Source organism: Galactobacter valiniphilus, assembly GCF_003575975.1.
GTDB lineage: Bacteria > Actinomycetota > Actinomycetes > Actinomycetales > Micrococcaceae > Galactobacter > Galactobacter valiniphilus.
Map to the genome: position 1 here is coordinate 1 of NZ_QQXK01000019.1, position 54067 is coordinate 54067.

Sequence of the window (54067 nt, forward strand, 5' to 3'; positions counted from 1 at the left end):
TCGCCATCACCTACCGCGCCGGCGTCACCCTCTGCGCCATCCTCACCTGGCAACGCCTATTAGGAGACACGCCCTAGAGCTGCCACTCCCAGCCGCCGTTGACCATAAAGCCTGGCTGCCACACGATCACGCTCTCCAAGTCCGGGACATCGAGAACGACCCAGCCGGTGATCTTCTCGGACGGCCCAACTCCTCGCATGAGCGACGGCTTGACTTCGCAGTTGTACACCGCATCCGTTGAGTCCGGATCCCAACCGGCCGTCTCGCCGTTCTTGTCGATGGCCTTCCAATCCTGCGTGAACCAGATTTCGTCCGAACCGAGCGTATCGAGCGAGACATTCTTCGTGGTCTTGGCTGTGATCTTGATAGCGATGAGCTTGCCTTCGGGCTTCCGGGCGTAGGGATTCCCGCACTTCACGCTGGTATCTACTTCCGTGACTGTGAACTCGAAGGACCGATCTCCGTTCGAGTCGCCAGCGGCACCGAGCTCGCCCACCTTCTTCACGAGATTCCCACGGTCACTCGTTGTGCGAGGAGTAGACGGAGGCGTGGTCGCCGTCGGGACGGTGGCGGTCGGGGCCGCGGTAGTCGTGCCAACGACGGTTTCGGTCACCGTCACGGGCGCTGCGGAAGGCTGACCTGAGCAGGCCGTGAGCGCAAGGGCGGCGGTGGCGAACGCAGTCACCATGGGGGTTCGTCGCAAGGGAAGTCCTTCGAGGATGAGCTGTTGCTGGACAGTCATATCGCATCATGCTCACACTGTGAGATCCCTTTAATGGACGGCAAGATCACAGAATTACTTAGCATTTAGTGCCGGTGTAAATAAGCCTAATATCTGCTGGGTTGGCGAAAGACTCGTCATGACGGAAGGCCCTCAACCGCTTGGTGTGCGGGCGGCGCAGCCGGATGATGTCTCACCTCACGCGAACGCCGAGAATCCTTGTGTCGGGGGAGCGGCCCACGGTGTTCTTCGCCCTGCGGCACGACCTGTCGTGCGCCCCGCTGAGGGGGACCTCGCGGCGAACGTCGCGCCGCTTCGCCACGCCCGACGATGATGCCGGCGACTTCCGCGCCGCTGCGCCGATCGGCACCACTGATCCGGACCGTGACGGCATCATGGTGCCCGTCGATACGGCCGCGGGGGAGCGAGGCGCCTCGGAGTCGCCGCCCTGGCCCAGCACAGCACCGTAGCCAGAAACGCGAAACAACCCGTGCCGCTCAGCGAGGTCTCGGGTTCTTTGCGTGTTCGGCGGCAACGTGTCTTGAGGCCGAAGCGCCACCGGTTACTCTCGAAGGCACCGGCAACTGACGCGGAGGGCAAATGCGGGAATGGTGGCGGTCCTGGAGCGGATCTCCCACGTTGAGAGTCTTGTTCTGGCTCTCCGTGCTGCCGATGATCGGCGCCTTCTGCACCCTCGCGTACGCCCTGCTGCTTGAGCCCCGCGTGGCAACGGAAGCCGACGATCCAACAGGCCTGATGCTCATCGTCCTGGGTGGCGTCGCTGTGTCGTTGCTCTTCCTGACCGTGGGCTCGGTCATCCAGTGGCGCCAAGCGGTGCGCCGTCGCGCGGAGGATCCTGCCTACGTGCCGTCGACGCCCGCAGAGCGGGCCGGGGCCGTCTTTGCGTGGGCCGCCGCCTCGCCCGCCATCCTCTGGATGAGCTACGTCTTCACGGCAGCGAAGGGCGTTGATCTCGCCGAGCGGCCGCCTCATCCCATCATGTGGGTGCTCACCGCACTGACCCTCATTGCGGCCACCGTGTCGGGGCTGGTGTGGCGCCGCCTCGCGCGGCGCGAACGGGCACTCGGCGAAGCTCGCTAGCCCCGGGCCACCGCTTACGCGTGCCCGGGAACGGGGGACAGCTCCGGATTTCTTTTGTGCCACCGCGGCAACCGAAATCCGCGCCCTTCCGGGCGAGTCGTGATCGCGCTCTCACGCAATGGTGACAACGATCACCAAAATCGCTTGACGTGCCCCACGCCACACGTTTAGCGTTTCACCATCGCCCGTGAGAGCGCTCTCACACGGGTGGAGGCAACCCCCCGTTGAACCTCCCCTTTCGCCCCTGCGAGGAGAAACCATGAAGACCCCCCGCAGTCTCCGTGGCGTGGCCGCCTTCGCCGCCGCCGCCGCCCTCGCCGCAACCGTTTCCGGTTGTGGCTCCAGCTCCGACAGCGCCGCCCCCGGCTCCACCTCGGCCGCCGGCTCGTCCTCGGCAGCGCCGGTGGAGCTCACGGTGACCACCTTCGGCACCTTCGGCTACGACGAGCTCTACAAGAAGTACGAGGCCGAGCACCCCGGCGTGACCATCAAGGCCACCAACATCGACACCGGCGGCAACGCCCGCACCGACGCCTTCACCAAGATCGCCGCCGGTTCGGGCCTCTCCGACATCGTCGCCGTCGAGGAGGGCTGGCTCGGCTCCATCATGGAGGTCTCCGACCAGTTCGTTGACCTGCGTGATTTCGGCGCTGAGGACATCAAGAGCAACTGGCTGGACTGGAAGTACGCCCAGGGCACCGACGCTAACGGCCGCGTCATCGGCTACGGCTCCGACATCGGCCCCACGGGCCTGTGCTACAACACCAAGCTCTTCAAGGAGGCCGGCCTGCCGACCGACCGCGAGGAGGTGGCCAAGCTCTTTGGGGGAGCGGACGCCACGTGGGACAAGTACTTCGAGGTGGGCGCCGAGTACTCCAAGAAGACCGGCAAGGGCTGGTACGACCAGTCCGGCTTCGTGTGGAACGCCATGGTCAACCAGCTCTCCGAGGGCTACTACAAGGCCGACGGCACGCTCAACGTGGCCGACAACGCCGAGCTGAAGACCCGCTTCGAGCAGCTCGCCGCCGCCACCCTCTCCGGCCAGTCCGCCGGCCAGACCCAGTGGGACTGGGGCAAGGGCAAGGCCTTCGTTGACGGCTCCTTCGCCACCTTCACCTGCCCGGGCTGGATGCTGGGTGTCGTGAAGGGCCAGGTGGAGGCCGGCGGCGGCGACGCGTCCACCGGTTGGGACTTCGCCGACGTCTTCCCGGGCGGCGCCACCAACTGGGGCGGCTCCTTCCTCTCGGTGCCGACCACCTCCAAGCACCAGAAGGAGGCCGCCGAGCTCGCCGCGTGGCTGACCGCCCCCGAGCAGCAGGTCGCGCAGTCCGACGCCGCCGGCACCTTCCCCTCCACGGTGAAGGCCGCCGAGGAGATCGCCTCCAAGGCCACGCCGAACGAGTTCTTCAACAACGCACCGACCGGCGCCATCCTGGCCAAGCGTGCCGAGGGTGTGAAGGCCCAGTTCAAGGGCCCGCAGGACTCCGTGATCCAGGAGAACGTCTTCGGCCCGGCCCTGGTGCAGCTTGACCTGAAGAAGACTGATGCCAAGGGCGCATGGGACCAGGCGCTGAAGCTCCTCGACGAGCTGGTCGTCAACAACTAAGTCCCTGTCCCACCCAGGCGGGCGGGCCTCGCGTGAGGCCCGCCCGCCGCACCGGAAAGAAGCCATGACCTCCACCATCACCCCCAGCGGCGGCCTTGCCGAGGGCACGGAGCCGGAGCCCGGACCGCGGGAAAGCTCCTCAGCCCGCAACCGCCGCCCGTGGCGAGCGCGACTGAGCCGGCTCGACGCCAAGGCCTCGCCGTACGTCTACATCGCCCCGTTCTTCATCCTCTTTGGACTCGTGGGTCTCTTCCCGCTCGTCTACACGTTCTTCGTCTCGCTCTTCAACTGGAAGCTCCTGAAGGGCCAGGGCGACTTCGTCGGCTTCGACAACTACGTCAAGGTCCTGAGCGACGAGTACTTCTGGAACTCGCTCTTCAACACGGCCAGCATTTTCCTGCTCTCGGCCATCCCGCAGCTGATCGCCGCCGTGTTCATCGCGGCCGTGCTGGATCAGAACATCCGCGCCAAGACCTTCTGGCGCATGAGCGTCCTGTTGCCGTATGTGGTGACGCCCGCCGCCGTGGCCCTCATCTTCTCCACCATGTTTGGCGAGCAGTACGGCCTCATCAACAACATCCTGCAGAACTTCGGCCTCGACCCGATCATGTGGAAGTCAGAGACGCTGCCGAGTCACATCGCCATCGCCACCATGGTGAACTGGCGCTGGACCGGTTACAACGCCCTGATTCTCCTGGCCGCCATGCAGTCCGTCCCGCGCGAACTCCACGAGTCAGCGCAGCTGGACGGCGCCGGCCCCCTGCGCCGCTTCCTCTCGGTGACGCTGCCCGGCATCCGTCCCACCATGATCTTCGTGATCATCACCGCCACGGTAGGCGGCCTGCAGATCTTCGTGGAGCCGCGTCTCTTCGATTCCTCCGGTTCCACGCCGGGCGGCTCGCAGCGCCAGTTCCAGACCACGGTCCTCTACCTCTGGGAGATGGCCTTCCAGCGGCAAAACTTCGGCCAGGCCTCGGCGATCGCCTGGATCCTCTTCTTCATCATCGTGGGCGTGGGAGTCCTGAACTTCTTCCTGTCCAAGTCGATCGCCACCGCCGAGGCAAAGGTCGGCGCCAAGCGCCGCCGGCGCCGCGCAGGAGGAGAGAAATGAGCGCCCCCACCCTTCCCGCCGCCGCCCCCACGGGCGGCGAGGACTCAGGCGAGGCGGGAACCTCGGTTCCCACCCGCCGTCGTGCACGACGACGCACGGCCGGGCGCCCGGGCTTCCTCACCTATGGGCTGCTCACCGTGTTCCTGGTGGTCTCGGTCTACCCGCTGTGTTGGTCCTTTGTCATGGGCTCGCGCTCCAACGCTGACTTTGGCCTGAGCTGGCCGCCGCTGCTGCCGGGTGGGCGCTTCTGGGAGAACATCTCCGTTGTGCTCGAGTCCATCCCCTTCTGGAAGGCCCTGGGCAACTCGGTCCTGATCTCCAGCATCATCACTCTCTCGGTGGTGAGCTTCTCCACCCTGGCCGGCTACGCCTTCGCGAAGCTGCGCTTCAAGGGCCGCAACGGCCTCATGGTCTTTGTTGTCGCGACCCTCGCGGTCCCGACGCAGCTGGGCATCATTCCGCTCTTCATGCTCATGCGGCAGTGGGGCTGGACCGGCGAGATCGGCGCGGTCATCGTGCCCACGCTCGTTACGGCCTTTGGCGTGTTCTTCATGCGCCAGTACCTCGTGGACGTGATCCCGGACGAGCTCATCGAGGCCGCCCGCGTGGACGGCGCGAGCATGTTCAAGACCTTCTGGCACGTGGGTGTGCCCGCGGCCCGCCCGGCCATGGCCATCCTCGGCCTGTTTACCTTCATGACCGCGTGGACCGACTACCTGTGGCCGCTCCTCGTCCTCAACAACTCCAACCCGACACTCCAGACCGCGCTCTCGCAGCTGCAGTCGGCGCACTACGTGGATTACTCCGTGGTGCTCGCCGGGGCCGTGTTGGCCACCATTCCGCTGCTGGTGCTCTTTGTCGCAGCGGGCAAGCAACTCATCGCCGGCATCATGCAGGGCGCGGTGAAAGGATGACCATGCAGAACTTCCCCCCTTCCTTCCTCTGGGGTGCGGCCACCGCCGCGGCGCAGATCGAGGGTGCGGGTCACCTGGACGGCAAGACCGACTCCGTGTGGGACGCGTTCGCGCGGGTGCCCGGGGCGGTCGCCGGCGGCGACAATCTGGAACGGGCGGTGGATCACTACCACCGCTACCCCGAGGACGTCGCGATCCTCAAGGAGCTAGGCCTGGACGCCTACCGCTTCTCGACCAGCTGGTCCCGCGTGCGCCCCGACGGCGGCGCGGTGAATCCCGCCGGCGTGGCGTTCTACGACCGCCTCGTCGATGAGCTGCTGGGCGCCGGCATCGATCCGTGGCTGACCCTGTACCACTGGGACCTGCCGCAGGCCCTCGAGGAGCGCGGCGGCTGGGCCAATCGCGAGACCTCCGAGCGCTTCGTCGAGTACGTCCAGAGCATCCACGACGCCCTGGGCGATCGCGTGAAAAACTGGAGCACCTTCAACGAGCCCTTCTGCTCGTCCCTGCTTGGCTACGCCTCCGGCGTGCACGCGCCGGGACGCCAGGAGCCTCGCGCGGCGGTGGCGGCGATCCACCACCAGCACGTGGCCCACGGCCTGGCCGTTCAGGCGCTGCGTTCGGCCGGCGTCACCAACCTCGGCATCACGTTGAACCTTTCCAACGCCATCCCGCTGGATCCCACGGATCCCGTGGATCTCGAGGCGGCCCGCCGCTTCGATGTGCTACAAAACCGCGTGTTCCTCGACCCGATCTTCAAGGGCGCCTACGCCGGCGACACGCTCGAGGACCTTGCCCCGTTCGGTCTGACCGAGCTGATCAAGGACGGTGACCTCGCCTCCATCTCCGCACCCCTGGACTTCCTGGGCGTGAATCACTATCACGATGATCAGGTCTCCGGCTACGCGCTGGAGGGAGCGGATGGCCACGGCGGCGGCACCGATCGCGAGGCCGCCTCGCCCTGGGTCGGCGTGGAGCAGATCAGCTTCCCGCACCGCGATCTGGAGCACACGGGCATGGGTTGGGAGATCAACCCGGACGGCCTGCGCCATTTGCTGGTGCGCCTGGGGCGGGAGTACCCGGGCCTGCCCCCGCTGTACGTCACCGAGAACGGTGCCGCCTTCCCGGACGAGGTCTCCGCGGACGGGCACGTCCACGATGGGGAGCGAACCGCCTACATCACCGACCACCTCCGGGCCGTCTCCGAGGCGATCGCCGAGGGTGCTGATGTGCGCGGCTACTTCGTGTGGTCGCTGCTGGATAACTTCGAGTGGTCCTACGGCTACGAGCAGCGCTTCGGCATTGTCCGGGCCGACGCCGACGGCCCGCGCATCCTCAAGGATTCGGCGCTGGCCTACGCCCGCATCGCCCAGGCCGCGATCGCGGGTCGCGCCGAGGCCGAGGTCAAGGCGGGTTAGTGTGGTTCGGTCCACGGCAGGAGGAACGGTAGTGATGCAGTCGCGATCTGGGGCCCCCACGTTGGAGGCGGTAGCCAAGCGGGCCGGGGTTTCCCGGGCCACGGTCTCCCGCGTCGTCAACGGCTCGCCCAAGGTCACGCCCGATGTGTTGGCCAGCGTGCGCCAGGCGATCGAGGAGCTGGGCTACGTCCCGAACCGCGCCGCCCGCTCGCTCGCGAGCCGGCGCACTCAGGCGATCGCCCTGGTGGTTCCCGAGGACACCGCCAAGGTCTTCGACGAGCCGTACTTCGCGCAGATCGTGCAGGGTGTGGCAACGCACCTGGCCACGACCGACTACGCGCTCAGCCTGCTCATTTCCTCCGCCGGTTCCACCGAAAAGACCAGGCGCTACCTGCTCGGCGGCAACGTCGACGGCGCGGTGGTCGTCTCGCACCACAAGGACGATCCGCTGCTCGAGGGGGTCGCCGGCACCCTCCCGCTCGTGTTTGGCGGCCGCCCCTTCGAGCCGGTCCCGCCGCACACCCACTACGTCGACGCCGACAACGTGGGCGGTGCGCGGGCCGCGGTGGAGCACCTCGTGAAGTTGGGGCGTCGCCGCATCGCGACGATCGCCGGCCCGGCAGACATGACGGCCGGTCAGGACCGCCTGCGCGGTTGGGAGGAGGCGCTCGTCGCCGCAGGTCTGCAGGCAGATCTGGCCGAGCGCGGAGACTTCTCCCCGGCCTCGGGGGCCAAGGCCATGCGTGCGCTGCTGGCCACCGGCGCCCCGATCGACGGCGTTTTTGCCGCCAACGATCAGATGGCGCTCGGGGCCTACGCTGTGCTTGCCGAGCATGACCTGCGGATCCCGGAGGACGTGGCGATCGTCGGCTTCGACGACGACCGTGCCGCCTCCACGGCGCTGCCGCCGCTCACCTCCGTGGCCCAGCCCTCCTCCGAGATGGGCGCCGAGATGGCCCGACTGCTGATCCAGCTGATCGACGGCAAGGGGTCGGTGCCCGAGGCCACGGTCATGCCGACCGAGCTGCACGTGCGCGCCTCGAGCGCGGCCCAGCTCAAGCTCAGCGCCTAAGGCGCGTCGAGTCCCCGAGTCCTTGGTGCGGTGCGCGCGCCGGGGACGCCAGACGCAAGACCCCGCCCACCCGGGCGGGGCCTTGCCGTGTTCCCGGGCCCGCGCCGTCGGGCAGTGCGTGATGCACCTCACGGCGAGCTGAACGGGCGTGCGAGATTTGCACCGTAGAATGACCAATGGTGCGTCGCAAAGGAGCCTCGCTTCTGAGACCGACGCGCGCCCGCGGTGCGCAATGGAGCCATCGCCGGGACACTTTAGGCCCCGCACGGCCGGAACCTCTCAGGAGACGCAGTGACTCAGCAGACCGAAGCAGCCCTCGCCGAGTGGAGCGCCCGTGAGGGCCTTGCCGAGACGATGATCCCGCTGATCGGCCGCCTGTACCGCAAGAACAATGTGGTCGCGTCCATCTATGGCCGCAAGCTCATCAACAAGTCCGCCGTGGACATCCTGAAGGCCCACCGCGTGGTGCGCCACATCGACGGTGTCGAGATGGATCCGGCCGACTCGCTTGCCCTGCTCGAGGGCCTCGATGCCCTTGACCTCGGCGCCGTGAACGTCGACCTCGCCCGCCTGAATCAGAAGGCCAAGGCCGCCGGTGGCGACCTCGCCGAGTTCCTGCGCGCCGAGCTGGGCGAGGCCGTCGGCAAGTCCGGCGCCACCGCCGCAGAGCCGCGCGACATCGTCCTCTACGGCTTCGGCCGCATCGGCCGCCTGCTGGCCCGCATCCTCATCGAGCGCGGCGGCTACGGCCTGCGCCTGCGCGCCGTGGTGGTCCGCAAGGGCTCCGAGGACGACCTGCTCAAGCGCGCCTCGCTGCTGCGCCGCGACTCCGTCCACGGCCCGTTCGACGGCTCCATCGTGGTGGACGAGGAGAACAACACGATCACGGCCAACGGCACGATGATCCAGTTCATCTACTCCAACGACCCGACCACGGTCGACTACACCGCCTACGGCATCGACAACGCCATCGTGGTGGACAACACGGGCCGCTGGCGCGACGAGGCCGGCCTGTCCCAGCACCTCGAGGCCAAGGGCGTCTCCCGCGTGCTGCTGACGGCCCCCGGCAAGGGCGCCCTCAAGAACATCGTTCACGGCGTGAACCAGGCCGACATCGAGGAGGCCGATCGCATCGTGTCCGCCGCCTCCTGCACGACCAACGCCATCACCCCCGTCCTGAAGGCCCTGAACGACGAGTTCGGCGTCCAGGTCGGCCACGTGGAGACGGTGCACTCCTTCACCAACGATCAGAACCTGATCGACAACTTCCACAAGGGCGAGCGCCGCGGCCGCTCCGCCGTCCTGAACATGGTGCTGACCGAGACGGGTGCCGCCAAGGCCGTCTCCAAGGCCCTGCCGGAGCTGGAGGGCAAGCTCACGGGCAACGCCATCCGCGTCCCCACCCCGGACGTCTCCATGGCGATCCTGAACCTGACGCTGGAGAAGGCCACGGACGCCGAGTCCCTGAACACCTTCCTGCGCAACGTCTCGCTGGTCTCGCCGCTGCACCGCCAGGTGGACTACATCGATTCCCCCGAGGTCGTCTCCACCGACTTCGTCGGCTCGCGCCGCGCCGGCATCGTCGACGGCCGCGCCACGATCGTCTCCGCCGATGGCCACCACGTGGTCGTCTACGTCTGGTACGACAACGAGTTCGGTTACTCCTGCCAGGTGGTCCGCGTCGTCGAGACCATGGCCGGCACCAACCCGGCCAACGTGCCGGCCCTGGGCTGAACCACGCCGTAGCTAGCGCCAAAGGGCCCCGGAACCGTTTGGTTCCGGGGCCCTTTGTTGTTGCGTTCGGTGCCCGACGGCGCGTGGCCGGGGGAGCGGGCCGCCGCGCCTGGGCGGCGGGCGGCCGGCGCCGGCTCAGTGGCCGAACGGATCCGGGTCAACGCCCGGCATCCAGGTCTGGCCGGGGGTGTTGAACCCCTCCTTCTTCTGCGCCTTCTTCCAGCGCTTGGTCCACTTGGGATCCAGCATGTCCACGTAGAGCTTGCCGTCCAGGTGGGAGTACTCGTGCTGCATGATGCGCGCGAACCAGCCGCGGGCCTCGAAGTCCACCTCGTTGCCGTCCATGTCCAGGCCCTGCACGCGCGCGTAGTCGGCACGCTGGAGCGGGAAGTCGAGGCCGGGGGCGGAGAGGCAACCCTCGGAGTGCTCGTCGGGATCCGGCGCAGCGCCCGAGATCTTGGAGAGCGTGAGGCGCGGGTTGATGACCACACCGCGGTGGGGCGCGTCGTCGTCGTGCTCGTCGAAGTTGAACGTGAAGATGCGCAGGCCGACCCCGACCTGCGGGGCGGCCAGGCCCACGCCGTTGGCGACGTCCATGGTCTCGAACATGTCGGCGACGAGGGTCTTGATCTCCTCGTCGATGACCTCGACCTCGGCGGCGCGCTGGTGCAGCACCGGCTCCCCGTAGATGACGATGGGGCGGACGGCCACGGATGCTCCTAGCGTTGGGGGTGCCGCGGGTGCGCGACGAGACGTTCCATCTTATCGAGTCGCAGAGATGACCTAGAGCGTGCGCGCAAATCCTGGTTCTATGCGCTGTGGGCCACGGCGGAGTGAGCTGCGTTACCTAGCCTTGAACGGTAGGTCACGGACGCCCTCCCCGAGGCGCGGCCCCCAGCATCACCCCCAGGAGAGACAGTGCAGTTTCATCACCACGGTTACGTTGACCACGATCCGCGCTTGCAGGCCGCGGCCGGCGTCGGCATCGAGCGTTCGGCCGAGCTGCCCGAGGTCATGGACGTCCTGATCGTCGGCACGGGCCCGGCGGGCATGCTCCTGGCGGCCCAGCTCTCCGCCTTCCCCGACATCGACGCGCGCATCATCGACTCCCGCGAGGAGCGCCTGCGCGTGGGCCAGGCCGACGGCGTGGCGTGCCGCTCCGTGGAGACCTTCCAGGCCTTCGGCTTTGCCGAGGACCTGATCCGCGAGGCCTATCACATCACCGAGACCGTCTTCTGGGGACCGGACCCGGCCAACCGCGGCAACATCATCCGCGAGTCCCGCCGCCCCGACGATCCGCGAGGCCTCTCCGAGTTCCCGCACCTGGTCTGCAACCAGGTGCGCGTGCAGGACAAGTTCGCCGAGGTCATGGCCAACTCTCCCTCCCGCATGGGCCGCGACTTCGGCTACGAGTTCGTGGGCCAGGTGCGCGAGGACGGCACCGAGTACCCCATCGTCTCCACGCTGCGCCGCACGGTGGGCGAGCGCGCGGGCGAGGAGCTCACGGTGCGCTCCAAGTACCTCGTGGGCTGCGACGGCGCCCGCTCCAACGTTCGCCGCTCGCTCGGCCTCAAGCTGCGCGGCGACTCGGCGAACCACGCGTGGGGCGTCATGGACGTGCTGGTCGACACCGACTTCCCGGATGTGCGCACCAAGGGTGTCATCCAGGCCCACGACGGCCGCTCCATCCTGCTGATTCCCCGCGAGGGCGGCCACCTGGTGCGCTTCTACGTTGACCTCGGCGAGGTGCCCGAGGGCGACAACGGCTCGGTGCGCTCCACCACGGTGGAGCAGTGCGTGGAGCTCGCCAATGCGATCCTGAACCCGTACACCATCACGGTGAAGCAGGTGGCCTGGAGCTCGGTCTACGAGGTGGGCCAGCGCGTGGCCGACCACTTCGACGACGCCGTGGAGGGGGAGCGCGCGCCGCGCGTCTTCATCGCCGGCGACGCCTGCCACACCCACTCGGCCAAGGCGGGACAGGGCATGAACGTGTCCATGCAGGACACCTTCAACCTGGGCTGGAAGCTGGCCCACGTGCTGCGCGGCCAGGCGCCGGAGTCGCTGCTGTCCACCTACTCCGCCGAGCGCCAGCGGATCGCCGTCGACCTCATCACCTTCGACAAGCAGTGGAGCTCGCTCATGGCGGCGGGCCCGCTGGACCCGCAGCACCCCGAGCGCGGTGGTGTGGATCCCGAGGTGATCCAGGAGTTCTACCAGCGCAGCTTCGACTTCACGATGGGCTTCGGCACGCGCTACGAGCTCGCGGGGCTGACGGGCACCGACGAGTTCCAGTCGCTCGCCACCGGCTACCCCCTGGGTGAGCGCTTCCGCTCCGCGAAGGCCATGCGCCTGGCCGACGGCAACGCCCGTGAGTTGGGTCATCATCACCAGGCCGACGGGCGCTGGCGCCTCTACGCATTCGCCGACGCTCCGGCTCCGGGCCAGGCCTCCAAGCTCGAGGACTTCGCCGCGTGGCTCTCCACCGATCCGGCGTCCCCGGTGCTGCGCTTCACGGCGGAAGGCGCAGACGCCGACTCGCTCTTCGACGCGAAGGTCATCTACCAGCAGGACTACGAGCACCTGAGCATCATGGACGCCCCGGAGATCTTCCGCCCGCGCATCGGCCCGCTGCAGATGATGGACTACGAGAAGGTCTACGCGAGCCTGGACGGCGAGGACATCTTCGACGCACGCGGCGTGAGCCGCGAGGGCGCCGTGGTGCTCGTGCGCCCGGACATGTACGTCTCGGCCGTGCTCCCGCTCGACCGCCCGGAGCTGCTGGCCGCGCACCTGGACGCCGTGCTGCAGGAACCTGCGGTCGCCGCGTTCTGAGCGAGGGCACCGCACGACGGCGCCGGTGACCCCTTCGAGGGTCCCCGGCGCCGTCGGCGCGTGTCCGGCCCGGCGACGCCCGGGCCCGCCCGGCGCGGGCGCGCGGGTCCCGGGCGTGGACAGCGCTTGGCCGCCGGCGACGGGCGGGCGGACAATGGGCGGTAGAGCAGGGGAGGGCACCGTGGAGTCGAGCGTCATCGAGGTCGAGGACGTCAACGCGTGGCATCGCGTGGTCTCGGAGCGGCTCATGCCCCTGGCCATCGATTCCTCCGCGAATCCGGACTTCAAGGCCTCCGTGACGGCGCAGGCCTTCGCTGGGGTGCGCCTGGCCCGCGTGCGCGCCGGAAAGCACGCGGCCGAACGCACCCACCGGCTCGCCGCCGGGGGAGACCCGCACTACTGGCTCGCGCTGCAGATCGCCGGGAGCAGCACCATCTCCCAAGCCGGGCGGACGGCGGAGCTAGCGCCCGGAGAGCTGGCCGTCTACGACTCCTCGATGCCGTATCGCCGCGAGTTTCCAGGGGACTCCGACACCCTCGTGGTGCTCATCCCGCAGCAGCTCATCAGCCTGCCGCCGCAGGCGCTCGCGCTCATCGCCGGCCTGCGCATCGGCGCCGACGAGGGCATGGGCGCCATCCTCTCCGCCTACCTCTCTTCGCTCGCCGCACACCTGCACGAGCTCAAGGACGGCCAGGGGGCCAGCACGGTGCACGCGCTCCTCGAGCTCGTGACCGCCGTGTTCTCCGAGCAATTCGGGCTCGTCGCCCCACACCGCTCGGCCCGGCGCTTGGACGAGGTGATGCGGATCCGGGCCTGGATCATGGATCGACTGGGCGACCCCACGCTGGATCCGGCGGGGATCGCCGCTGCCCACTTCATCTCCACGCGCCAGCTCCACGTGCTCTTCCACGAACAGGGAAGCAGCGTGGGAACGTGGGTGCGCGAGCGCCGCTTGGATGCCGCGCGGCGTGACCTGCAGACCCCGGGGGAGGACTCGGGCATCGCGGCGATCGCCGAGCGCTGGGGCTTCGGCGATCCCGCGCACTTCGCGCGGGCCTTCAAGCGCGCCTACGGCGTGAGCCCGCGGGCGTTCAGGGACGCCTCCCGCAAGGAACATCCGGCGAGCTAAGCCGCCCGACGGAACCACCCGTCGTCGGGCCTTTTCTTGACCACTCCACGAGTCGGCGAGAAAAGGGGACAACAAACGCGAGGGCCCCGTTTCTTTCGAAACGGTGCCCTCGCGTATCCGGGTGAGTAACGGGGCTTGAACCCGCGACCTTCTGGACCACAACCAGACGCTCTACCAGCTGAGCTATACCCACCACAATCCCTGAGGATTGTGTTCCGTTCCCTTTCGGGCCCGGCAACACGAACAATCCTACACGAGATTTTGAGTGCTCACGACCACGGGGTTCCTCCCCGGGCGCTCAGCCCTCGGAAAGCTCAGCCGCGATCCCCTGTGCCTCGGCCGCGCTGGGGCCGGGCGCCGGGACCATGATGGCCTCGCGGTAGTACTTGAGCTCGTTGATCGAATCGATGATGTCGCCGAGCGCGCGGTGGTTGCCGGTCTTGGCGGGGGCGTTGAAGTACGCGTTGGGGTACCAGCGGCGGGCCAGCTCCTTGATCGAGGAGACGTCGACGATGCGGTAATGCAGGTGCTCGATCACCTTGGGCATATCGCGCACCAGGAAGTTCTTGTCGTTACCCACCGAGTTACCGGCCAGCAGCGCCTTGCCCGGGTGCGTCACGAAACGCTTGATGTAGGCGAGCACCTGATCCGTGGCCTCGCGCATGCTCAGGCCCTGGGGCAGCTCCTCGAGCAGGCCGGAGGTCACGTGCATGTTCCGCACAAAGTCGTTCATGCCGGCGATGGCCTCGTCGGTGGGCTTGATCACCACGTCCAGCCCGGGATCGAGGACGTTGAGGTTGGCGTCCGTGATGACCACGGCCACCTCAATGAGGGCGTCCCGGTGCAGGTCCAGCCCCGTCATCTCGCAGTCGATCCAGACCAAGGCGTTGTTCATGTCGTTCACGCGGCCCACCCTACCGCCGCCGCCCCGGAGCCCACGGGAGGCCCGTGCGCCTCCGGGGAGGGGAGGGGCCGCTTTGCTAGGCTTGCGGACATTCTTGGACGGCTCGGAAAGGACCGCACCCCACGATGAATGCAGCGGTCGCCCCAGCGTCCCAACGCCCTGCGGCACGCGGAAGCTTTCTCCTGGTCCTCGCCGAGGGCCTGATCGGGGCGGTGCTCGTATTCATTGGCGCCCTCGGTGTGGGCTGGCTCGCCCCCGGATCGGCGCTGAACCGCTGGCCCTCCCTCGTCTTCTGGCGGATCGAGATCCCCGGCGTCATGACGGCCGTGGTGGCGTTGACCGCCGGCGTGTGGGTCATGTTTTCGGCGTGGTTGCGGCTGGGACGGTACCTGCAGCCGTGGGGTCAGTCGATGCGGGCGCTGTGGATCGCGTTGGTCGTCTGGTCGCTGCCGCTCATGGTCTCCATCCCCATCTTCAGCCGCGATGTGTACGCGTACATCGGGCAGGGTCGGCTCATGCGCGGCGGCTTCGACCCCTACGTGGACTCCATCTCGGTGCTGCCCAATTGGCTGCAGCTCGGGACCGACGTCATGTGGGCCGACTCCCAGACCGCCTACGGGCCGCTCTTCTACTGGATGGCGGCCGGCACCGTGGCTCTCACGGGCCTGAACATCGAGGCGTCCATCCTCGGCTTCCGGCTGCTCTCCTGGGTCGGCATCGCGCTCGTGATGTTCTACCTGCCGCGCCTGGCCAAGCTGCACGGGGTCAACGGCGTCAAGGCCAACTGGATCACGGTCGCCAACCCGCTCTTCCTGCTCTCCTTCCTGGCCAGCGCGCACAATGATGCCCTCATGATCGGGCTCGCCGTGGGCGCCACGTACTACGCGGCCAAGCGCCGCGGCGTGCTGGCCATCGTGTTCCTCGTGGCCTCCGTGGGCATCAAGCCGATCACTCTCATCACGCTGCCGTTCCTGGCGCTGCTGTGGGCCGGCCCCAACGCGAGCTGGCCCAAGCGCATCCGTTACTGGGTGTACGCGGGCGTCCTGACGATCGCGCTGTGCTGGCTCATGGGCCTGCCCGGCGGCCTCGGCTTCGGCTGGATCTCCGCGACCCTCTCCGCCGGCAGCGGCTACTACGTCATCTATGCCCCGCTCGGCTTCGCTTGCTACGTGCTCTTCACACTGTGCTCGGCCTTTGGGCTCGGCAGCGAGTGGGTGCTCTCGGCGGTCGGCCTGCTCGGTCGCGTCGCCGGCCTGGCCATCGCGGTGTACCTCGTGTTCAAGGGGAGCTACTCGCGGTTGGTGCAGCGCCTCCTGCTCGCCTTCGCGGCCATCACGGTCCTGGCTCCCGTGGTGCATCCCTGGTATCTGCTCTGGCTGCTTCCCTTCTTTGCCGCGACCGGTATTCGCGATGACTGGCAAAGCCTCTGGGTCTACGCCACGGTCGGCTTCTTCATCGCCCTCGGCTGCATCGACCAGATGTTCGTGTGGGACTTCAACAACGGGTGGGAGGGCACGCTGCAGCTCATCTCGCTCGCCGTCACCATCATCAGCGTGGCGCTCTTGCTGTGCTCGCGCGCCACGCGGCGCCAGCTGGCGCCGTTGATGCCGCGGCGGGTCATGAAGTGGCTCACCAAGGTGAGCGCCAAGGAAGGCACGACGACGCGCGCCGGTGACCCGCCGCCGTCGGGCACCACCGCCCCGCCCGAGGCGCGTTCTTGAGCGCCGCTGTGGCCCGCCCCCGGGCCCTCCGCTTCCTCTCGCCGCTGCTGCACGGCGTGAGCGCGCGCACCGCGGTGCGCACGGGCCTCGTGGCCTCCATCGTGGGCGCCATCGCCTCCTGGGGCGTGGGCTTCATGCCCTCGACCCAGGGCTCGATCTTCGTGACGCCTGGCATTCTGCGCCCGCTGCGCGTCAACGAGGTGGGCGTCTACCTCTGCTCCCTGGCGCTTGTCCTGAGCGCCGTGTGCCTCATCTGGGTCTGGCTGCAGCTCGGCCGCGCCTCGGCGGGGGAGTCAGACCTGCGTCGCGTGAAGCGCGCCATCCTCGCGTGGAGCGGCCCGTGGTTGCTCGCCTTCCCCGTCATGAGCCGCGATGTGTACTCCTACGCGGCGCAGGGTCGCCTCCTGAGCGTGGGGATGGACCCCTACAGCGACGCCGTGGGCTCCCTCCCCGGCTGGCTGGGGCAGGGTGCCGACGTCCTGTGGGCGCAATCGTCCTCCCCGTACGGCCCGCTCTTCCTACTCATCGCGTCTGGGGTGCAGGGCGTCTCCGGCTGGCGGCCCGAGATCTACGTGCTGCTCTTCCGCGCGCTCGCGATGCTCGGCGTGCTGCTGTGCGTCGTTGCGCTCGAGCGGATGTGCCGACTGCGCGGCGTCGACCCCGGGTGGGCGCTCTGGATCGTCGTGGCCAACCCGCTCTTCATCTACTCCATGGTCGCGAGCGCCCACAACGACTCGCTCATGGTCGGGCTCATCGTTGCAGCGTTCGTGGCGATTGCTCACGGGCGCAAGGCCAGCGGGCTCCTGCTCGTCGCGGCGGCCATCGCCATCAAGCCCATCATGGTGCTGGCGCTGCCGTTCATCGGCCTGGCGCTGGCAGGCCGGGAGGCCAGCTGGCGCCAGCGCTTTGCGTGGTGGGCCGTCACGGGCGCGGCCGTCGGTGCCGTGCTCGCCGTCCTCGGCGCGCTCAGCGGACTGTGGTTCGGCTGGATCGGCGCCATGGCGGACCAGGGCTCCGCCGCCTTCCCGTTTGCCCCGTACGGGCTGATCGGCCTCGCGCTGGGCGCGGGCGTCGGCGCGCTCGGCGGCGCCGCGGTGGGTGCCGCCGTCCAGTCGGGCTTCTACCTCCTCGGCAAGCTGCTCGCGATCGGCGGCACGTTCTGGCTCGCCCTGCGCCGCCCCCTCGGCGACCCCTTCATGCACACGGGCTGCGCGCTGGCCCTGGCCGTGGTGCTCAACCCCGTCATCCAACCCTGGTACCTCTTCTGGTTCCTGCCGTTCTTCGTGGCCTACGCGCGCCGCTTTGGCTTCTGGGAGCAGATGACGATCCTGCTGAGCTCGGCCCTGGTGGTCTGGTGTCTCGTGGACCAGCTGTCGCTGCCCGACTGGGTGCCGGCGACGCCGGTCAAGCTCAGCGTCGCGGCAGCCGGCGCCGTGACCTTGCTGTTCCTCGTGCTCGCGGCACCGGCGCAGCGCGGCTACTTCCGCGGCCTGCGGTTCGCCTCGCTCCTGCGCCCCGACGCGCTACAGGAGAGCGTGACGCAACGCCCGGCCGGGTAGGGTTGCAGGCGGGCCGCGCGCAAGCGTCGCGGCGCATTCGAGAGAGCGGGGCGAACGTGGCGCAGGCCTGGAAGCAGCTGGACGGATCCTTGAAGGAGCGCGTCGTCGCCAGCGTCGATGCGTACCGCGCGGCGCGGCCCGAGCTCGAGGATGTCACGGAACACCTGCGCAACGAGGTGGCGGCGCTCTTCGACGACAGCGAGGTCACCCCGCTCTTCGTCACCGCCCGCACCAAGTCCGTGGAGTCCTTCCGCCAGAAGGCCTCCCGCACGGTGTACACCAAGGAGGACGGGCAGGACCGGGAACTCGAGTTCCCTGAGCCCCTGGATCAGTTGCACGACCTCGTGGGCGTGCGCGTCATCGTCATGCTCCCGCGCGATGTGCGCGAGGCCGCAGCGATCATCAAGCGCCGCCGCGGGCCGTTCTACTGCCAGTCGGATCGCGAGAAGGACATCGGCTCGCTCGAGTCGGGCACCTACGGCTACTCCAGCCGGCACCTCATCTTGATTCCCCGGCACGACGACGCCGTGGATGGCTTTGTTGCCAAGCATCCCCGCGGGGAGCTTCCCTTCGTGTTCGAGGTGCAGATCCGCACGATTCTCGCCCACGCGTGGAGCGAGATTGAGCACGACATCCGCTTCAAGCGCAAGGATCAGCGGGCCTGGAGCCCCCACCTGGACCGTCAGTTCACGGCCTCCGCCGCCATGCTCGAGTCCGTGGAGGGCATCTTCACCGACATCGACGAGCGCCATCAGGCGATCCGCTCCTACTGGGACAACCAGGGGGCGGGCGCGGAGGAGCTGACGCCGGAAATGGTGGGCGACATCTGGCGCACCCTCTGGCCGCACCTTGACCGCAAGCGCGACAGCGATTGGGAGTGGGCCCTCGAGCTGCTGCGCGCCCACGGCATCGAGACGCCGAGGGCGCTCGTGGAGCTCCTGGATGCCGGAAATATCCGCAGCGTGCGCAGCGCGCTCGATCACCGCTACTCGCCCGGGCCGGACCGACTCCTGGACGATCTGCTGCTGTGGACCTACGGGCGGGAGCACATCCAGAAGACGGCGGGGGACGACCCCCAGCGGCGCTCCTCGCTGACGCGGCGCCTGCAGCAGATGCGCACCTTCGACCGCTCGCGGCGCCCGGCCGAGTAACCAGGGGCGACGGGTGGCACCTTGATGACCACCCGTCGTCGGGCGTGAGGCTTTGCCCGCTTAGCGGGAGGCGGCGAGGGACTCGCGGTCCCACGTGACGGCGCGCACGGGCGTGGCCGGCAGGCCGCGCACGAGCTGACCGGCGGGCACGGCGTCGTCGACGATGGGCGTGAGCTCCAGGACGGCGCCGTCACCGATCGCGGCACCCGCGCGGATCTCTGCGCCGCGCATGATCCAGACGCGTTCACCGATCGTGACGTCGTGCTGGCGATCGCCGGAGACGGGGCCGAGGCCGCGGGAGTCGTCGGCGACGATGCCGACGTTGGTGCCGAGGTGACTTCCGGCGCCGATGCGCACGTGGGCCCCGGGGGCCGCCACGACGGTGAGGGTCTTTTCCGAGGTGACGCCAGCGCCGATCTCGATGGTGGCACCGGCGCCGACGGTGAGGTCGAGGCTCAGGTGATCGCCGGGCTCCAGGGCGCCGATGACGACCTGGGCGTCGTCGCCGCGGAAGCGGATGGTGACCTTGTCCAGGCGGGTGGTTCCGTCCACAACAAGGCGGTTGTGGCGTCCGGCAAAGTTCACCGTTGCCCGCGGATCCAGGGCACCCTCGTGCGCCACAAGGTTGCCGCGGTCGTCGATGGGCCTGGTGCGAAAATCGGTGCTCACGCGCACGAAACTATCACCCCGCGCGGCCCGGCGTCCGGCCCCACGCTCATGTTCCGGCGCAGCCGCCGTCCTGTGAGGCGCGCCACGACAGCCGCCGAGGCGGCATCGGAGCGAAAAGCGCTGCGGGTCCCGCGGAATCTTCCGCGGGACCCGCTTCGGTGCCCCCAGCGCGATTCGAACGCGCGACCGGTGGATTAGAAGGCCACTGCTCTATCCAGCTGAGCTATGGGGGCATGCGGCGCCCGGCGCCGCCTCTGAAGCATATCTGCCCGCCGGGCCTTCCCTCACATCGGCGCCGGCTCGCCGTGTTGTCCACGACTCGCGGTGCCCGGGCCCCGCGGCGCGCGTGCCGCGCGCAGGCTGGTGGGACCCCGGCGGAGGGTCGGGGGAGGCAAGAACGGACGGCCGGGGCGCTGGCCCCGAGGAGGAATCATGAACGAGACGATGATCGTGCGCGGCTTCGTGGCAACGGAGCCCTCGCTGCGCACGTTGGAGAGTGGTCTGCACGTGGTGAGCTTCCGGCTCGGATCCACGCCGCGGCGGTTCGACAAGGCCACCTCGACGTGGGTGGACGGGGAGACCAGCTGGTACACCGTCTCCTGTTTCCGGGAGCTCGCCGTCAATGCGCAGGTGTCGCTGAAGAAGGGCCAGCCCGTCATCGTGTTGGGCCGGCTTAAGGTGCGGCAGTTCTCCCGCACCGACGGAAGCCCCGGCGTGAGCGTGGAGCTGGACGCGGAGACGCTCGGACACGATCTGCGCTTCGGCGCAGGCACCTTCGGGCGGACCAACCGCGAGCAGCACGCCGGCTCGGCGCCCGGGGCGCCGGGTGGCGACGGCGGGGACAGCGCGGAGGGCGGGCCGGCCGAGGACGGGGTGAGCTCGGGGCAGGGAGCTCCGGTGGCGGCCCGGGGAGAGGGAACTCATGCAGCGGTGGCCCCCGATGGCGCCGCAGGCGACGGTGGTGCGGACGGATGGGCGCCGGGGTATGCGGGCCCACCGCCTGACTTTGCCGTCGGCGCGGGGGAGGAACCGAACGGAGACGACGACGCCCTCGAGCCCGGTGTGGATCTCGAGACGGGCGAGATCACCGGGGTGGACGCCGACGCTGCGGCCTGAGGCTGGGTTGCGGGCCCCGCGACCGGGGCGCGGGGCGCCTGGCGCCCGGCGTCGGCCCGCCCCTCCGGCGCCCGCCGTCCCGTCCCCCTGGGGCGGCGGGTCCCCCCACGGCGCTTGCCAGAGCGGATAGACTGAGGGTTGATGGGATCGCGTCCTCACGCGTGCACCCCGTTCCAGTCCCTCTTCCCCTGCGCGGCACCAGCTGCCCGGAGGCGAAGCGCGGCCGGACGGCGGGCAGGCGAGGGAGCGGATCCCGCGCGGGGAACTTCCCGCACCACCCCCGGGCACGGCCGTTGGCTTGGCCCCTCGCAAGCACGAAGAGTGGAGAGCATGGCGGAGTTCATCTACACCATGTTTTCCCCGGGGTGCGCGCTTCCCAGCGTTGGCGCGGATTGTGCCCCTACTTCCGTGTAATTCCGGGGATCTGCTTAGGTGAGGCCGGGGTGCCTGCACGCTCTGCGCGTGAACTGAAACGACAGAGAAACGACAGAGAGCACGAGGCCCGTGAGGCGGCCGCGCCGCCGGGTCCCAGCCGAGCCGGGACAAACGGCCACAATCTTGCCGCTTGGTATCGTCGGGGACAAAGCGAGGCCTTGGTGAAACGACGAAAGCGCCCCACCCTGTGAAGGGTGGGGCGCTTTGTCATGCCTGGTGCCGTCCGGGTTCGTCCTGGATGGCGTGGCCGGAGTAGTCGGCGTCGGGGTCGGAGCCGTCGTAGGCGGGGAGCTCGTCCACCGACTCCGGCTCCTGGACCTCGAGGTCAGCGGCCGCGGCCGCAGTGTTCGCCGCGGCGATCGCCTGGGCCTCGGCGAGCTCGGGATCCACGCTGGCCGGCACGGGGGCCGGGTTCACGATGGACGTGAGCACAGAGGCGAGCGTGGCCAGGGCCGCGATGGACAGCGCGAGGCCCCACTGGACGGCGCCGAATGCGATGCCGGTGCCGCCGATGGAGCCGAGCAGGGACTGGGCGAAGGTCTTGATGGCGCGCTCGGCGGCGCCCTTCCAGAATGCGATGGTGAACATGTTCATCCTCAGACGTTGATGCCGTGCTTGCGCAGGGCCTTGATGGTGGTGGGGCCGACTACTCCGTCGGGCTTGAGGCCGGTGCGGCGCTGGAACTCGCGCACGACCTTGGCGGTGTAGGGACCGAACTTCCCGTCGCCGCCGCCGGCGAAGCGGCTGTAGGCGGGGAAGGCGCGGTTGAGCCCGGCCTGCAGCTTCTTGATGCGGGCGGCGTTGTTCTTGGGGTTGCCCTCGTAGAGCAGAGAGGTCGATCCCTTCGCCGCGGTGACGGCGGGCTTCTTGGTGGGGGTCTTGCCGGTGGTCGAGGGGGCCTTCTCGCCGCGGAGCTTGGCGGCGACGCGGGCCACGGCGGCGGCGTTGGCGTTGATCTCGAAGTGCATGCCGTCGACGATGGAGAGCTTGCGGTTGTAGTCCTCGCCCCAGCGCACGACGTTCTCGAGCTGGTTGCGGAGGAAGCCACGGATCTTGGCGGCCTGCGCGGGCGTCCAGGTCCCCTCGCGTCCGCGCCCGTGCAGGAGCGCGTTCACGTCGATGGCCGTGTAGCTGGCGTGGTTGGAGTAGCCGGTGGTCTTGCCGCGGATGGGGCGGACGTTTCCGCCCCAGTCGTCGGCCCCGCGCTCCAGGCTCTCGACCTCTCGGTCGATGAACTCCACGAGGGCGGTGAAGATCGTGGCCACATCGCCGGCACGCACGCGGCCGATGATGTGGGGGATCTTGGTGGTGTTCTTGTCAGTGGCCGTGAAGATCACGGGCCACCCGTTCTGGCTGATGGCGCTCGCCATGTCAGGCCTCCTTGGGCATGAGGAAGCCCCGCGGCCCTGGAACGGGCGGCGGGGCTGGTGGTCAGTTGTTGTTGCGGGAGGCGGCGCGTTCGGCTTGGGTGCGGCGCCAGGCGTTCATCCGCCAGGTGAAGGGCGGGGACGGGGGCGGGTTGCCGGCGGCGTAGTGCTCGTCGGTGGCGTGGGCCCACTGGTCGTAGTCGGTGAGGGTTTCGCGGAAGTCGCGGACGGTGTCGTCTGCGAGGGCGGCTTCGCGGCGGGCGGCGTCGCGCTCGTCGCGGGCTTCTTGCAGCCCGGCTTCGGTGACGGCTTGGCGTTCGCGCACGGCGGTGAGCTCCTGGCGGAACGTGTCCATGAGGGCGGTGTTCGCGGCTTGGTCGGCTTGGCGTTGAGCGGCGTGTGTGTCCGCGTTGGTTTTGCGGAGCACGCCCCAGAGGGCGAGTCCGCCGACGATGGCGCCGGACGCGAGGCTGATGACGGCGACGATGACCTCGGAGGGGACGACGTCGAAGAACGTGGGCCCGGGGGCTTCGAAGTGGTGCAGAATCACGGGGTCACCGCCTCCGGCACTGGTTCCGGCACGACAACTGGCCCGCCGAGTTGGTCCACGAGGAACTGGGAGTTGTCGGCGGCGCGTTGTGCTTCGGTGCGGATGTCGGCGAGCAGGTCGGCTTGCGCGGCGGCTTCACGGGCCGCAGCGAGGGCGCGCAGGGTCGCGGCGTTACTCGTGCCCATCAGTCCACCTCGAATCGCAGGCCGCGCAGTGGCCGCCATGCGTTCGTTGCGGCCGACGCCCAGAGCGTGACAACACCGTCGGGGGCCGCCTGCATAGACAAGCCCAGCGTTGCGTTCGATGTGTTCTGCGGATACGTGTCACCCGCTGGGGGACGGAATCCAGCCGGTAGCGTGAACGGTGACGTCCAACCCGTCGCGGTCGTGTGCACCACATGGCCACGCACGCGAACATCCTTACCGATGCGACGGACGGCAACCTGTGTCGAGCCGCCCTGCGTCCAACCGCTATTCAGGGTGAGCGCCACCCACCCCGTGTCATACGCCGAAGCGCCAGACGGGGACATGGCCTTGATGAAGTTGACGATCTCCACGAACCAACCGACAAGGCGGGGGAGCCCGTTGATGGAGAGCGGGGACGAGCCGCTGGGTGCGTCTGGGGCTGCGGCTGTCGTTGGTGACGCCATGCGGGCCTCCTAGAGAGTCTTGGGTACGACGAAGGCCCCCGACTCGTGCAGAGTCAGGGGCCTTCGGTGTGTGTTGGGTGTGGGCTAGTAGTCCACGAGGGTTGCTGAAGCCCAACGATCAAAGTCGTCGAAACTGTTGACGCCAGCGTTGGCAAGGGCCGTGTTCAGCTGGTCGAACGTCTCGACACTGTTCGCCTGGCACCACGCATCAAAGTCACGGAACACGTCCGTCAACAATGCGACATCGAGGGTCTGCGTGATCTCGCCAGCAGACCCGCTCAAGCTGATGCCAGTGACGAGACCCTTCGACTTGAGCGGCTTGTGTTCCTCGGAGCGTTTCTCTTCGGTGAGCACGATGATGTCGCCGAGCTGCCGGGCGAGGTCGGGCTTAACCTTCACCTGGTCGAGGGTCGGCTGTTGCGCCTGGAACTGCGACACGAGCCACGTCAGCATCTCGTTTGCCGTGGTCGAGTCCTGCACCCACTGGCCCGCGTCAAACCGGAACTCCGACAGCGCCGCATCCTCGGGCGCACCCCACTCCACCGTCTCCGGCTCTCCTGCGACAACTTGAATCGAAGTTCGGGCAATCAGGAGCGGGTTGCCATTGCCGTCCACCAGCCACCAACCACCAGACGTGAAGTTCACAACGGTGATCTGCACACGAAACGGCGTGACCATCTTCGCGGAAACAGTGAGGTGGGAGCTGGTCGGCCTTTCTCCAGTCCCGTCACGATTCGCCGCGGCAGCCCACTTCGACCCCTTGAGCCCGGACGGGTCGGACGCGTCCTCCCAGATCGCCTTGAACGGCGCCACACGGTCCGAAGCCGACTCGAGGTCTTGCGTGAACACCTTGGTAGCCCACGGACCGACATAGATGGGGTTTGTCGCTTCCCAGAGTGTGAGTCGAGAGTCTGACGACGTGGCGCTGTTGGCGGGCGTGTAGGACACGACGACACGGTCGGCTGACTCATCGTCGGTGATCGTCCACGGCACATCATCGAGCTGCTCGTCAGCGTTGACTCGCTCGACTGGCGAGCCGCCACGCAGGGATTCGCGAGACCGGTACACGAGGGCACCGGTCTCGTCGATCCATGCGGCACCCATCGTGGCTTTCGCGATCTCCTGGATGACATCCCAGCAGGTGCGACCGGCGAGGTTGAATACACCGGTCAACGGGGTGTTCGCGAACTCGATCTTCGTGTTCGCGGCCTCGAAGTTGTAGAGATCGGAGATTCCGCCGGGAAAATGACTGATCTCTACCGCAAGGTCGCGGACAAACCCGCCTCGCGCTGGGGTGACCGTAATCACCTCGGATGCGGCCTGGCTCGGGAGGGCCGGCCAGCCCGATGCTGTGTTCGACTCTGACCAGTCGCCCGCCTCAGGTGTGAACCCGATAACGCTCAGAAATGCAACCCCGTTGTTCACGCGCCCAGAGACGGACACGCGCCCCTTTGCGAGTTTCTTGCCAGTCAACAAGACGGTGAGCGTGTTTGCTCCGACAGTCATGGAGACGACGGAAGGAGAGACCGTGAGTGAGACGTCCTCAGACGCAACGGTGACACCGTCGCCTTCAACATCCGCCAGGACAGTCAGTCCGCGGCTTGTAGACATGCCTCCGCCGGAACCACCTGCCCATGCGACAGCTCCCGAGTTTCGGAACGTGAGTTTACCGCCGGAGTACCACTGCTCACCAGAACGGTTCGTCCACGCAGGGGCTACTGCCGAGGTGAGCGAGCCGACAGTTGGGGTCACCGAGCCGATGAGCGGAACATGGAGGGCATACGACCCGGCCACAAAGTCGTGCCACGACTCGTTCGAGGCGTTGGGTAGCCGGGACGGCCTAAACCCTGCTATGCGGGCCGCCTCAGCCACAACGTACGACGCATCGAACGCGGCGGTGGAAGACGCTACAGCTACGTTGGAAGTGAACTTGCGCTGCATCCCCGGCACAGTCTCGGCAATGGACATGGACACGTCGCTTGACCCTGCCGACCCGGAAACCGAGTGCGAGGTCATCGAACCAAGCGGCAGGCGCGCTTCAGCGGACATGTGCGCGAACCCCGCCTCGGGATGGGCGCGCCGCTTCTCAAAAGCGTCAAGGAACGCCTGCCCCGTCAGCGCGTCATATGCCATGGGCTCAGGTTGCGCGACGCCGCTGTACGCCCACAGCCTGCACGCACCACCAGCCCGCACCAGGCGGCTGCCGAACGGCGACACCCGCCCATCACGGGCCTGCGGAAGCGTCACCGAACCAGAACCCACAGACAGCCCAGAACCGCCACGAGCGGCGCCAGGAAGGCCGCCACCAGTGAGCGTGCGCTGAACCTGCCACGAGCCCGCCTCAACGAACCCGCCAGGCAATGACGCGTCCCGGTTCGGCCACGCCTTCTCATCCAGCTCAGCGAACACCCGCACCGGGGCGTCATCGCTCCAGCGAACCGGCTTCTTCTGCATGTGGCCTCCTAGAAGTTGCCTTGCACGCCGATCTCTTTGAGCTCGACGTCATAGTCGGTGAGCGTCTGTGTGCCCGTCACGAGCTGGTATGTGCGTCCCGGATCAGTCACCGCGACGCGAGTAGGCGTTCCCTCAGACGGGTAGAACGTCCCGTCAGCGGCGCCCTCATGGATGCGTACGCCAGACACCACACGCCCGGCGGGTCGGGTTAGCGTCATCACCCGAGACACCGTGGGCGTGAACGTGGTCTGCGATAGCCCACCGACCGGGGCGGGCATCGAGTACGCCGGGTTGCCCGTCTCCTGGTAAGTCAGCGGGTACGTCGTCCCCGTCGTCCACGCAGACAGCGTGTACGTGCGCCCAGCCAGCACGAAAGCTCGCGCCTTCGTCCATCTGACTGGCGGCATCGGAATGCCAGCAACCGGCACCATAGACGGCACCGTGGCGCTCGCATTCGCCGTTCCTGACCACGCATACCCAGGCGACGCCCCATCGAAATACGAGCCATCCGACACGCCTTCCTCGAGCGTGATCGAATCCACCCACAGGTTCCCGGCACGCATCGAATAGAACTGGGTGTCGAGACTCAGGGAAGCCTCGGTCGCATCCTCAGGAATCGTGAACTGGAATACCTGACGACCCACCCACGCACGCATCGGAATCGCAGTACCAACAGCAAAAGTGCCTTCCCCAAACGGACCCTGAGCCTCAAGTGTCCACGCGATGTTCGGCTGCTCCGGCGAGTCGCCAGAACCCAGCGCGGCAGTGGGCTCAAACCGCATCATCGCTGACACCGTGTACGTCCGCCCCGGCTGCATCCCGGTGCGGGCCAGCGTGCCAGCGAACGCGCCGAATGGTCGCACGCTCCCATACGTCGTGAACGTGAACTTCGCCGAGCGCGTGCCACCGTCAAACCAATCCGTCGCGAGCGCCCCAGTCGGCTTCGTCGCAGACGGGCCGTCATACGCCGGCGCGACACCGAACTGCGTGAACCCCGACTCCCACCCAGGATTCACACACAAATTCGTCCGAGTCGCCGGAATGCCAAAACTGTCCTTCGCCGGCAAAAGATTCCGCCGCGCACACGCCCGGTCATACAGGTAGAAAGCAGACGCCGGAGAATGCGCCGCGATGTCCAAAAGGCGGGCGAACTCATTGTCCTGCCAGCCCCGCGCAACACGCCACGTCCGCGGACTCGAAGCGCCCTGCCGAGCCCACCGAACACCACCACCCGACACAAACTCAGAGCGACCACGCCCCGACTCCACGCCAGCACCGGGGGCCACAACCAGATCGGCCATGGCCCCCAGAGGCCCAAACGAAAATGCCGCAACCACGTGCGGGCCTCCTCACTTCAGGCGCGGAGTAACCCGCGCAATCTCCTGACCAAGACGAGCCACTTCACGGTCGCCAATAGCAACCGGCGCCGGCTGCATCTGCACTCGAGTCATCGCCTCAGCCAGACGGTCGTAATCAAACTCGGCAGGTTGCCCCTGCGAAGCCGCAAACGCCTGCACCTCAGCCGAAGCCGGGAGCCGGTACTGCGGCTGATACGCCGCCGCCTGAGCCTCCGCAAGATCCCGCATCGCACGCTCGTTCTCCGGAATGGAGTCACGAACACCCAACGCAGCACCCTTACCAGCCCACACACCCGCCGCCTTCAGAACACGAGACGGCGACTTGATGCCCAACGCCTTGCGGAACGCCTTCTCGCCAGCCGTGCCCATCTTCGCGAACGCCTTCTCAACGGCGGAGATCTGGGACTCAATGCCCTTCACCACGCCCTGCGCCGCGTTCACGCCGCCCGTGTACATCGACTCGGTGAGGTACGTGCCAGTGGCCGCCCCGTACCGCTCGACGTCCTTGAAGTAGGACGTCAACTGCCGCTGCTCCGTGGTGTCCATCGTCATCAGCGCGTCGGCCAGCTCGAACGTCTGAGTTGACGCCCACTCGTCGATGACCTGCTGGATCATCGCGGACGGGAAGCCCCACTTCTTAAGCCAAGCCACCTTCTGCGACAGCTTCTTCGCGCCTGCCGCCATGTTCTTGCCGTAAGCAAGGACAGACTTGTCGGTTACCTTCTGCTTGTAGCCCCACTGATCCGTCTTGCCGGTCAGTGAACCGAAGTCCATCGCACCCTTGACCTGGTCGCGCACACCGTCATGCACACCAGCGAGCTCGTCGTACTTCGACTGAGCCGACTCAAGACGCTTCTCAAGCATCCCCTGCTTGAGCGTCAGGCTCTTGGTCTGGCGCTCCTGCGCGTAGGCGAGCTTGCGCATGGTGGCGCGTTGCTTCGGAGACAGATCCTTGTTATTCGACGCCTCGAACAGTGCATCGACGCCCGAGTAGTTCCCCGCGCCGTAGTTGTCCCGGATGTCACCCCGGTACAGGTCACGGCGCGTGTCGAACTCGAGCTCGCGCAGACGGCTCGTGCGCTCACGATCATCCTGGTAGGCCTTCTCGGCGCGCTCCAAGGCCTTGTCAGCCTTGTCCGACCGCTTCTTCGCCGCCGACAACTTCGACTTCGCCGACGACTTCGCGCCCTTGTTGGCCTTCTTCCCGTCGATCTTGTCGTAGGTCTTCTGGGCGGCCTTCTCAGCCTTCTCAGCAGCCCGCGCCTCAGCCTTCGCCTTAGCCAGCGCCGTCTTCGACTTTCCCTGATCCTTCGAAGACCACGACACACGACCACCAGACGCCAAAGCCGCGAGCCCCTGCACGGCCGGGTCGTCCGCGTTGATCGCCGACAGGAGCCCGTGGTACTTCTGCGACGACTTCCCGTTGATGATCCACTCGCCGGCATCCACGCGAGCCAACGGCATGCCCTTGTGGTTGACACCGAGGAAACCGTCTGTCTTCTCAGTGCCCGGTCCCGCGGTTGGCAGGCGGTAACCCGCCGCGTGACCCGGGAGTCGGCCGCCAGTCGCCTTGCCGCCTGCGGCCGATGCGGCGGCGGCCAGAGCGCCGGTAGCTCCACCAAACACCGCAGAGATGACCATCTGCCGCGGCTGCGCCAACGCGCTGAGCCAGCGCGACGCGAAGTCACTGCCCTGGACCGCGTTGAACGGGGCGTTCCGAGGGGCGGCCAGCGGGTCCAAGAACCCGGACGCTGAGTTGGAACCCGGCGTAGCGTTGAACGGCGCGTTCCGCGGATCCGCCTTCGGGTCCAGCCACCGGGACGCATCATCCGCGCCCGGAACCGCGTTGACCGGCGCGTCCGTAGGGTACTTGTACCCTTCGAGCCACGGGCCCGCCGAGTCATGCCCCGGAACCGCGTTGACGGAAGCGTCCTTCTCGTCCGGGAGCTGAGCCCAGTACGGCAGGAACGAGTTCTCGCCCGGCTTGACGTTGACCTTGGCGTCGACGCTTTCGGGCACCTCACCCATCGCCGCCTTGGTCTCCTCGGCCGTCTTCTTGGCGGTGTCCTCCATCCAGGACTTGACCTTCACGTCCTTCGGGATGCCCATCACTTCGCGGGCGAGCGCTTCGGCGGCGGACTTGCCGATGCCGAAGCCCTTGGCCGTAGACACAAGGTCGTTGTAGGTGGTGTTCAGACTCGCCTGTAGCTTCCCCTGCCCAACACCGTCGTTCGCCATTGCCGTGACCTTCGCCATGCCATTCTGAGCAAGGCCCTGGAAAGCGGCGTTAGCCTTCTGGCCGGCTTCCGTGGTGAAGTCAAAGTCGGTCTTGGCCTTGTTCAGGGCCTTGCCGAGCTGCCCGGAAGCGATCTCCTTCTGTGTGTCGGCGATCGTCTTGAGGCCCTGCTCGTACTGCACGGCGGCGTCGCGTGCGGACATGGTGGCCATGCCCGACGAGAACAGCAGGTCAAGGAACTTCTGCATGTCCGAGACTGCGCCCTCGGCAGAGACTCCCACCGCGGCGAGAGCTTCCTCTAGCGCGGCGTTGGCTGCCTGCGCCTTCTGTGCGGCCTCGGCCTGCTGCTGCTGTGCGGTCGTGAGCTGCTTGGTCCCATCGGCGGCGGTGGACATGAACTCGGCGCCACCACTCATGGCGGCGTTGAGCAGATCCTGCCCTTCGATGTTCTTGTCCTGCGCATTGGCAGCCTCGACGAGCGCCTTCTTGTAGCCGGGCAGGATGTCCAAGGCGGCCTGCATGGCCTCCGGACCCTCCTTGCCCTGCGCCTTGAATGCGTCCGTGATCTGCTGGAACACCTTCGCTGCGGCCTCGGCGTTGCCGCCGGAGACCATCTTCCCCATCTCGTCAGAGAAGGAGGAGAACTTCTCCTGCAGCTGCGTGAAGTCCGACTTGGCCAGGCCCGTCCACGCGAACGTCTTGTCTGCCCACGAGTTCAGGCCCTGGCCCATCGGCGGGTTCGCGAGCTTCGCGATCGCGTCGTTGAGGTTGTTCACGTCATCGAGGGTGTTCTGCCCGAACATCTTCGCGCCGTCGCCGAGCATCTTGTCGATGCCTGACAGGTCACCGGTGTTGCTGAGCTTGAGGATCGCGTTCGCGAAGTCCTCAGCCGTCGCTACCGATTCCTCGGTGATGGCGTGGCCGACGGCGGACAGGGCTGCCGCGGCGAGCCCGACACCCATGGCGCCCTTGCCGATGACGCCCATGGCCTTGGCAAGCTTGCCCGGTCCCTTCTCGGCGCGGCCGAAGCTGATGCCCAGATCGGAGAGTGCACCCTTGGTGGTGCTGACGAAACCGAGGACCTTGCCGGCGGCACCACCCAGGAGCAGGGCCGCGCCAGCGAAGCCAGTCAGGGACGTCAGGGCAGACTTCACCGGACCCGGGAGCCCGTTGAAGGCGTCAGCGATGCCGCCCACAATCTCGGCGACCGTGCCCACGGCCGGCGCGAGGGCTTCGCCCGCGCTGATCGCCGCGTCCTTGATCTTGTTCCACGCGACCTTCACCTTGGACGCGGCCGTGTCATAGCGCTTGTCTGCCTCGTCGACGAGAGCCGTGTTCTCCTTCCAAGCCTGGTTGCCCAGCTTGAGCGAGTCCGTGAGCAGGTCTCCGGAGTTCGCCAAGGCCAGCATGACCTGGGTTTCTTCGGTGCCCTTGATGCCCATCGACTTGAGGGTCGCCGTGACGTTGCCGCCCTCAGAGTTGACCCGGTTGATGCCCTTCGCGACCAGGTCGAGGGCCTCCATGGGGGCGGACTTGAACTTGGCAGCGAAGTCGTCGGCGCTGACGCCTGCGACCTGAGCGAAAGACTCGAGGGACTGGCCGCCCTCGTCCACCGCCGTGCGCATCTTGAGGAGCACACGGGTGGCGACGCCGCCGCCGAGCTCCGAACGCACACCCATCGACGCGAGGGTGTTGGACAGGGCCAGGAGGTCAGACTCGGACCCGCCAAGGGTCTTCACTGCACCGGCCATACGCTGGGCCATGGAGAGGATCTCAGCCTCGGTCGAGGCGCCGTCGTTGCCAAGGGCCACGAGCGTGGCGCCGAAGCGCGAGACACCTTCGGAGCCGTCGCGGGACATCGTGCCCATGACGTTGGAGATCTGGGCGATGTTCGTGGCGGCATCATCGGCGGTCAGGTTCGTGGTCTCGCCGAGGTCGATCATCGTCTTCGTGAACCCGACGATGTCCTTGCGGGCCACACCGAGCTGGCCGGCGTTCTCTGCGACGGCCGCGATCTCCTGATGGGTGGAAGGCAAGGTCTTGGCGAGGCCGCGCAGACCGGCCTCGACTTCGGCCATCTGCTGCGGGGTCCCGTCGACGGTCTTGGTGACGCCAGTCCAGGCGGACTCCCAGTCCATGGCGGCTTTCACGCCGAGCACGGACGTGGCCGTCAGGGCTGTGCCGGTGCGCATCGCAGTCGAGGACACTTCCGAGAGCGACTGCTGGAACGCCTGCGACCGCTGAGCCGCGTACACGGCGGCGGTCGACTGGGCGGCCAGGCCCATCCGGGCGGCCTTCGATGCAGACACGGTGCGGCCGAACTGGTCGACGAGCTGGCCCTGGGCGTCATACAGGAGGCCGGCGTTCTGCGCGGCTGCGTTGGCGGTCTTGCCCATGGCCAGCGTCGAAGTGGCGACGCGCTGCTGGTTGGTGGCGTTGAGGCGCTGGGCTGCGGCGGCCTTCTCGGCCGACTGCTCGATGACGACGGCGGCCTTCTTCGCGGCCTCCTCCGACTTCTTCGACCCGGACGCCGAGTCCTCGCCCGCCTTCTTGCCCTTGCGGCCAGCGTCCTGGGACTTCTGGCCGAGCTTCTCCTGCGCGGCCCCGGCCTTGTCGGCCCCGGTCTTGGCCTTGTCGGAGCCCTTGGCGGAGTCGTCGCCTGCGGTCTTGGCCTTCCGGCCCGCCTTCTCGGCCTGGTCGGCGGCCTTGCCCTGCGCCTTCGCGCCCTGCTCGGCTCCCTTTTGCGCGGACTGGCCTGCCTTCTCGGCTTCTTTCGCGAGCGACTGGAGCGAGGCGCCGGCCTTACTCATGTTCGCTTCCCAGTTGCTGAGGTCGACGGTCAGGCGGGCGGTGAGGGTCTGAGTCAGGTCGGCCACGCGGGCTCCTTCCAAGAAAAGCGAACCCCCGCCGCCAGGTCAGGCGGCGGGGGTTTCAGCAGGGGAGTCGAGCAAGTCGACAAGAGACAGGGCGACGTGCTCGGGGATCCCGTGCTCGCCGTAAACGCCGGTCTTGCCAGTGACCTCGGAGACGTACTCACGCACCCGGTCGGAGGCATGACAGACGTCCTCGCGGACCTCGAAACGGTCCAGGTTCTCCACGCCGCGGCACACCCACACGGGTTGCCCGCACTTCGAACACAGGGAGTCCTCGTACACCTGCAGGGCCAGCGCCATGCGCCGGTCCCGGTCGTTGATGCGGGTGACGTCGTGCCGGTGCGGGTCGTCGCGGTCGCGCAGGCTGAGTAGCACGGTGATGGGCCAGCCCTGGGAGCGGGCGGCGCGGGCCTCAGAGAGCAGGTGAGACCAGCGCCGCCGGCTCATCGCCCTCGCTAGAAAGGGGCCGTGACCGCTTCCACGGGCGCGTGGGTTGCCTGCGACCAGGCGTTCTGCAGCAGGACGATCTGAGGGTCGCCGATGACGCGGTTGAGCTTGTCGAGGCGCTCCCGGCCGATGGGCTCCCACTGACCGTTCTTGCCGCGGATGTGCACGCGCTCGGCGAGGATGCGGAAGGAGCGCTCGAGGCCGACGATCGCGTCGGAAGCCTGCGCCACGGCGGCCTGCACCGCGGCAAGAGTCTCCTTCGCGCCCATGCTCAGCGCCGTGGCGAGCTCCGTCGTGTCCGTGCGGGCCTCGTCTTCGGCGGCCTTGCGGGCGTCGGCGAGGTCGTGCTTCACGGCCTTCTCGACGTCCTTGACCTCCTCCTCGATCGAACCTTCGACCTTGACCTCGGTGCGGGAAGCGTGGAGCTTCGCGGTGAGGGTGTCGCGCTCCTGCTCGAGCTCGGCGCGCAGTGCGGCCTGCGGGTCCACCGGATCGCCGAGGGAACGTTCGGGGGCGTTCTCCTTCGTCGGGGCGGGCGGCAGCGCGTCGAGGCGCTCACGGACGGCGATCAGCTCGCCGTACACGTCCGGGCGGGCGTAGAGGGTGACGAGGCGGGAGGGGCGCTCGGCGCCGGACAGCCAGGCGTCGAAGTCAAAGCCCTCAGTCAGGTCGGCGGCGGTCGGGGTGGTGGTGTTCTCGGACATGTCAGGCTCCTAAGAATGTGGTGGTGCCAGGCGGTGAAGGGGTAGTGCGGCCCCGCCCCCGTGCCTGACTACGGGGGCGGGGCCGGGCATGAAAAAGCCCCCGGGCCACGAGGTGTGGCGGGGGCTTGGTATGCGGGGAGTGGCTACCTCATCAGGCGCCGGCGGCGACCTTGGCGCGCTCGTCGACGTTGTCCTGCACGTAGAACTGGACCTTGAACTTCTCGAATCCGGCATCGGCGGGGGAGAGGATCTGCGGGACGCCGGAGATCACCTGGTAGACCTGCACCTCGTCGCCGGCCTTGAACGGCGACTCGAACGGCTTCTTGTCGGGCTCCCCCTGACCGATGCGGCGCACGAGGTAGCCGTTGATGCCCTTCTTGGTGAAGGTCGTCCACGCCTTGTCTTCGGCGGTCTCGGTGTACCGGAAGAAGTTCATCGCGGCCTCGTAGTTGTCTCGGCCCGGGACGGAGGAGTTGGTCGAGGTGCACAGCGCCGGGTCCGACACGTCGTCGTTGCCGGTGGCTCCGAGCACGAAGTCGGCCGCGGTGATCGCGCAGGACAGGTCGAGGACGCCGGAGCCGGTGAGCTCCGAGACCTTCGGGGCGCGGTGGTCGGCGAGGGTGGGGACGAACGCGAGCTTGGTGTTCGCGTCGTTGAGCATCTTGGGCATGTCAGTTGCCTTCCTTGGTGGAGGGGGTCTCCCGCAGGTTCGGGAAGTTGTCGAGCCACGTCTCGGGCACCAGGTCGGGGTTCTTGGCCCCGGTTTCCGGGTCGTAGACGTGGATGAGTCGCCGCGGATCGCGGGCTCGCACCTTGGCCGCCGGGGCGGTTTCGGGCGCGCTGGTGTTGGCGGCCGACTTGGTGTCGGTCGCCTTGGGGGCGGTTGCCACGAGGGGCCTCCTATTGGGTGGTGACGAGCCGGAACCGCAGCGGCATGAACATGCGCACGGGGGTGACGGTGTTGTCGGGGATGGGGGAGAGCTGCCGGTTGTGGTCGGCGTCAGGGATGAGCCAGCCGCCGCCCACATGCAGGTTGCGCAGGGCGGCGAGGACGGCGCGGGCGCCGTCGCGGCACACGGCGCCACTGGGGCCCACGACGGTGACCTGGGGTCGCCAGTCGAGGACGTCGGCCGCGGAGAGCCGGGTGAGGTCTCGCTCCGCGGGGATGTCGTCGCCCGTCCCGGCCCACAGGACCGCGTAGGGCTTCACGAACTTTCCCTGGCCCGTCGTGGGGATCGTGTCGGGCACCTGACCGTCGTACACGCCACCGGTCAGCCCGGGAACGCCCTGCAGCACGGCCATGACGATCGCGGAAGGGTCAGCCACCGGGCATCACCTTCTTCGCCGCAGCCGCCAGCGCCGTCGTGAACGACTGCGCATTCCGATCGAGCGCGGGGAACAGGTACGGCTGGGCTGCCATCCGGCTCGTGCCGAGCTCGACGTAGTGGGCGTAGTTCACACCCGGCCGCACCGTGGCGGACAGGCCCGCCACGTCAGCGGTGATCGACGAGCGCAGCGCGCCCGTGTCCACCGGCGCGGACTGCGCCGCCTGGGTCGCCACATCAGCGGCGACCTTCGCCACGACCTTCTGTGCGAGAGGCTGCAGCTTCGGCGCCGCCCGGTTGAGCTTGCGCCCAAAGTCCTTCGCGTCGGAGAAGTCGAACACGTCACCCTCCGTCCGTGGACTGCAGCATGAGGTCGCACTCCCACAGCTCGGAGCCCTGCAGGGCGTCGAGGATCATGTAGGAGCGCCCGCCCGCCTTGAGCACGTCCCCGGCCTCGCCGGAGCGCACGAGGGCGAGCACCTCGTAGGGGAGTACGGCCAGGTAGTCACGCACCTGCACGGCCTGATCGGCGACGACTTTGCCGCCGTCGCCGGTGGCGCGCTGCTGTAGGCGACACTGGCCCGACCACACGAGGACCGCGGGGGCCTCGTCCTGCCCGAAGGGTGGCGGCCCGTCACCAGGCCGCCACACCTCGCACGCCAGGTTGAAGGATCCCTCAACCACGGGCCGGTGGTGCGCCGACCAGCCCACCGGGATCACCCGCGTGCCGTTCAGCGGGGCCACGCCGACCACTCCTCGCCCTCGAGACGGGCCGAGGCTCCGTCCGGGATCACGTGGAAGAAACCGACGTTCGGGTCGTCCTGGGCCTTCTCGGTGGCGACCTCGGTGCGGAGGCGCTTCGCGTGCTCGCGGAGCTCCTTCGACACCGCGGTGCCGTCCGTGGAGAGATCCTGGGTGGTGATCTTCTTGGAGACCATCACCTCGGACACGGCGATCTGGTCGAGGAGGTCCGCGGCGGCCAGCTTCACCCGGTGGGCGTCACTGTCCGCCGCGAACATCGCCAGGGCGTCGGTGACGGCCTGGTCGTCGAACAGGGCGCCGTCCGGGTCGGCCACGGTGCGCCGGACCAGCCGGATCATCTGCTGCTCATCCACGAGGGACTCCTCTCAGGTGGCGGCTGGCCCGGCGCCCGGTCACGCGGCGCCGTTGGAGGCGTAGACGCCGGTGCCGAAGCCCTTGTCGATGCCGAAGAACGTGCGGCCGCGGTACCAGATGGTGTCGTCGTTGAACGAGCCCTGATCAGCGCTGATCGCGCCGCCGCCGACGTTGGTGCCCTGGTCGTTCTTGACGCGGATGTCGACGTTGCCGTCGTGGCCCTCAAGGCCCGTGTCGATCAGGGACGGGAGCGTGGAGCCCTTGCCCTGGACGAGCGCCCAGGCCTTGGACTGGTTCGCGCCCAGGCGCTTACCGACCGAGCGGGAGACGAGGAGGGTGACGAGGCCCTTGAAGGGGTTCGGCACCTCCGTGCGGGTCTCCTTGTTGCCGACGGTCTGCTTGATGACCAGTCGGTCAACGTTGAGCAGGCGGGCGGCCTGAGTCTGCAGGCCAGGGCCGACCACCAGCACCAGGTTGGACGTATCCACCAGGTCACCGCGGTGATCCTCACGGATCGCCAGGGCGTTGATCGCGGCATCCAGACCGTCAGCGTCCAGCGCGGTGGACTGCACCGCGCCGAACAGGGCCGGGTCCCACGCGCCAGCGGCGGTGACCAGGGCGGACGCGGCGGCCGTGTTCTTGGCCTTCACCGCGCCGTTGCCGAGCAGGGTCGGGAAGTTCGCCAGGTCGGAGAACAGGCGACGCAGGCGCAGCTCGAACGTCAAGCCGTAAGACTTGCCCCACTTGGCGGTGCCGTGGTCCAGGTCGGTCTCGTTCAGCGAGCCGCCCTTGTACTCCTCGCCCTCGCGGACGCGCTCGAACTCGTCGGCGCCCCACAGGTCGACCAGCTTGTGGCGCTGGAAGTCCGGGACGGTGGTGTGCGCGAGGATCGGGTCGAACTCGTTGACCGCGGCCTTCTGCGCCACGATGGCCTTCTTGGTGAAGGCGTCACCCAGGAGCTTGGGGAAGTCCGGGGTGGAGAACGCCTCCTGCAGTTCGGCCTGCTGGATGGGCGAGCCGGTGCGACCGGCGTTGAAGAACTTGGCGGCCTCGTGCACCTTCTCCTGGTGGGAGGGGGCGGCGCGGAAGCCGTGCTTGTCGAAGTTCATGATGTGGTCGTCCTTTCTCAGGCCGTCGGGGCCGTGCGGCCGAGCGGGGCGACCTCGACGACACCGGCCGCCGCGGCCTTGGTGCCGATGGCGGCGCCCCAGGGCTTGTTGCCGGAGGCGGTCGTGTTGAGCGCGCCGGCGGGGGTGATGTAGACGGTCGCGCCGGGCGTGGTGGCGCCGGTGACGGTGACGTCGTAGGAGCCGTCCAGCCAGACGGTGGCGGTCTCGCCGGACTTGCCGCCGTTGAGGGCGACGCCATTGAAGATGCCGATGTTGACGGGCTCGCCGGGAGCGCGGTCGTAGGGCAGGGGGAGCGCGATGTGACGCGACTCGGTGTAACGCTGGTTCTTCGCCATGATGTGGGTGCCTCCTTAGAGCGCGTTGGCGATGTCCTCGTCCGTCGGCAGCGCCGCGGACTCGGAGACGTGGGTGGAGCCGAGCCCGGCGGGCTGGCCGGCCTTGTGGGCTTCGGCGGCCTGGGCGGCCTCGCGGACGGCCTTCTCGTCGAAGGTGCCCTGCTCGGCGGCGTGCTTGGCGGACTCGACGATGAACGCGGGCGCGTCCTCGCCGAAGGCTTCCTTGACGACCTTTTCGGCGGCGGCCACGCGGGCCTCCTTGGCCTCGGTCTCGCGCTTCTCGGCGTCGGCCTTGAGCGTCGCGTTCTCGGTCGCGAGCGCCTCGGCCCGGCCGGCGGACTCGCGGAGCTTGTCCAGCTCCGCCTGTTCAATCTGCGGCATGTCATCCTCCTGATGGGGTGTGCCTTGGATGGTGGAATCCCCAGCCGGGTTGGTCTTGGGGGCCCCGGCCTCGACGGCAGGGGAGTTGGTGGGGGCGTCGTCCCAGATGTCGCGGGACGAGAGGCCGGGAAGCGCGGCGATCGCGCCGGTGATGGACGCGACGGCGGACGCCGCGGCGACCTGCAGCACGTCCCATTCCTCGCGGGTGAGTCGCCCCTCGCCGTACATGTCGGCGAACAGCTCGTTGAGGTAGCGGTGCGTGCGCGCCTCAAGGAACGTGGCGACGGTGCGGGCTTCCTCGGCGCGACCGGACTCGAGGACGGTGAACGTGCCGCCGCGCCCGGGCACGGTCACGAAGTCGACCGTGTTCAGGGGCGAGGGGTACATGGCCTCGACGATCATCGGTAGCCCGTCCGGTGCTGTGCCAGGATCGAACGACGCGGCGGAGGCGATCGACACGTGGGCCACGCCAGCGGCCTCGCGCATGTGCTGCCCATTGAGGCCAATCGGGCGAGCCTCGGCCACGAGAGCCTGGCCGTCCCAGCGGGCGTCCTCAGTGAGTACAGCGGCCAGGGTGGCGACGGACCGCACGCCACGCTCGTACCGCTCCGTTTCCGTCTGGTGATCCAGGTGCATGGCGGTACCTTCGGGGAACACCTTGGCTGTCGCTGCGGCCTCGAGGACCTCGGGCGTATAGAAGCCCGAAGCGCCTCGACCGGGCGTTATCAGGGTGACGAGGAACCGGCCGCCAGATGAGGTGACGGCACCTGACTCGGTGACGCGTTCGACGGGCGGGGCGGTGGTGGCGGACTCGGTGGCCCAGCCGTGGATGGTGGTGGTCAAGGGTGGCCTCCTACACTGGGGCGATGGGCATGGACGACGCGAATGAGCGCCGCGGCGAGCCGGGGGCTTGCCCGGGCCACTCTTGGGTGGCGGGCGAGGTGCTGCTGAAACCTCGCGGGGCTCAGCTGACGGTGGTGTGTGTGTACTGCGACGCGATCCAGGTGGAGCCGTCGAAGAACGCGGACTTCTACCGGGACACGGCGTTGGAGGACGAGGCGCTACAGCTCGTCTACGAGGAGTTCGTGAAGCGGGCGGAGGCGGAGGGAATCACGCCAGCCGACGTTCTGCTGAAAATGGGACAGGTCTTCCCACCGGACTTTCCCGTCATGGAGTAGCTGGGCGCGGGCCCGTCCGATCATGCGGTCCTGCGACTCGGGGGTGAGGTTGTCCCACCACGCATCCCGGTCGCGCCACACGGGCTCCGGTTCGTCGACGCCGTCGAGGCCGAGCTCGGCCCACGTCTTCGTGACGTCCGTGAAGCAGCAGCGGCCGTTGGGGTGATCCCAGGGCCCGTCGGTGCCGGGCGGGTACATGCGCCCGTGGCGTCCGATGCAGGATGCGCAGGTGCGCGGCCCAAGCTCGGCAGTCCAGCGGCGCCCCGCCAGGATCTCCGTGTTCGCCTGGGAGGCGTGCCGGGATGCGGCGCGGTATGCGTCGAGGATCTCCGTGCGTGCGATCGTGGAGGCCCGGCTGATGCCGCCGTTGAAGGCTCCCTCTGTGCGGTCCATGATGCGGCGCGCCACGGTGCGCGGGTTGTCGCCCACGGCGATGCCACGCACAAGCTCGGCCCGCATCGCGGCCACCGACTCAGCCGACAGGGCCCGGTACTGCGAGTGGATGCGCTGCTGGGTGCGCATCACGATCGCGTCCAGGGCGTCCGGCGCCGGGTGCGCCACCGGGAGCGTGGACCCTGCCGGGAGCTGGGTGCGGACGCTGGCCTCGAGGTCGGGGCCAGCGGCGGACACCTCGGCGGGGATGATCGCGGCCGCCGATTCGCCGGTGGTTTTGGCGACCTCCTTGATGGTGGCGCGCACCTGCGCGAGCGCGGCCCGGAGCCGGGCGTCTTTCGCCACGGCGTGGCGCGGCACCCGGCCGTCCTGCGCGTACCGCACCATCAGATCCAGCAGGGACGCCAGTAGCTCCGGAGAGATCAGGTCCCAAGCGTCGGCCCAGGCCCGCGTGATCGCGAGCTCCTGCTCGCGGGTCGCGTTGATGAGGCGGGCGCGGGTGGCGGCGGCCACGCGCAGAGTGTCCTCCGTGATGGCCACCGCCCCACCCCCTTACTCGGTCTCGGGCTCGTCATCCGGTGCGGGCGGCTTGCCGCCGCGGTACCGATTCGCGAGCGCGGCGCCGACCTGCTCGTCGTTGTCGCGCTGGTCGACCCACTCGCCCGCGTCGTCGGTCATCTTGTCGATGAGCTCGGCCACGTTGGGCACGCGCAGCGCGTGGAGCACGAGCTTGGCCAGCTCGACCATCGGCAGGACGCCGAGGCTGTCGGCGACCTCGAGCGCGTCGAGCACCGTCTTCACGTCGGGTTCGTCCATGTCCGGCCAGACCACGTTGATGGTGACCTCGGTGGCGTCCGTGAACTCCACCGTCATGCGGTCGTCCTCGGGGACCACGCGGCCCTTGAGGGAGCCTCGCGGGGCGATGACGTGCTGCTCGATGACGAACTGGATGGACGCCCGGTCGGCGGCCTCCCAGAGTCGCTGACGGGCGCGCATCGCATCCTTGGTGGGCTTGTCCAGGGTCTCGGCCACGGCGCGGGCCCCGGTCGTTCCGGGGTCAGCGGTGAGCATCGTGACGGGCAGGTCCAGGGCCGCGGCCACGAGCGACACGATCGGCCGGCCCGAGTCCGCGTCGACGGTCGCGCCGGACACGTTCGCGGCCTTGAGTTCGCCGGTGCCCGTGGCGATCGTCCCGCCGGCGCCCTGCATGCTGGCGACGGCCTGCGCCGCGGCGCGCATCTGCTGGGACTTGCCGTTGGGGTCGACCACCTGCCACGCGACCTTGGAGAGCGCCTTCACGAGGGTGAGCCAGTCGGACAGGAAGCCCTCGTAGCGGATCGCGAACGGTGCCGCCGCGTAGGCGTCGGGGATGCCCCAGCGGGAGCCGCGCCCCGCGGTGCGGGAGGACACGTGCAGGATCGCCGCGCCGCCGATCTCGCCGGGCCACAGCACCTCGATGCCGTCGATGAGCTTCGGCTTGGCGCGGGGCTGATGCCGCAGGTCCGGATACCAGGCCTTGCGCTGCACGGCGGAGAGCCCGTAGCCGGTCTCCGTCCACTCGCGCAGGTAGTAGTGCGGGGTGAAGCGGTCGCCGGGCGCCGTCATGATCTGGGTGATCTCGTTGAACGTGATCGGGCGGACCTGCACGTGCCCGGTCATGCGGTCCACGAAGTGAGCGCGGAAGTGGTTGCCGTCGGAGAACAGGTCGCCTTCGGCTTCCTCGCGGGCCTCGGCGCCGAAACAGGCGGCCTCGTTGCGCTCATCGGTCAGGAAGCCCTGCACCACGTGGTCGACGTCCTGGCCGTTCTCCTGCTCGGCGGCGCTGATCGTCACGCCAGTGCCCCACACGTACCCGGTGCGCACGCCCAGGGCGCGGCGCAGGAGCGGGTTCGCGACGGTGAGGCCGCGCAGGGTGTCGGCCTTCGCGCCGAGCTCCTCCCGGCTGATGAGGTCCGATCCGAGCCCGGTGAGCGGCTTCCAGCCGATGTCCTCGCGGCGAAGCGACGCCAGGGACTCGGTCAGGCGCTCAACCTCGAGCGAGAGCGTGTCCACTCGGTGCGCGGGCACCATCGGCTCGGTGGCCTCCACGGCGGTCTTGGTACGGCCAAACAGGGCCATGCGGCACCGCCTTTCAGATCACCAGGTGGAGAAGTCCACCGGGGTGAAGTCGTCGAACAGATCGCCCGGGGTGACGCGCCCACCATTGATGAGCGGGTGCAAGAGCATCTGGTTCACGGCTTGGGAGAGCGCATCGACAGTGTCGTCGTGCTTGGACGTCGGGAAGTTCACGAGCTCCTCGCGCAGCTCCTCCACGTTCGGGAGGAGCGCCGCGGTGGGGAGCTTGATGTTCCCCGCGAACGCGAGCGGCGAGACGGCCGAAGCGCGGGCGATCTTGGAGCCCTCCGGCATCACCGGCACGAGGCCGACGAGCTGGCGCTGCAGGGCGTTGATCACGGCCGGGCCGTTGGCCTTGTCCTCCACGAACGTCTGGATGGCCTGGGGCCATCGGGCGCGCATCGCAAGGATGGCCTCGCACGTCGCGTTGAAGTTCATGCGCCGGCGGACCATGTCCAGGAGGAACATCTCGTTCTGGACGCGCAACCACACCTGCCCGACGACGTAGTCGGATCCCTTGGTGTCGGAGAACGTGAGGTCCCAGGACATGGCCAGTTCGTGGTCGTCGCGTTCGCCCACGCCGGGAACCCAGCGGGAGCCGTCCGGGCGTTCCTGCCACGGAGCCACGTCGTAGGTGGCCCAGTCGCGGGGGAAGATCCCGCCCTCGTCAGGGGTCGGCTTGCCCTGGTAGAGCGCCGCCCAGGATCGGGGGCCGGTGTCGCGCTTGCGGCGCTCCCACTGCGCGGCAGTCATGCCTCGCGTGGTCACCATCCACTCGCCGGGCTCGCGGCCCAGCGGGTCAGTCTCGCCCAGCTCGGGGCGGTGATCGGCTTGGGCTGGGATGTTGAGGACGCGCCAGTCCTCGCCGCCGTTCTCCGGCTTGAGGACTTTCCCGCCGAGGTCGTCGGGGGACCAGCGCGTCATGATGATGATGGCCGGCGCGCCAGGGGCGAGGCGAGTCATGGCGACTTCACGCCACCAGTCCCAGTTGCGTTCCTGGTAGCGGGCGGAGTCGGCGTCCTCGCGGCCCTTCACGGGGTCGTCCACGATCATCAGGTCGGAGGGCCGGCCAGTGAGCGACGCACCCACACCGGCGGTGAACACGCCGCCGTCATGCCCGTCGAGCTGCCACTCGGACTGCGACGAGACGTCATGTCGGATCACAAGGCCGCCGAGCGCGTCGCCGTGCTCGTTGATGTCGTCGCGTATCGTGCGGCCCCAGCGGCGGGCCGTGTCCGTGTTGTAGGAGCAGACCGTGATGCGGGTGTCCGGGTTCTGGGAGAGCGCCCACTCAGCGAAGCGGCGCGTGGCGCGCTGAGACTTGCCGGCCTGCGGCGGCACGCTGATGATCAGCCGGGCGTCGGGCGTGTTCCAGGCCCACACGAGGGCCTCGTCGATGAGGTCCATCGCCCGGGTCTGCACCGTCTTCGGGTCGAGCGCCTGCGCGAGCTCGCCGGGAGTGGCGAAGCGCGGCTTGGGCTTCTCGAAGGCTTGGGCCATGAGGCCGAACACGGAGGTCGTCATGGTCGCCTCCTGCTGTCGGCCTGCCCTTCTACGCTTGGCGGGTGGAGCGGGAATTGTGGATCAGGTGGGACGGGCCGAACGCTGGCGCCCTGGTGAACGGCACGGGCAGGGATCTGCTGTCGTTCCGGGTGTTGGTGCCGGGGCCGTCGCGGGTGCGCGCCCGGGCGGACTGGTACGAGGACAAGGACGTGCTGCGCGCCAACGGCGAGGTCACGTTCTCGCGGCTCGACCGCCGCGGCCCGGACCCCGTCATGCGCGTCCGGTTCAAGCTCGGGCTGGGCCCGCGCTTCGACTGGATCACCAAGCAGATCAGCCTGCGCCCACCCGCGCCAGGCATCCCCGAGCAAGACCCTTGGAGCCTCGGCGCGAGGACGCGGAAGCCCTAGGCCGCGTTGAGCATGGGGCAGGCGCCGCCACACCCGCAGGTGTCGGGGTCGCCCTGGCAGGTCTGCGAGAGCGCGAACCGCTGGGCGCGGTGTTCGCGGAGCTCGTCACTAACCTGGGTCGGAGTGGTGGGCTCGGGCATCAGGACTCCTTGCGGGGGAACAGGGCTGCAGTGATGGCCTTGATGGCGTCATCGTTGCGCTCGTCCCAGCCGAAGTGCTCAGCGAAGACCATCTCGAGTACCTCGACCGGGTTCATGATCAGGTCGGTGGCGTAGTCGGACGGCGGAAGCGTCCCGACGAGTGGCCGCGTGACTTCGGTGGTGAGGTATCCGCCGCTGCCGACTACGCGCTGGCCGTTCTCGGTGTAGCGGTATACGCGGGCGGTGACGGTGTGCTCGTCGAGGTTCACGATCATGTCGGAGGCCGCGGTGCGTTCGGGGTCGAAGCCGCACCCGGCCATGAACTGGCTCATGGGCGAGTCCTTACCGATGCCGTAGTACAGGGTGGCCTCGATGCCCTTGTTGATGACCGTGGTCGGGTAGATGGCGCTGTTGAGCAGGGCCATGGGTTTCTCCTAGTCGATGAGGATGGCGACGCCGTTTTCGGCTGCGCATTGGTGTGCTTGGGTGGCGACGTGCTCGGGCCCGTCGTGCTGGATGAGCACGAGGTCATGCACGCCGGCGGCCGGGCGGCCCGGGTGCGCCAGGGCGTACTGGTGCGCCGTGTTGGGGGAGGTGCGCGCTACGTCCGCAGCCACAGCCTCAGCCCACTCGCGACGGCCTGCGATGAGGATGCGCATGGGGGCCTCCTGGTGGTTTGGTCCCGGGCAGGTCACCCTCGGCTAGAAGAAGTTGAGCCGTCGTGGGGTGCCTTCGGTGGAGTGGACGGTGGGGAGCAAGTAGAAACCCGGCCGCCCGTGAGCCGTTGACCCGGGGGAGCTGACACCGCAGGAGTCGAACCTGCATCGTCCGGTTTTGGAGACCGGCCATCTACCTGTTGAAAGTAGGTGCCATCGCACCCGTACCGAAGACAAGACCGGCGTCTTCGGGCCGGGGCGGTGCAGGCCGTGGCCCGCTGCTGGTCTGACGCTCCCAGCGGCGAGATGGGGCCTCCTTGTGGTTGGTGTTGCCCGATCTGGTGCCCTTGTGCCCTGGGCGGGGGTGACGAGTGCGCCCGCGTGTGTCGCCCTCGCGTAGCGGGGCCTGGGGTGCTGTGTGGCGACTCGTCAGTCTGGGGTGGCCGGCGTTTCGAGGGCGGTTCTCACGCCGCCCGGTCTTCGCCGTGGTGGGTGCCGCTACCGCGCCGGCCTGAACATTGAGAAGGCCAGCCGGGGGAGCGCCAGCAGGAGAGGCCCCATGACGAGCCTGTAGCTGTCGGCTCAACCCCTGGCTGGCCTTGGGAACCGACACTTGTTCGATTCTGAGGAAAATCTAGTTGCACCGTTGTCATTTGTCCAGTGATGTACGGCGTGTCACGGCAATTCGTCTACGCCGCGACGGGTTTCGATTCCAGAAGATCCAGCACGTCGCCTGCCCGGTACAGCGGCACGGCGCCGTGGAAGCCGGCCGGGACGAGCCGCCCGCGGTGCGCCCAGGACTTCACCGTGTTCATCCGCACCGCCACGCCCAGGGCACCCAGGCCGCGCACGACGTCGGTCAGGCGGGCGGGGGCGAACGGCACGCCGCGCAGCTGCCAGCGGCGGTATTCGTCCACCGACACCTCGTAGGGGCACTTGCGGCACCGCGCCACGGTGTCGCCGGTCTGGTAGCGGTACTGGCCCGGGCACGGTGCGCCGTCCTCCGTGGTGCCCGCGCAGTCGCCGAGGATGAGCCAGTCGGCGGGGCGCTCACACACGGCCATCATGCGGGCCTCAGCGCGTTCGAGGTGCGCGAGTGTCGGGCCAGCGGACGAGCTGCGGGCGAGGACGCGGACGCGCTCGACGGTGGGCTCCGGGCCAAGGTGGCGCGGGTCGGCTTCGATGAGCCGCACGTACTCGTCGACGAGGACCATGGCCGTCAGGTTCACGGGCGCCGAGGACACGGACCCGCCGCCGCCCCCGCCGGCCGTGTTGGAGCCCTGCTTGGCGACGGTCTCCCGCGCCGTGGCGACCTGTTCACCCGCACGGTCCAGGAGCGCGACAAAAGCGCCCTGGTGCGGGGCGCAAAGGTGGATGCCGGGGGTGGTCGCGGTCTCGCACTGCGGGTACGTGCAGGTCATCAGGGGAGGCTCCTCAGGTCAGCGGGGCAGAGTGAGGCGTACAGGCTGGCGCGGTGGCAGGTGGATGGCCCTACCGTCGATTTCGAGGTTGACGCCGGTGACGATCGTGTGGGGTTCATCGCATAGGGCGTGATCCTCGATCACGTCTGCTTCGTGGACGGCAGTGATGGTCCCGGCAGGCACTCGCCAGGTGCCGTGGGGTAGAGCGGGCCCAGAGTGCGGCGCGCAGATCATTTGACCAACATGCTCTTGTGTGAGGTACTCGGCAGGCATGTGCGGCACGTCGTGGCGGGGCAGGGTGTCGATAACGCACTCGACGTCGCGGGCGGGGTTCAGCTCGGCCAGGGTCGGTGGCCACATCAGGCGGTTCGCCGTGGTGAGCATCCGTGACACCGGGACCACCGCTTCGCCGCGGCCGAGCGTCGTGGTGGCTGGCTCGGGGAGGCCCTGCGCCCGGCGGAAGTCCCGCTCCCATTCCGTCAGCGCCGAGGTGCGCTCCCGGCGCCGGGCCGCGTAGTGCTCGGCAACGGGGTCAGGCCCGGGCTTGCGCCCCATGAGCGCCCTAGATGGCGAGTGGACATCGTGGCGCACGGCCCAAATGCAGACCAGCACGCCGGAAGCGATCACGAGGGCGGACAACACCCACCCGAGCCAGATCACAGCAGCACCCCTTGGACGGCGGCCGGGTTGATCCATTGGAGGGTGTGCGTGCACCCGTTGGCGTCGGTGTAGGTGCACGACCCGTCGGGGTGCCGGGTCACGGGGGACGCACCGGGCCGGTCCCTGGTGAGCCATTGCCGCCGCGCCTCGGTCGCGTCCACGTGGCGATCCTCGTGCTCCCACTCGTCCACGAGCTCCGGCAGGTCGTCGACGGCCGGGTGCACGGCATGGACCTTGAGGAGGTGGGTCATAGGAGTGCCTCGATCCGCCACGCCATGGCGGTGTTCTTGGGCACCCGCACCCATGCGCCGTCCTGCTCGACAAACGCGTGGGCGGAGTTGAAGCCAAATTCGGTGGCGTACTCGATCGTGTTCTCGTCTCCCCGGGAAACGGTGACCACGAGGTACTGGTGCGTCGGCTTCTCGGTGACGATCGGCGTCGGCCAGCCCTCAGAGTCGGCCACGACCTCCCAGTCGGACAGCCGGGTGATGTCCTCCACCCACACCCGATCCAGGTCGATGCCGAGCGCGAGCAACTGGCCGCGGATCAGGTGGCTCATGCGCTGCTTCACGCGGCACCGCCTTCGAGGGCGCGGAACTCGACAGAGAGGAGGCCGTGGGCCCGGTCTCGCTGCTCCGGGGTGAGTTCCAGGGCCTCGATGACGCGCTGCACCGCGCCGACCATCTTCGCGGCCTGGCCTTCGGCGATGCGCACCTGACGCTCGGCAACGCCGGCCTTGAGCGCGGCGGTCACGTACTTGGCAAGCTGATCTTCTGCGGAGCGGAGCATCACCCACCACGTGTTGGGCGCGGCTTTGACGGTGGACATGTCCACGGCGCCCATCGGGCCGACGCCCTCTTGATGCTCGACTGGGCCCCACACCTTGGCCTCGTCGCCGAGCTCTTCGACCTTGAAGCGCAGCCACTCGACCTCCTGGGCCTTGTCGCTGATGAGGCCGAGGAGGGCCTCGAGCGGGTCGACGTCCTTGGGGGTGCCGAAGGGGAGGGCTCGGCGCATGATCTCCTCGTTCTTGCGGGTCTCCACGCGCTCGATCTCCTTGGCCTTCGCCTGGGGTGCGGCGCCGCCGTGGCGCCGGCAACGCTTGGCGCCATCGGCGAGGCGGGTCTGGCAGTAGGCGTCCTGGCCGCGCAGCTTCGCGCCACACCTGCCCTCCTGCGGCTCGGGGGAGCCTGCGGACTTGGTCATGCATCACCACCGGGGGCTTTGGTACCGACGACGTTGTCGTAGATGTCCTGGCAGGTGGGGCAGACGGGGAAGCGCTGGGGGTCGCGGTTCGGCAACCAGGTCTTGCCGCAGAGCGCGGTGCAGGGGACGCCGTCGAGGATCGCGGCCTCGATGTCGGTCTTACGGGCGTAGTGCGCGAACAGGTCGTGGTCGCCGGGCTCGGCCGGCGCCTGGACGGTCTCGGGGGCGATGGTGCTCACGCGGCGGCTCCTTGGTGTTCGGGGGTGTAGCGGGTGGGGGTGAGGGTCCACCCGTGGACGGTGACGTCCTGGGTGGCGGGGATGAAGAGGGTGGCGGTGGCGGTGCCATCGGCTTCAAGGTGGAGGGCGACCCAGTCGGGGCCGGCGGGCACTGCGGCGACGAGCCGCCCCGCCGCATGGAACCCGGCGTCGTGGACTTCGACGTGCTGGCCACCATGCAGGGCCGTCAGGTCAGAGGCGCGCACGGCTTCGCTCCCCGATCACCTGCATGGCCTCGGAGAAGCTGCGGGCGGATCCGTCGCGGCGGGCGAGCGCAGTGAGGGCGTCGTCTGCTTCGACGCGAGCCAGCGTGAGGCTGATGCGCACCTGCGTGAGCCGCTCGCGGTAGTAGTCCACTGTCGCGCCCCATACGCACGCGGCGATCAGGCCGACGGACACGAGGGTGATGACCAGTCCGCCGCCGATGATCTGCAGGAGCGCGCCAGCACACATGAGGATGCGTGACCACAGGGTCAGGTGCCAGGTGGCGCGTTCCGGCACGCGGGGAAGCCAGGTGATCCACAGGGTCACGCTGCCGGCGACGATGATCCAGGTGCCGATGGTCGCGATGCTCATGGGGTTTCTCCTAGGGGTGGATGGTGACGTAGAGGATGGGGCCGAACCAGGCGGTGAGGCCGGTGGCGATGGCCGCCCAGGTGCCGATGCGGCGGGCGCGGGCGGTCCAGCGGATGGGGGTGCGGGCCGGGGCGGTCATGACGCCACCTGCCCGTGGCTGGTGCCGACGATGCGGTTGTGGGGAATGCGGGGCTCGTCCATGCCTGGTGCTGCGTGGCACGTGACGGTCTTCGCGTTGATGCGCTTCACGCGCATCCAGACGGCCCGCCAACGTTCGTTGACGAGGATGTGGGTGGCGCCAGCCAGCACCGCGGGATCAACCGGTTCAGTGGGAACAGCGGCTCGTCGTTCGTCGCGGCGGGCTTTGGCGAGTGCTTCGGTGAGGCGTTCGTGCTCGGCGGATTCACGGCGCATGCGGTTCAGGAACGCGGTCAGGTCTTTGTCGCGCTTGGCTTGGGTCTGGTGGAACCGCATGGACTGCATGCCGGGGTCAATGGGTTCGAGCTGGTGGGCTGCCTCCCAGTCCGCGAGGGCCTTCTCGGCGGCGTCAACGGCGGTCACAGCGGGGCCACGGTGTGCTCGTGGGCGTACGTGGCGGCTTCTTCGAGGGCGGTGCATGCGGCTTCGAGGGCGATAATTTCGGCGGGGTTGAAGCGGCCGAGGAATTCGATGTCGTTCTCGCAGGCGCGCATGGCGGTTTCGGCGGCGTCAAGCTTGGCGCCCACGTAGTCGCAGACGTTGGCCGGCACGGTGTTGGGGTTGAGGTCGGCGCGGTGGGAGTCGATGCGGGTGCCGACGGTGGCCCAGGTGTTCTGGACGAGGGTGGGCGCGTACTGGGTCCAGTCCTGGTCGGTGATCACGGGGGTGAGCTCGGCGAGCAGCGCCGCCGTGGACGCGAGCGTCGCCGTGGTGGCGAAGGCGGGAGCGAGAGTCATGGGTTCCTCCTAGGTGGTCGCGAAACAACGAGTGTTGTTTACTGACCAACAGCCTAGGGGTGTGTTTGCCGTCAGTCAACTGACATGCATCAAAAGTTTGATGTTGACTAACATGCGAGCGTGCAAAAGGCCCCCACCCGAAGGTGAGGGCCTCAGAAGGCGGCTACGGGCGCGAAAGTGATCCGAGCCCCTGCGATACCTCGGTCATCGCGTCTGCGAACGCGATTGAGAACTCGGGGCATTTCGCTCCAGACCCGTCTGCCGCGCATCCAGCCTCCGCCCAACTGGTGCCGTTCTTCGATGCTGTGCCCAGGGCCACTCGGATTGACTCAAGTTCGCTGCCCACTGCGGCGGAGCGCTCACCCAGGTATCCGGCGCCGTCCGTCCTCATTGCTGATGCCATGGAGACGGCGAGGTCTTTCAGTACGGTGAGGCCGTTGAGGATGTGCCTGGAGCACTTGCCTGACCCGGTGTTGTCGTCACAGCCTTCGCTCTGCCACGTGTTGGCCCACTCCAGGACCGGAGATTTTGCTTCTTTGGCCCACTGCGAGTATGCGGGCCGGGTTTCGTCTTGGGTGGGTGTGGCCGCTGCGCTGCTGGTGGCCGGCACAGTTTCGGTGACGGTGACGGGCGCCGCCTCAGTCTGGCCCGCGCACGCGGTGAGTGCGAGGCCGGCGACGGCGAGCAGGGTGAGGGCGGGGCGCTTCACTTGCGAGCCTCCCCTTGGGCGGCGATCTGCGCGAGGTAGCCGGCGCAGAGCATGAGGAGGCCGACGATCATGACGAGGGTGGAGGAGATGGCTACGAGCGCGGCTTGTATTGACCCGTTGAACACGCCAATGAGGCCGAGCAGGAGTCCGACGGCGGCGATCGAGGCGATGACGACGCCACTGGTGCGCGTGTTGTCACCGACCTTCTTTGTTGATGCTGGTGCGGTCGCTTGGGCAGGCGCGGGTGCGGGTTGTTCGCTCATGGTTTCCTCCATCGGTTAGGCGGCGAGTGATTGCCCGATCACATCATGCTGACGCTGTGAGGGAACAGTGAGCGGTTCCACGGTGACATCGACCCCTGCCATTTCACCGGGCCCGGCGTAGACCTTGTGGGTGGTCATCGAGCAGACGCGGCTGTCGTCGGCCCAAACACGGGCTTGGGTGAGCGCGTCGTTGATGGCACGGGCGAGTTTGTCGAGGTCGAGACCGGTGTGGGGGAGAGCGGGCGCTGACGGCTTGAGCCGCTGCGCGTTCCGCCCGGTGCCGTAGTGGGACTTGGGCCGGGCGAGCCGGAACGTGAGCGTCACGGCCACGGGCCCGTCGAGCGGCGCGGCGCGCCCCCAGGCTCGGCGCGCCTCCAACGTCACCCTGGACCTCCAGTGGTTCAACGCCGGCCCCTTGTCGTGCGTCACGATCGCACGGCCGCCGCGAGCGAAGGCGCGCATGCTGCCCTGGGTGATGGGGTCGCCTGGGACGGTGAACGTCAGGGTCACGCGTCCGCCCCGGTGATGGTGACGGCGTCGTGGGGGCTGACCTCGAACAGGTACTCGGCAGTGCCGCGTCTGATGGTGAACGAGACCGTGCCGAGCTCGTGCTCGACTCTTTCGAGCGTCCCGGTGAGGTGGTAGCCGATGCGTTCGACCCGGATGGTCCTGCCAAGGTCCGCCCCGCTGAGGAACCTTGCGTCGCGCACGCTGCCCACCCGCTCACTCATCGCCGGCCCCGATGCGGTCGGCGCGGGCGCGAAGTGAGCGTTGCAAGCCGCTGGCGAAGTTGATGCGAATGTCGTCCGCACACTTGGGGTCGCCGCACTTGTCGGTGCACATGAGTGGCCCTTCCATCGTGTCGAACAACCAGTCAGCGACGTCTCGAAGCTCCTGTGCCCGTGCCTTCGCGGCTACCTCCCGGTCACGGGCGGCGAGCCAGGCGTCGAAGGCGTCTCCGGCTTCGACGGGCAGGATGGGCGCAGTGACCCCGGTGCGGTAGCCGTACCGCACGTCTTCGGTGCTGGGTGTCTGGTTGGTCATGATTCCTCCTGGTAGCGGGCGGTGTGGGTGATGCCGTGCACCTCGGTGGTGGAGACCCAGTGGTCTCGACCCTGGCGTTTGGCGGTGCGTTCGGCTTCGCGTGCCAGCCACTCACATGTGGTGCAGTCGTCGTGCGTGGTCTCGGTCATGGGGTGTCCTTTCGGGTGAGTAGGTCGAAGCAGTCAGGGCAGACTTCCAGGTCGATCTCAGGGATAGGGCCGACGCTAAAGACATCATGAAGGGTGCTGGTGAAGCGTCCACATCGGTCGCACTTCATCCCCGCCCCTTCCGCCCGTTGTGCAGCAGAGGGCGCCAACCTGGGTTGCGGACGACGCGGCGACAGTCAAGGCAGACTTGGTAGCGGCTGAACATGTCGGCGCCAGGTGCATACCGTCCCCAGTGGGCCTTGCGGCTGCTCTCGGGGGTGCGGACGTTGTCAATAACGCCCGCACGTCGATAGCTGCGGATCACTCGGTAGGTGACTCCGGAGCCGGGTTTGAATGCCGATGAGCGCGGCCTCACGCTTTCCCCTCCTTGAGCGCGGCGATGGTGGCGGTGAGGACGCGGCGCATCCCATCCATCCGGTCGGCCTTGAGCTCGGGGTGCACGTCCTCCCAGGGCTTCCCCCACCATCTGCCGTCGGTCATGTCCCAGTCCGCCTTCGCCCCTGCTTCCACGGCTGTGTCGGGCAGGTCGGCCAGGACGGTCAGCACGGCGTCGGCGCGGTGGGCCTTCCACGCGTTCACCGCGTAGGCGCCGTCCGGTGCGAGGAAGTGCTCGCAGTCGCAGTACGCCCCCTTGCCGGGAACGCCGTACCAACCGTCGTGCTCACTGATGACTGCGGCGATGCGTTCCCACATGGGCAGGTCAGGCGCGGTCACTGCCCCTCACCGCCCAGGCCAAGGCGGGTGGCGATCTGCGGGAACAGATTGGACTCCTGGTCATCGAAGTACCCGCCGTCCCGATCCCAGGCATGCTGAAAGTTGAGCCATGCGATCAGGTTGGTAGTGCGCAGTTCGTGGGCGACCGCGAGAGTGGCTTCGATCTGCGCAAGTTCACGGAGGCCAGTTGACTCGGCTCCTTCGGGTAGGAGTTCTTCAGCGTCGATGTTGGCCTGTGCCATTTCAAGGTGCGGGTTTCCGGGGAGCGTGCTCATTTGTCCTCCTGGGTGTGTTGGTTGGTGGGTGCGGTCGCCCCCAAAGGGGGACGGTGGGTGGTCATGCGAGGCCTGCCAGGGGGAGGACTCCTTGGGAGAGCCGTTTGGCGGTGGTCTCGCATTGTTCTTCGCGGATCTCGTAGCCGATGGCGCGGCGTCCGAGGTTCTTGGCTGCGGCGAGGGTGCTCCCTGATCCGGCGAAGGGGTCGAATACGAGTCCGCCGGGCGGGCAGGCGTAGGCGATGAGGGGTTCGAGGATGCCGACAGGCTTCTCGGTCGGGTGGATTCCTCCACGCACGGATTGAGCGCGAAGCACTGATCGCTGCAGTCGTAGGCCGTCGTCCACGTATGCGCTCGCGCCGATCTTGCCGGTGTGAGTCGGCGGCGGATTCCGGCGGACGCTCTTCGTGCCGCTACCGCCTGCGACCCGCGGCGTCTCATGTCTGACTCCCGCCCAGTCTCCGCGGTACCAGTGGAGGGCGTGTTCGTGAACGCGCTTGAATCGGTCGGTGGCAAAACCGGAGCCGTTGTGTTTCTCCCAGACGATGTCCTGTGAGAGCTTCCAGCCGGAGAAGTCGGCGGCGTGGTCGAGGAACATGCGCATGGAGCCGAAGCACCACATGGAGTTCGCGATGGCGGTCATTGATTCGACCCAGCCGGTGGGCCAGACGTCCCAGTCGAGAGAGGTTTCACCGTAGGGCGGGTCGGTCACGATGGCGTCGGCCGTCATGTTCCCGATAGCTTCGCGGAAGTCCCCGTGGTGGAGCGTGACGTGCTCGTCTCGGTAGTAGATGCTCATCCCTTGGCCTCCTGTTCGTGCTCGCGGCAGAGGGCGGTGATGGTCCCGCCTTCCCATTGGTCGTCGGAGAAGCGGTCGAGGTAGATGCTCCCGGTGTAGGCGGATTCGAAGGCGTCGCATCCCTCGGCGGAGCACTGGACGTAGATGTAGTGGCTGCTCATCCCTTCGCCTCCCCGTCGAGCAGGGCGCGGAGGGCGGCGGCCGCGTGACCGTACGCGGAGGCGCTGCCAGGATCGTTCTCGTCGTGTGCTGCCCATCCTTTTGCATGCAGGGCGGCTGCCAGCGCTTTGATCTCGTCGCGGAGGCGGTCACGGTCGGCTTCGACGTCGTTGAGGTAGTCGAGGTGTTCTGCCTGGTATTGGGTCTGCCACTGCCGCCGGGTTGCTTGCTCGTGGGCGAGTTGGGCGAGGGCGTTGTCTCGCTCCTGTTCGGCGTCGTGCACGGCGCGCTGCCAGTTCTTGGTGCTCATGGGTTACTCGTTTCCGTCGAGGATGCGGATCGTCGGGC

At 68.2% G+C, this 54067-nt stretch carries 65 protein-coding genes and 3 tRNA genes (1 of these 68 cut by a window edge); 14 read left to right on the plus strand and 54 right to left on the minus strand.

Annotated elements, in window-relative coordinates; translation table 11 throughout:
- Positions 1-73: 73 nt before the first annotated feature.
- Positions 74-742, minus strand: coding sequence for a DUF4352 domain-containing protein (locus DWB68_RS15995; protein WP_147391642.1), 669 nt, complete (start codon positions 740-742; stop codon positions 74-76).
- A gap of 627 nt (positions 743-1369) precedes the next feature.
- On the opposite strand from DWB68_RS15995, the gene DWB68_RS09990 reads away from it, so the two are divergent.
- The 7 genes from DWB68_RS09990 to DWB68_RS10020 all read left to right on the plus strand — a co-directional run bounded on the left by DWB68_RS09990 (position 1370) and on the right by DWB68_RS10020 (position 9677).
- On the plus strand, positions 1370-1822 hold the full coding sequence (locus tag DWB68_RS09990) for a hypothetical protein (RefSeq protein WP_119425002.1): 453 nt from the start codon (positions 1370-1372) through the stop codon (positions 1820-1822).
- Between the two features lie 259 nt (positions 1823-2081).
- Positions 2082-3428, plus strand: a complete 1347-nt coding sequence (locus DWB68_RS09995; protein ID WP_119425003.1) for an ABC transporter substrate-binding protein — start codon at positions 2082-2084, stop codon at positions 3426-3428.
- Positions 3429-3492: 64 nt separating this feature from the next.
- Complete coding sequence (locus tag DWB68_RS10000) at positions 3493-4539, plus strand: carbohydrate ABC transporter permease (RefSeq protein WP_119425004.1); 1047 nt, start codon at positions 3493-3495, stop codon at positions 4537-4539.
- Positions 4536-5453, plus strand: coding sequence for a carbohydrate ABC transporter permease (locus tag DWB68_RS10005; protein ID WP_119425005.1), 918 nt, complete (start codon positions 4536-4538; stop codon positions 5451-5453). The genes DWB68_RS10000 and DWB68_RS10005 overlap by 4 nt, the downstream gene beginning before the upstream one ends.
- Positions 5454-5455: 2 nt before the next feature.
- On the plus strand, positions 5456-6871 hold the full coding sequence (locus DWB68_RS10010; RefSeq protein WP_233548734.1) for a GH1 family beta-glucosidase: 1416 nt from the start codon (positions 5456-5458) through the stop codon (positions 6869-6871).
- A 34-nt stretch (positions 6872-6905) separates the two neighbouring features.
- Positions 6906-7943: a LacI family DNA-binding transcriptional regulator gene (locus DWB68_RS10015; protein ID WP_119425007.1), complete on the plus strand. Its 1038-nt coding sequence runs from the start codon at positions 6906-6908 to the stop codon at positions 7941-7943.
- Positions 7944-8234: 291 nt separating this feature from the next.
- A complete protein-coding gene (locus DWB68_RS10020) occupies positions 8235-9677 on the plus strand; it encodes a glyceraldehyde-3-phosphate dehydrogenase (RefSeq protein WP_119425008.1) in 1443 nt (480 codons plus the stop codon).
- A 135-nt stretch (positions 9678-9812) separates the two neighbouring features.
- Here DWB68_RS10020 and def read toward each other — a convergent pair whose 3' ends face one another.
- The gene (def, locus tag DWB68_RS10025; protein ID WP_119425009.1) at positions 9813-10388 is read right to left on the minus strand and encodes a peptide deformylase; all 576 of its coding nucleotides are present in this window, start codon (positions 10386-10388) and stop codon (positions 9813-9815) included.
- A 207-nt stretch (positions 10389-10595) separates the two neighbouring features.
- On the opposite strand from def, the gene DWB68_RS10030 reads away from it, so the two are divergent.
- Positions 10596-12512, plus strand: coding sequence for an FAD-dependent monooxygenase (locus tag DWB68_RS10030; RefSeq protein ID WP_119425010.1), 1917 nt, complete (start codon positions 10596-10598; stop codon positions 12510-12512).
- Positions 12513-12693: 181 nt separating this feature from the next.
- Entirely contained in the window at positions 12694-13641 is a 948-nt protein-coding gene (locus DWB68_RS10035; RefSeq protein WP_158588279.1) for an AraC-like ligand-binding domain-containing protein, read from the plus strand.
- A 120-nt stretch (positions 13642-13761) separates the two neighbouring features.
- On the opposite strand, the gene DWB68_RS10040 is transcribed toward DWB68_RS10035, so the two are convergent.
- Together DWB68_RS10040 and orn are read right to left on the minus strand one after the other, a co-directional pair.
- Positions 13762-13834: transfer RNA gene (locus tag DWB68_RS10040), tRNA-His, on the minus strand.
- Between the two features lie 105 nt (positions 13835-13939).
- Positions 13940-14536, minus strand: a complete 597-nt coding sequence (gene orn / locus DWB68_RS10045) for an oligoribonuclease (RefSeq protein ID WP_119425077.1) — start codon at positions 14534-14536, stop codon at positions 13940-13942.
- Positions 14537-14670: 134 nt separating this feature from the next.
- On the opposite strand from orn, the gene mptB (DWB68_RS10050) reads away from it, so the two are divergent.
- Genes mptB (DWB68_RS10050) through DWB68_RS10060 form a run of 3 tightly spaced genes read left to right on the plus strand, consistent with a single transcriptional unit; the run spans position 14671 to position 18976 of the window.
- Complete coding sequence (gene mptB, locus DWB68_RS10050; protein WP_119425012.1) at positions 14671-16266, plus strand: polyprenol phosphomannose-dependent alpha 1,6 mannosyltransferase MptB; 1596 nt, start codon at positions 14671-14673, stop codon at positions 16264-16266.
- Positions 16263-17825 (plus strand): polyprenol phosphomannose-dependent alpha 1,6 mannosyltransferase MptB, encoded by a 1563-nt coding sequence (gene mptB, locus DWB68_RS10055; protein ID WP_147391643.1) that lies wholly within the window; start codon positions 16263-16265, stop codon positions 17823-17825. The genes mptB (DWB68_RS10050) and mptB (DWB68_RS10055) overlap by 4 nt, the downstream gene beginning before the upstream one ends.
- A 56-nt stretch (positions 17826-17881) precedes the next feature.
- Positions 17882-18976, plus strand: a complete 1095-nt coding sequence (locus DWB68_RS10060) for a GTP pyrophosphokinase (RefSeq protein ID WP_119425014.1) — start codon at positions 17882-17884, stop codon at positions 18974-18976.
- A 60-nt stretch (positions 18977-19036) separates the two neighbouring features.
- On the opposite strand, the gene DWB68_RS10065 is transcribed toward DWB68_RS10060, so the two are convergent.
- Both DWB68_RS10065 and DWB68_RS10070 read right to left on the minus strand, forming a co-directional pair.
- Positions 19037-19645, minus strand: a complete 609-nt coding sequence (locus DWB68_RS10065) for an acyltransferase (protein ID WP_158588280.1) — start codon at positions 19643-19645, stop codon at positions 19037-19039.
- A gap of 159 nt (positions 19646-19804) precedes the next feature.
- Positions 19805-19878, minus strand: a tRNA-Arg gene (locus DWB68_RS10070).
- A 199-nt stretch (positions 19879-20077) separates the two neighbouring features.
- Between DWB68_RS10070 and DWB68_RS10075 the strand changes: the two genes are divergently transcribed.
- Positions 20078-20761 (plus strand): single-stranded DNA-binding protein, encoded by a 684-nt coding sequence (locus tag DWB68_RS10075; protein WP_119425016.1) that lies wholly within the window; start codon positions 20078-20080, stop codon positions 20759-20761.
- 642 nt (positions 20762-21403) lie between these two features.
- On the opposite strand, the gene DWB68_RS16430 is transcribed toward DWB68_RS10075, so the two are convergent.
- From DWB68_RS16430 to terL, 22 genes are all read right to left on the minus strand, one after another.
- Positions 21404-21784 (minus strand): holin, encoded by a 381-nt coding sequence (locus DWB68_RS16430; RefSeq protein WP_199700430.1) that lies wholly within the window; start codon positions 21782-21784, stop codon positions 21404-21406.
- An 8-nt stretch (positions 21785-21792) separates the two neighbouring features.
- Entirely contained in the window at positions 21793-22566 is a 774-nt protein-coding gene (locus DWB68_RS10085; protein WP_119425017.1) for a peptidoglycan-binding protein, read from the minus strand.
- Between the two features lie 61 nt (positions 22567-22627).
- On the minus strand, positions 22628-23113 hold the full coding sequence (locus DWB68_RS10090; RefSeq protein ID WP_119425018.1) for a hypothetical protein: 486 nt from the start codon (positions 23111-23113) through the stop codon (positions 22628-22630).
- A complete protein-coding gene (locus DWB68_RS10095) occupies positions 23110-23298 on the minus strand; it encodes a hypothetical protein (protein ID WP_119425019.1) in 189 nt (62 codons plus the stop codon). The genes DWB68_RS10090 and DWB68_RS10095 overlap by 4 nt, the downstream gene beginning before the upstream one ends.
- Positions 23298-23669: a hypothetical protein gene (locus DWB68_RS16000; protein ID WP_147391644.1), complete on the minus strand. Its 372-nt coding sequence runs from the start codon at positions 23667-23669 to the stop codon at positions 23298-23300. Before DWB68_RS16000 ends, DWB68_RS10095 begins: the two co-directional genes overlap by 1 nt.
- Positions 23670-23846: 177 nt before the next feature.
- Positions 23847-26216 carry a hypothetical protein gene (locus tag DWB68_RS16005; protein ID WP_147391645.1) on the minus strand — a complete coding sequence of 790 codons (2370 nt, stop codon included), beginning with the start codon at positions 26214-26216 and terminating at the stop codon, positions 23847-23849.
- Positions 26217-26224: 8 nt separating this feature from the next.
- Positions 26225-27517, minus strand: coding sequence for a hypothetical protein (locus tag DWB68_RS10105; RefSeq protein WP_147391646.1), 1293 nt, complete (start codon positions 27515-27517; stop codon positions 26225-26227).
- 48 nt (positions 27518-27565) lie between these two features.
- The gene (locus DWB68_RS10110) at positions 27566-32686 is read right to left on the minus strand and encodes a phage tail tape measure protein (protein WP_119425022.1); all 5121 of its coding nucleotides are present in this window, start codon (positions 32684-32686) and stop codon (positions 27566-27568) included.
- A 39-nt stretch (positions 32687-32725) separates the two neighbouring features.
- Positions 32726-33130, minus strand: a complete 405-nt coding sequence (locus DWB68_RS10115) for a hypothetical protein (RefSeq protein WP_119425023.1) — start codon at positions 33128-33130, stop codon at positions 32726-32728.
- An 8-nt stretch (positions 33131-33138) separates the two neighbouring features.
- Positions 33139-33834: a hypothetical protein gene (locus DWB68_RS10120; protein ID WP_119425024.1), complete on the minus strand. Its 696-nt coding sequence runs from the start codon at positions 33832-33834 to the stop codon at positions 33139-33141.
- A gap of 151 nt (positions 33835-33985) precedes the next feature.
- Entirely contained in the window at positions 33986-34504 is a 519-nt protein-coding gene (locus tag DWB68_RS10125) for a phage tail tube protein (protein ID WP_119425025.1), read from the minus strand.
- A 1-nt stretch (position 34505) separates the two neighbouring features.
- Positions 34506-34724, minus strand: coding sequence for a hypothetical protein (locus tag DWB68_RS10130; RefSeq protein ID WP_119425026.1), 219 nt, complete (start codon positions 34722-34724; stop codon positions 34506-34508).
- Between the two features lie 10 nt (positions 34725-34734).
- Positions 34735-35160 (minus strand): hypothetical protein, encoded by a 426-nt coding sequence (locus DWB68_RS10135; RefSeq protein WP_119425027.1) that lies wholly within the window; start codon positions 35158-35160, stop codon positions 34735-34737.
- On the minus strand, positions 35153-35500 hold the full coding sequence (locus DWB68_RS10140; protein ID WP_119425028.1) for an HK97-gp10 family putative phage morphogenesis protein: 348 nt from the start codon (positions 35498-35500) through the stop codon (positions 35153-35155). Before DWB68_RS10140 ends, DWB68_RS10135 begins: the two co-directional genes overlap by 8 nt.
- A gap of 1 nt (position 35501) precedes the next feature.
- Entirely contained in the window at positions 35502-35903 is a 402-nt protein-coding gene (locus DWB68_RS10145) for a DUF6093 family protein (protein WP_119425029.1), read from the minus strand.
- Positions 35891-36274 (minus strand): hypothetical protein, encoded by a 384-nt coding sequence (locus DWB68_RS10150; RefSeq protein WP_119425030.1) that lies wholly within the window; start codon positions 36272-36274, stop codon positions 35891-35893. Before DWB68_RS10150 ends, DWB68_RS10145 begins: the two co-directional genes overlap by 13 nt.
- Positions 36275-36313: 39 nt before the next feature.
- Positions 36314-37384: a phage major capsid protein gene (locus DWB68_RS10155; RefSeq protein WP_119425031.1), complete on the minus strand. Its 1071-nt coding sequence runs from the start codon at positions 37382-37384 to the stop codon at positions 36314-36316.
- 17 nt (positions 37385-37401) lie between these two features.
- A complete protein-coding gene (locus tag DWB68_RS10160; RefSeq protein WP_119425032.1) occupies positions 37402-37740 on the minus strand; it encodes a DUF2190 family protein in 339 nt (112 codons plus the stop codon).
- Positions 37741-37755: 15 nt separating this feature from the next.
- Entirely contained in the window at positions 37756-38964 is a 1209-nt protein-coding gene (locus DWB68_RS10165; RefSeq protein ID WP_119425033.1) for a hypothetical protein, read from the minus strand.
- Positions 38965-39182: 218 nt separating this feature from the next.
- Positions 39183-40232: a phage minor head protein gene (locus tag DWB68_RS10170; RefSeq protein WP_119425034.1), complete on the minus strand. Its 1050-nt coding sequence runs from the start codon at positions 40230-40232 to the stop codon at positions 39183-39185.
- A gap of 12 nt (positions 40233-40244) precedes the next feature.
- The gene (locus tag DWB68_RS10175; protein WP_119425035.1) at positions 40245-41810 is read right to left on the minus strand and encodes a hypothetical protein; all 1566 of its coding nucleotides are present in this window, start codon (positions 41808-41810) and stop codon (positions 40245-40247) included.
- An 18-nt stretch (positions 41811-41828) separates the two neighbouring features.
- Positions 41829-43331 carry a phage terminase large subunit gene (terL, locus tag DWB68_RS10180; protein WP_119425036.1) on the minus strand — a complete coding sequence of 501 codons (1503 nt, stop codon included), beginning with the start codon at positions 43329-43331 and terminating at the stop codon, positions 41829-41831.
- A gap of 41 nt (positions 43332-43372) precedes the next feature.
- Between terL and DWB68_RS10185 the strand changes: the two genes are divergently transcribed.
- Positions 43373-43717, plus strand: a complete 345-nt coding sequence (locus DWB68_RS10185; protein ID WP_147391647.1) for an RNA-binding protein — start codon at positions 43373-43375, stop codon at positions 43715-43717.
- A gap of 139 nt (positions 43718-43856) precedes the next feature.
- Here DWB68_RS10185 and DWB68_RS10190 read toward each other — a convergent pair whose 3' ends face one another.
- The 26 genes from DWB68_RS10190 to DWB68_RS10295 all read right to left on the minus strand — a co-directional run.
- Positions 43857-44282, minus strand: a complete 426-nt coding sequence (locus tag DWB68_RS10190) for a hypothetical protein (RefSeq protein WP_119425038.1) — start codon at positions 44280-44282, stop codon at positions 43857-43859.
- 9 nt (positions 44283-44291) lie between these two features.
- On the minus strand, positions 44292-44516 hold the full coding sequence (locus DWB68_RS10195; protein ID WP_119425039.1) for a hypothetical protein: 225 nt from the start codon (positions 44514-44516) through the stop codon (positions 44292-44294).
- Between the two features lie 139 nt (positions 44517-44655).
- A tRNA-Trp gene (locus DWB68_RS10200) sits at positions 44656-44729 on the minus strand.
- Positions 44730-45202: 473 nt separating this feature from the next.
- Entirely contained in the window at positions 45203-45934 is a 732-nt protein-coding gene (locus DWB68_RS10205; RefSeq protein ID WP_119425040.1) for a hypothetical protein, read from the minus strand.
- Between the two features lie 18 nt (positions 45935-45952).
- On the minus strand, positions 45953-46594 hold the full coding sequence (locus DWB68_RS10210) for a hypothetical protein (protein WP_119425041.1): 642 nt from the start codon (positions 46592-46594) through the stop codon (positions 45953-45955).
- Positions 46591-46845 (minus strand): hypothetical protein, encoded by a 255-nt coding sequence (locus DWB68_RS10215; protein ID WP_119425042.1) that lies wholly within the window; start codon positions 46843-46845, stop codon positions 46591-46593. Before DWB68_RS10215 ends, DWB68_RS10210 begins: the two co-directional genes overlap by 4 nt.
- Positions 46842-47153 (minus strand): hypothetical protein, encoded by a 312-nt coding sequence (locus DWB68_RS10220; RefSeq protein WP_147391648.1) that lies wholly within the window; start codon positions 47151-47153, stop codon positions 46842-46844. Before DWB68_RS10220 ends, DWB68_RS10215 begins: the two co-directional genes overlap by 4 nt.
- A gap of 8 nt (positions 47154-47161) precedes the next feature.
- A complete protein-coding gene (locus DWB68_RS10225; RefSeq protein WP_119425044.1) occupies positions 47162-47800 on the minus strand; it encodes a hypothetical protein in 639 nt (212 codons plus the stop codon).
- Positions 47797-48039 carry a DUF3039 domain-containing protein gene (locus DWB68_RS10230; protein WP_233548735.1) on the minus strand — a complete coding sequence of 81 codons (243 nt, stop codon included), beginning with the start codon at positions 48037-48039 and terminating at the stop codon, positions 47797-47799. The genes DWB68_RS10225 and DWB68_RS10230 overlap by 4 nt, the downstream gene beginning before the upstream one ends.
- A complete protein-coding gene (locus tag DWB68_RS10235; protein ID WP_119425046.1) occupies positions 48036-48284 on the minus strand; it encodes a hypothetical protein in 249 nt (82 codons plus the stop codon). The genes DWB68_RS10230 and DWB68_RS10235 overlap by 4 nt, the downstream gene beginning before the upstream one ends.
- Positions 48271-48654: a hypothetical protein gene (locus DWB68_RS10240; protein WP_119425047.1), complete on the minus strand. Its 384-nt coding sequence runs from the start codon at positions 48652-48654 to the stop codon at positions 48271-48273. The genes DWB68_RS10235 and DWB68_RS10240 overlap by 14 nt, the downstream gene beginning before the upstream one ends.
- Before the next feature lie 10 nt (positions 48655-48664).
- Positions 48665-48793 (minus strand): hypothetical protein, encoded by a 129-nt coding sequence (locus DWB68_RS17005; protein WP_267896963.1) that lies wholly within the window; start codon positions 48791-48793, stop codon positions 48665-48667.
- The gene (locus DWB68_RS10245; RefSeq protein ID WP_119425048.1) at positions 48790-49215 is read right to left on the minus strand and encodes a hypothetical protein; all 426 of its coding nucleotides are present in this window, start codon (positions 49213-49215) and stop codon (positions 48790-48792) included. Before DWB68_RS10245 ends, DWB68_RS17005 begins: the two co-directional genes overlap by 4 nt.
- Positions 49212-49589 (minus strand): hypothetical protein, encoded by a 378-nt coding sequence (locus DWB68_RS10250; RefSeq protein WP_119425049.1) that lies wholly within the window; start codon positions 49587-49589, stop codon positions 49212-49214. The genes DWB68_RS10245 and DWB68_RS10250 overlap by 4 nt, the downstream gene beginning before the upstream one ends.
- A gap of 163 nt (positions 49590-49752) precedes the next feature.
- Positions 49753-50298: a hypothetical protein gene (locus tag DWB68_RS16010; RefSeq protein ID WP_147391649.1), complete on the minus strand. Its 546-nt coding sequence runs from the start codon at positions 50296-50298 to the stop codon at positions 49753-49755.
- Entirely contained in the window at positions 50295-50561 is a 267-nt protein-coding gene (locus DWB68_RS10255) for a hypothetical protein (protein ID WP_119425050.1), read from the minus strand. The genes DWB68_RS16010 and DWB68_RS10255 overlap by 4 nt, the downstream gene beginning before the upstream one ends.
- A gap of 15 nt (positions 50562-50576) precedes the next feature.
- Complete coding sequence (locus DWB68_RS10260; protein WP_119425051.1) at positions 50577-51071, minus strand: RusA family crossover junction endodeoxyribonuclease; 495 nt, start codon at positions 51069-51071, stop codon at positions 50577-50579.
- A complete protein-coding gene (locus DWB68_RS10265; protein ID WP_147391650.1) occupies positions 51068-51292 on the minus strand; it encodes a hypothetical protein in 225 nt (74 codons plus the stop codon). The genes DWB68_RS10260 and DWB68_RS10265 overlap by 4 nt, the downstream gene beginning before the upstream one ends.
- The gene (locus DWB68_RS10270) at positions 51285-51605 is read right to left on the minus strand and encodes a hypothetical protein (RefSeq protein ID WP_119425053.1); all 321 of its coding nucleotides are present in this window, start codon (positions 51603-51605) and stop codon (positions 51285-51287) included. Before DWB68_RS10270 ends, DWB68_RS10265 begins: the two co-directional genes overlap by 8 nt.
- Entirely contained in the window at positions 51602-51754 is a 153-nt protein-coding gene (locus DWB68_RS16235; protein ID WP_158588281.1) for a hypothetical protein, read from the minus strand. The genes DWB68_RS10270 and DWB68_RS16235 overlap by 4 nt, the downstream gene beginning before the upstream one ends.
- A gap of 369 nt (positions 51755-52123) precedes the next feature.
- Complete coding sequence (locus tag DWB68_RS10275; protein WP_119425054.1) at positions 52124-52486, minus strand: hypothetical protein; 363 nt, start codon at positions 52484-52486, stop codon at positions 52124-52126.
- Entirely contained in the window at positions 52483-52761 is a 279-nt protein-coding gene (locus DWB68_RS10280; RefSeq protein WP_119425055.1) for a hypothetical protein, read from the minus strand. The genes DWB68_RS10275 and DWB68_RS10280 overlap by 4 nt, the downstream gene beginning before the upstream one ends.
- A 61-nt stretch (positions 52762-52822) precedes the next feature.
- A complete protein-coding gene (locus tag DWB68_RS10285; protein WP_119425056.1) occupies positions 52823-53560 on the minus strand; it encodes a DNA-methyltransferase in 738 nt (245 codons plus the stop codon).
- Complete coding sequence (locus tag DWB68_RS16240) at positions 53557-53721, minus strand: hypothetical protein (protein WP_158588282.1); 165 nt, start codon at positions 53719-53721, stop codon at positions 53557-53559. The genes DWB68_RS10285 and DWB68_RS16240 overlap by 4 nt, the downstream gene beginning before the upstream one ends.
- Complete coding sequence (locus DWB68_RS10290) at positions 53718-54029, minus strand: hypothetical protein (protein WP_119425057.1); 312 nt, start codon at positions 54027-54029, stop codon at positions 53718-53720. Before DWB68_RS10290 ends, DWB68_RS16240 begins: the two co-directional genes overlap by 4 nt.
- Positions 54030-54032: 3 nt before the next feature.
- Positions 54033-54067, minus strand: the end of a protein-coding gene (locus DWB68_RS10295) for a hypothetical protein (protein ID WP_119425058.1). The gene runs 400 nt beyond the window's last position; the window shows 35 of its 435 coding nt (coding positions 401-435); its start codon lies off the right edge, out of view; the stop codon is at positions 54033-54035.

Excerpts from the sequence above, each read along its gene's own strand:
- DWB68_RS15995 (WP_147391642.1), bottom strand. The coding sequence starts at position 742 with ATGACTGTCCAGCAACAGCTCATCCTCGAAGGACTTCCCTTGCGACGA.
- DWB68_RS09995 (WP_119425003.1), top strand. The coding sequence starts at position 2,082 with ATGAAGACCCCCCGCAGTCTCCGTGGCGTGGCCGCCTTCGCCGCCGCC.
- DWB68_RS10000 (WP_119425004.1), top strand. The coding sequence starts at position 3,493 with ATGACCTCCACCATCACCCCCAGCGGCGGCCTTGCCGAGGGCACGGAG.
- DWB68_RS10005 (WP_119425005.1), top strand. The coding sequence starts at position 4,536 with ATGAGCGCCCCCACCCTTCCCGCCGCCGCCCCCACGGGCGGCGAGGAC.
- DWB68_RS10010 (WP_233548734.1), top strand. The coding sequence starts at position 5,456 with ATGCAGAACTTCCCCCCTTCCTTCCTCTGGGGTGCGGCCACCGCCGCG.
- DWB68_RS10015 (WP_119425007.1), top strand. The coding sequence starts at position 6,906 with ATGCAGTCGCGATCTGGGGCCCCCACGTTGGAGGCGGTAGCCAAGCGG.
- orn (WP_119425077.1), bottom strand. The coding sequence starts at position 14,536 with ATGAACAACGCCTTGGTCTGGATCGACTGCGAGATGACGGGGCTGGAC.
- mptB (WP_119425012.1), top strand. The coding sequence starts at position 14,671 with ATGAATGCAGCGGTCGCCCCAGCGTCCCAACGCCCTGCGGCACGCGGA.
- DWB68_RS10075 (WP_119425016.1), top strand. The coding sequence starts at position 20,078 with ATGAACGAGACGATGATCGTGCGCGGCTTCGTGGCAACGGAGCCCTCG.
- DWB68_RS16430 (WP_199700430.1), bottom strand. The coding sequence starts at position 21,784 with ATGTTCACCATCGCATTCTGGAAGGGCGCCGCCGAGCGCGCCATCAAG.
- DWB68_RS10085 (WP_119425017.1), bottom strand. The coding sequence starts at position 22,566 with ATGGCGAGCGCCATCAGCCAGAACGGGTGGCCCGTGATCTTCACGGCC.
- DWB68_RS10095 (WP_119425019.1), bottom strand. The coding sequence starts at position 23,298 with ATGGGCACGAGTAACGCCGCGACCCTGCGCGCCCTCGCTGCGGCCCGT.
- DWB68_RS16005 (WP_147391645.1), bottom strand. The coding sequence starts at position 26,216 with ATGCAGAAGAAGCCGGTTCGCTGGAGCGATGACGCCCCGGTGCGGGTG.
- DWB68_RS10105 (WP_147391646.1), bottom strand. The coding sequence starts at position 27,517 with ATGGCCGATCTGGTTGTGGCCCCCGGTGCTGGCGTGGAGTCGGGGCGT.
- DWB68_RS10115 (WP_119425023.1), bottom strand. The coding sequence starts at position 33,130 with ATGAGCCGGCGGCGCTGGTCTCACCTGCTCTCTGAGGCCCGCGCCGCC.
- DWB68_RS10120 (WP_119425024.1), bottom strand. The coding sequence starts at position 33,834 with ATGTCCGAGAACACCACCACCCCGACCGCCGCCGACCTGACTGAGGGC.
- DWB68_RS10125 (WP_119425025.1), bottom strand. The coding sequence starts at position 34,504 with ATGCCCAAGATGCTCAACGACGCGAACACCAAGCTCGCGTTCGTCCCC.
- DWB68_RS10155 (WP_119425031.1), bottom strand. The coding sequence starts at position 37,384 with ATGAACTTCGACAAGCACGGCTTCCGCGCCGCCCCCTCCCACCAGGAG.
- DWB68_RS10160 (WP_119425032.1), bottom strand. The coding sequence starts at position 37,740 with ATGGCGAAGAACCAGCGTTACACCGAGTCGCGTCACATCGCGCTCCCC.
- DWB68_RS10175 (WP_119425035.1), bottom strand. The coding sequence starts at position 41,810 with ATGGCCCTGTTTGGCCGTACCAAGACCGCCGTGGAGGCCACCGAGCCG.
- terL (WP_119425036.1), bottom strand. The coding sequence starts at position 43,331 with ATGACGACCTCCGTGTTCGGCCTCATGGCCCAAGCCTTCGAGAAGCCC.
- DWB68_RS10190 (WP_119425038.1), bottom strand. The coding sequence starts at position 44,282 with ATGGCCCTGCTCAACAGCGCCATCTACCCGACCACGGTCATCAACAAG.
- DWB68_RS10195 (WP_119425039.1), bottom strand. The coding sequence starts at position 44,516 with ATGCGCATCCTCATCGCAGGCCGTCGCGAGTGGGCTGAGGCTGTGGCT.
- DWB68_RS10205 (WP_119425040.1), bottom strand. The coding sequence starts at position 45,934 with ATGACCTGCACGTACCCGCAGTGCGAGACCGCGACCACCCCCGGCATC.
- DWB68_RS10215 (WP_119425042.1), bottom strand. The coding sequence starts at position 46,845 with ATGACCCACCTCCTCAAGGTCCATGCCGTGCACCCGGCCGTCGACGAC.
- DWB68_RS10220 (WP_147391648.1), bottom strand. The coding sequence starts at position 47,153 with ATGAGCCACCTGATCCGCGGCCAGTTGCTCGCGCTCGGCATCGACCTG.
- DWB68_RS10225 (WP_119425044.1), bottom strand. The coding sequence starts at position 47,800 with ATGACCAAGTCCGCAGGCTCCCCCGAGCCGCAGGAGGGCAGGTGTGGC.
- DWB68_RS10240 (WP_119425047.1), bottom strand. The coding sequence starts at position 48,654 with ATGAGCATCGCGACCATCGGCACCTGGATCATCGTCGCCGGCAGCGTG.
- DWB68_RS17005 (WP_267896963.1), bottom strand. The coding sequence starts at position 48,793 with ATGACCGCCCCGGCCCGCACCCCCATCCGCTGGACCGCCCGCGCCCGC.
- DWB68_RS10250 (WP_119425049.1), bottom strand. The coding sequence starts at position 49,589 with ATGACTCTCGCTCCCGCCTTCGCCACCACGGCGACGCTCGCGTCCACG.
- DWB68_RS10255 (WP_119425050.1), bottom strand. The coding sequence starts at position 50,561 with ATGAGCGAACAACCCGCACCCGCGCCTGCCCAAGCGACCGCACCAGCA.
- DWB68_RS10265 (WP_147391650.1), bottom strand. The coding sequence starts at position 51,292 with ATGAGTGAGCGGGTGGGCAGCGTGCGCGACGCAAGGTTCCTCAGCGGG.
- DWB68_RS10270 (WP_119425053.1), bottom strand. The coding sequence starts at position 51,605 with ATGACCAACCAGACACCCAGCACCGAAGACGTGCGGTACGGCTACCGC.
- DWB68_RS16235 (WP_158588281.1), bottom strand. The coding sequence starts at position 51,754 with ATGACCGAGACCACGCACGACGACTGCACCACATGTGAGTGGCTGGCA.
- DWB68_RS10280 (WP_119425055.1), bottom strand. The coding sequence starts at position 52,761 with ATGAGCACGCTCCCCGGAAACCCGCACCTTGAAATGGCACAGGCCAAC.
- DWB68_RS10285 (WP_119425056.1), bottom strand. The coding sequence starts at position 53,560 with ATGAGCATCTACTACCGAGACGAGCACGTCACGCTCCACCACGGGGAC.
- DWB68_RS16240 (WP_158588282.1), bottom strand. The coding sequence starts at position 53,721 with ATGAGCAGCCACTACATCTACGTCCAGTGCTCCGCCGAGGGATGCGAC.
- DWB68_RS10290 (WP_119425057.1), bottom strand. The coding sequence starts at position 54,029 with ATGAGCACCAAGAACTGGCAGCGCGCCGTGCACGACGCCGAACAGGAG.